This window comes from Shumkonia mesophila (assembly GCF_026163695.1).
Classification (GTDB): domain Bacteria; phylum Pseudomonadota; class Alphaproteobacteria; order Rhodospirillales; family Shumkoniaceae; genus Shumkonia; species Shumkonia mesophila.
Genome location: NZ_JAOTID010000004.1, coordinates 1 through 56,314, shown reverse-complemented (window position 1 = coordinate 56,314; position 56,314 = coordinate 1). Strand labels below are relative to the sequence as shown.

General features: G+C 67.2%; 52 protein-coding genes, 1 tRNA gene and 1 pseudogene (1 of these 54 cut by a window edge). 19 read left to right on the top strand and 35 right to left on the bottom strand.

Features of this window, described 5'->3' with window-relative positions; translation table 11 throughout:
• Positions 1-43, bottom strand: the 5' end (the start) of a protein-coding gene (locus tag ODR01_RS08500) for an LbetaH domain-containing protein (RefSeq protein WP_316977209.1). Its footprint begins 578 nt before the window's first position; 43 of the gene's 621 nt are visible here — the first part of the coding sequence; the start codon lies at positions 41-43; the stop codon falls past the left edge of the window.
• A gap of 357 nt (positions 44-400) precedes the next feature.
• On the opposite strand from ODR01_RS08500, the gene rnk reads away from it, so the two are divergent.
• Complete coding sequence (gene rnk, locus ODR01_RS08495; RefSeq protein ID WP_316977208.1) at positions 401-817, top strand: nucleoside diphosphate kinase regulator; 417 nt, start codon at positions 401-403, stop codon at positions 815-817.
• 13 nt (positions 818-830) lie between these two features.
• On the opposite strand, the gene ODR01_RS08490 is transcribed toward rnk, so the two are convergent.
• Together ODR01_RS08490 and ODR01_RS08485 are read right to left on the bottom strand one after the other, a co-directional pair.
• The gene (locus ODR01_RS08490) at positions 831-1,712 is read right to left on the bottom strand and encodes a dienelactone hydrolase family protein (RefSeq protein WP_316977207.1); all 882 of its coding nucleotides are present in this window, start codon (positions 1,710-1,712) and stop codon (positions 831-833) included.
• A gap of 10 nt (positions 1,713-1,722) precedes the next feature.
• Positions 1,723-2,712, bottom strand: a complete 990-nt coding sequence (locus tag ODR01_RS08485) for a class I SAM-dependent DNA methyltransferase (protein WP_316977206.1) — start codon at positions 2,710-2,712, stop codon at positions 1,723-1,725.
• Positions 2,713-2,913: 201 nt separating this feature from the next.
• On the opposite strand from ODR01_RS08485, the gene ODR01_RS08480 reads away from it, so the two are divergent.
• On the top strand, positions 2,914-3,561 hold the full coding sequence (locus tag ODR01_RS08480; RefSeq protein ID WP_316977205.1) for a peroxiredoxin: 648 nt from the start codon (positions 2,914-2,916) through the stop codon (positions 3,559-3,561).
• Between the two features lie 212 nt (positions 3,562-3,773).
• Here ODR01_RS08480 and ODR01_RS08475 read toward each other — a convergent pair whose 3' ends face one another.
• Positions 3,774-4,940: a mandelate racemase/muconate lactonizing enzyme family protein gene (locus tag ODR01_RS08475; RefSeq protein WP_316977204.1), complete on the bottom strand. Its 1,167-nt coding sequence runs from the start codon at positions 4,938-4,940 to the stop codon at positions 3,774-3,776.
• 68 nt (positions 4,941-5,008) lie between these two features.
• On the bottom strand, positions 5,009-5,659 hold the full coding sequence (gene lipB, locus ODR01_RS08470) for a lipoyl(octanoyl) transferase LipB (protein WP_316977203.1): 651 nt from the start codon (positions 5,657-5,659) through the stop codon (positions 5,009-5,011).
• A gap of 119 nt (positions 5,660-5,778) precedes the next feature.
• On the opposite strand from lipB, the gene ODR01_RS08465 reads away from it, so the two are divergent.
• Positions 5,779-5,865: transfer RNA gene (locus ODR01_RS08465), tRNA-Leu, on the top strand.
• Between the two features lie 132 nt (positions 5,866-5,997).
• On the top strand, positions 5,998-7,413 hold the full coding sequence (gene mgtE / locus ODR01_RS08460) for a magnesium transporter (protein ID WP_316977202.1): 1,416 nt from the start codon (positions 5,998-6,000) through the stop codon (positions 7,411-7,413).
• 36 nt (positions 7,414-7,449) lie between these two features.
• Here the strand turns inward: mgtE and ODR01_RS08455 are convergent, their stop codons facing one another.
• On the bottom strand, positions 7,450-8,427 hold the full coding sequence (locus ODR01_RS08455) for a DUF3089 domain-containing protein (protein ID WP_316977201.1): 978 nt from the start codon (positions 8,425-8,427) through the stop codon (positions 7,450-7,452).
• A 198-nt stretch (positions 8,428-8,625) separates the two neighbouring features.
• On the opposite strand from ODR01_RS08455, the gene ODR01_RS08450 reads away from it, so the two are divergent.
• The gene (locus tag ODR01_RS08450; protein WP_316977200.1) at positions 8,626-9,069 is read left to right on the top strand and encodes an acyl-CoA thioesterase; all 444 of its coding nucleotides are present in this window, start codon (positions 8,626-8,628) and stop codon (positions 9,067-9,069) included.
• A 13-nt stretch (positions 9,070-9,082) separates the two neighbouring features.
• Here the strand turns inward: ODR01_RS08450 and ODR01_RS08445 are convergent, their stop codons facing one another.
• Complete coding sequence (locus ODR01_RS08445) at positions 9,083-9,703, bottom strand: DUF6655 family protein (protein WP_316977199.1); 621 nt, start codon at positions 9,701-9,703, stop codon at positions 9,083-9,085.
• Positions 9,704-9,901: 198 nt separating this feature from the next.
• On the opposite strand from ODR01_RS08445, the gene gmd reads away from it, so the two are divergent.
• The 7 genes from gmd to ODR01_RS08410 all read left to right on the top strand — a co-directional run bounded on the left by gmd (position 9,902) and on the right by ODR01_RS08410 (position 18,455).
• Positions 9,902-11,059 (top strand): GDP-mannose 4,6-dehydratase, encoded by a 1,158-nt coding sequence (gmd, locus tag ODR01_RS08440; protein ID WP_316977198.1) that lies wholly within the window; start codon positions 9,902-9,904, stop codon positions 11,057-11,059.
• Positions 11,022-11,930 (top strand): GDP-L-fucose synthase family protein, encoded by a 909-nt coding sequence (locus ODR01_RS08435; RefSeq protein WP_316977197.1) that lies wholly within the window; start codon positions 11,022-11,024, stop codon positions 11,928-11,930. Before gmd ends, ODR01_RS08435 begins: the two co-directional genes overlap by 38 nt.
• Complete coding sequence (locus tag ODR01_RS08430; protein WP_316977196.1) at positions 11,905-13,455, top strand: lipopolysaccharide biosynthesis protein; 1,551 nt, start codon at positions 11,905-11,907, stop codon at positions 13,453-13,455. Before ODR01_RS08435 ends, ODR01_RS08430 begins: the two co-directional genes overlap by 26 nt.
• Positions 13,452-14,711, top strand: a complete 1,260-nt coding sequence (locus tag ODR01_RS08425; protein WP_316977195.1) for a polysaccharide pyruvyl transferase family protein — start codon at positions 13,452-13,454, stop codon at positions 14,709-14,711. Before ODR01_RS08430 ends, ODR01_RS08425 begins: the two co-directional genes overlap by 4 nt.
• The gene (locus ODR01_RS08420; RefSeq protein WP_316977194.1) at positions 14,708-16,060 is read left to right on the top strand and encodes a glycosyltransferase; all 1,353 of its coding nucleotides are present in this window, start codon (positions 14,708-14,710) and stop codon (positions 16,058-16,060) included. Before ODR01_RS08425 ends, ODR01_RS08420 begins: the two co-directional genes overlap by 4 nt.
• Positions 16,053-17,207: a glycosyltransferase family 4 protein gene (locus ODR01_RS08415; RefSeq protein WP_316977193.1), complete on the top strand. Its 1,155-nt coding sequence runs from the start codon at positions 16,053-16,055 to the stop codon at positions 17,205-17,207. The genes ODR01_RS08420 and ODR01_RS08415 overlap by 8 nt, the downstream gene beginning before the upstream one ends.
• Positions 17,208-17,294: 87 nt before the next feature.
• Positions 17,295-18,455, top strand: coding sequence for a glycosyltransferase family 4 protein (locus ODR01_RS08410; RefSeq protein WP_316977192.1), 1,161 nt, complete (start codon positions 17,295-17,297; stop codon positions 18,453-18,455).
• 9 nt (positions 18,456-18,464) lie between these two features.
• Here ODR01_RS08410 and ODR01_RS08405 read toward each other — a convergent pair whose 3' ends face one another.
• The 12 genes from ODR01_RS08405 to ODR01_RS08350 all read right to left on the bottom strand — a co-directional run bounded on the left by ODR01_RS08405 (position 18,465) and on the right by ODR01_RS08350 (position 34,068).
• Positions 18,465-19,739 (bottom strand): right-handed parallel beta-helix repeat-containing protein, encoded by a 1,275-nt coding sequence (locus ODR01_RS08405; protein WP_316977191.1) that lies wholly within the window; start codon positions 19,737-19,739, stop codon positions 18,465-18,467.
• On the bottom strand, positions 19,736-20,989 hold the full coding sequence (locus ODR01_RS08400; protein WP_316977190.1) for a glycosyltransferase family 4 protein: 1,254 nt from the start codon (positions 20,987-20,989) through the stop codon (positions 19,736-19,738). The genes ODR01_RS08405 and ODR01_RS08400 overlap by 4 nt, the downstream gene beginning before the upstream one ends.
• Positions 20,986-22,362, bottom strand: coding sequence for a hypothetical protein (locus ODR01_RS08395; RefSeq protein WP_316977189.1), 1,377 nt, complete (start codon positions 22,360-22,362; stop codon positions 20,986-20,988). The genes ODR01_RS08400 and ODR01_RS08395 overlap by 4 nt, the downstream gene beginning before the upstream one ends.
• A complete protein-coding gene (locus ODR01_RS08390; protein ID WP_316977188.1) occupies positions 22,359-23,591 on the bottom strand; it encodes a glycosyltransferase family 4 protein in 1,233 nt (410 codons plus the stop codon). Before ODR01_RS08390 ends, ODR01_RS08395 begins: the two co-directional genes overlap by 4 nt.
• Positions 23,581-25,086, bottom strand: coding sequence for an undecaprenyl-phosphate glucose phosphotransferase (locus ODR01_RS08385; RefSeq protein WP_316977187.1), 1,506 nt, complete (start codon positions 25,084-25,086; stop codon positions 23,581-23,583). Before ODR01_RS08385 ends, ODR01_RS08390 begins: the two co-directional genes overlap by 11 nt.
• Before the next feature lie 90 nt (positions 25,087-25,176).
• Positions 25,177-26,442, bottom strand: a complete 1,266-nt coding sequence (locus tag ODR01_RS08380; RefSeq protein ID WP_316977186.1) for a glycosyltransferase family protein — start codon at positions 26,440-26,442, stop codon at positions 25,177-25,179.
• Entirely contained in the window at positions 26,417-27,682 is a 1,266-nt protein-coding gene (locus ODR01_RS08375) for a glycosyltransferase (protein ID WP_316977185.1), read from the bottom strand. The genes ODR01_RS08380 and ODR01_RS08375 overlap by 26 nt, the downstream gene beginning before the upstream one ends.
• A 5-nt stretch (positions 27,683-27,687) precedes the next feature.
• Positions 27,688-29,976, bottom strand: a complete 2,289-nt coding sequence (locus ODR01_RS08370) for a GumC family protein (RefSeq protein WP_316977184.1) — start codon at positions 29,974-29,976, stop codon at positions 27,688-27,690.
• Between the two features lie 6 nt (positions 29,977-29,982).
• Positions 29,983-30,462 carry a polysaccharide biosynthesis/export family protein gene (locus ODR01_RS08365; RefSeq protein WP_316977183.1) on the bottom strand — a complete coding sequence of 160 codons (480 nt, stop codon included), beginning with the start codon at positions 30,460-30,462 and terminating at the stop codon, positions 29,983-29,985.
• Between the two features lie 185 nt (positions 30,463-30,647).
• The gene (gene galE, locus ODR01_RS08360) at positions 30,648-31,679 is read right to left on the bottom strand and encodes a UDP-glucose 4-epimerase GalE (protein ID WP_316977182.1); all 1,032 of its coding nucleotides are present in this window, start codon (positions 31,677-31,679) and stop codon (positions 30,648-30,650) included.
• A 2-nt stretch (positions 31,680-31,681) separates the two neighbouring features.
• On the bottom strand, positions 31,682-33,148 hold the full coding sequence (locus ODR01_RS08355; protein WP_316977181.1) for a mannose-1-phosphate guanylyltransferase/mannose-6-phosphate isomerase: 1,467 nt from the start codon (positions 33,146-33,148) through the stop codon (positions 31,682-31,684).
• 107 nt (positions 33,149-33,255) lie between these two features.
• Positions 33,256-34,068: a response regulator transcription factor gene (locus ODR01_RS08350; protein ID WP_316977180.1), complete on the bottom strand. Its 813-nt coding sequence runs from the start codon at positions 34,066-34,068 to the stop codon at positions 33,256-33,258.
• 597 nt (positions 34,069-34,665) lie between these two features.
• Between ODR01_RS08350 and ODR01_RS08345 the strand changes: the two genes are divergently transcribed.
• A complete protein-coding gene (locus tag ODR01_RS08345) occupies positions 34,666-36,696 on the top strand; it encodes a peptidoglycan-binding domain-containing protein (protein ID WP_316977179.1) in 2,031 nt (676 codons plus the stop codon).
• Between the two features lie 63 nt (positions 36,697-36,759).
• On the opposite strand, the gene ODR01_RS08340 is transcribed toward ODR01_RS08345, so the two are convergent.
• From ODR01_RS08340 to ODR01_RS08325, 4 genes are all read right to left on the bottom strand, one after another.
• Positions 36,760-38,037, bottom strand: coding sequence for an outer membrane beta-barrel protein (locus tag ODR01_RS08340; RefSeq protein ID WP_316977178.1), 1,278 nt, complete (start codon positions 38,035-38,037; stop codon positions 36,760-36,762).
• A 178-nt stretch (positions 38,038-38,215) separates the two neighbouring features.
• Complete coding sequence (locus tag ODR01_RS08335; RefSeq protein WP_316977177.1) at positions 38,216-39,760, bottom strand: glucan biosynthesis protein; 1,545 nt, start codon at positions 39,758-39,760, stop codon at positions 38,216-38,218.
• The gene (gene mdoH / locus ODR01_RS08330) at positions 39,757-41,577 is read right to left on the bottom strand and encodes a glucans biosynthesis glucosyltransferase MdoH (RefSeq protein ID WP_316977176.1); all 1,821 of its coding nucleotides are present in this window, start codon (positions 41,575-41,577) and stop codon (positions 39,757-39,759) included. The genes ODR01_RS08335 and mdoH overlap by 4 nt, the downstream gene beginning before the upstream one ends.
• Before the next feature lie 572 nt (positions 41,578-42,149).
• On the bottom strand, positions 42,150-42,617 hold the full coding sequence (locus tag ODR01_RS08325; protein ID WP_316977175.1) for a PRC-barrel domain-containing protein: 468 nt from the start codon (positions 42,615-42,617) through the stop codon (positions 42,150-42,152).
• A gap of 592 nt (positions 42,618-43,209) precedes the next feature.
• Between ODR01_RS08325 and ODR01_RS08320 the strand changes: the two genes are divergently transcribed.
• A complete protein-coding gene (locus ODR01_RS08320) occupies positions 43,210-44,115 on the top strand; it encodes a response regulator (RefSeq protein ID WP_316977174.1) in 906 nt (301 codons plus the stop codon).
• A gap of 29 nt (positions 44,116-44,144) precedes the next feature.
• On the top strand, positions 44,145-45,983 hold the full coding sequence (locus ODR01_RS08315; protein WP_316977173.1) for a sensor histidine kinase: 1,839 nt from the start codon (positions 44,145-44,147) through the stop codon (positions 45,981-45,983).
• Between the two features lie 27 nt (positions 45,984-46,010).
• Here the strand turns inward: ODR01_RS08315 and ODR01_RS08310 are convergent, their stop codons facing one another.
• On the bottom strand, positions 46,011-46,628 hold the full coding sequence (locus ODR01_RS08310) for an RNA polymerase sigma factor (protein ID WP_316977172.1): 618 nt from the start codon (positions 46,626-46,628) through the stop codon (positions 46,011-46,013).
• Positions 46,629-47,136: 508 nt separating this feature from the next.
• Positions 47,137-47,254, bottom strand: a pseudogene (locus ODR01_RS08305) (IS630 family transposase); the annotation flags it as partial.
• Positions 47,255-47,428: 174 nt separating this feature from the next.
• Between ODR01_RS08305 and ODR01_RS08300 the strand changes: the two are divergent.
• On the top strand, positions 47,429-47,872 hold the full coding sequence (locus tag ODR01_RS08300) for a CGGC domain-containing protein (protein ID WP_316977171.1): 444 nt from the start codon (positions 47,429-47,431) through the stop codon (positions 47,870-47,872).
• Here the strand turns inward: ODR01_RS08300 and ODR01_RS08295 are convergent.
• The 10 genes from ODR01_RS08295 to ODR01_RS08250 all read right to left on the bottom strand — a co-directional run bounded on the left by ODR01_RS08295 (position 47,863) and on the right by ODR01_RS08250 (position 54,304).
• Complete coding sequence (locus ODR01_RS08295; protein WP_394356812.1) at positions 47,863-48,681, bottom strand: Mrp/NBP35 family ATP-binding protein; 819 nt, start codon at positions 48,679-48,681, stop codon at positions 47,863-47,865. The two genes, ODR01_RS08300 and ODR01_RS08295, sit on opposite strands and share 10 nt — an antisense overlap.
• A gap of 184 nt (positions 48,682-48,865) precedes the next feature.
• The gene (locus ODR01_RS08290) at positions 48,866-49,855 is read right to left on the bottom strand and encodes a radical SAM protein (RefSeq protein WP_316977170.1); all 990 of its coding nucleotides are present in this window, start codon (positions 49,853-49,855) and stop codon (positions 48,866-48,868) included.
• Positions 49,852-50,343 (bottom strand): C-GCAxxG-C-C family protein, encoded by a 492-nt coding sequence (locus ODR01_RS08285; protein ID WP_316977169.1) that lies wholly within the window; start codon positions 50,341-50,343, stop codon positions 49,852-49,854. The genes ODR01_RS08290 and ODR01_RS08285 overlap by 4 nt, the downstream gene beginning before the upstream one ends.
• Positions 50,344-50,457: 114 nt before the next feature.
• Positions 50,458-51,342: an ATP-binding protein gene (locus tag ODR01_RS08280; protein WP_316977168.1), complete on the bottom strand. Its 885-nt coding sequence runs from the start codon at positions 51,340-51,342 to the stop codon at positions 50,458-50,460.
• On the bottom strand, positions 51,335-52,222 hold the full coding sequence (locus tag ODR01_RS08275; RefSeq protein ID WP_316977167.1) for an ATP-binding protein: 888 nt from the start codon (positions 52,220-52,222) through the stop codon (positions 51,335-51,337). Before ODR01_RS08275 ends, ODR01_RS08280 begins: the two co-directional genes overlap by 8 nt.
• The gene (locus ODR01_RS08270; protein WP_316977166.1) at positions 52,219-52,566 is read right to left on the bottom strand and encodes a NifB/NifX family molybdenum-iron cluster-binding protein; all 348 of its coding nucleotides are present in this window, start codon (positions 52,564-52,566) and stop codon (positions 52,219-52,221) included. The genes ODR01_RS08275 and ODR01_RS08270 overlap by 4 nt, the downstream gene beginning before the upstream one ends.
• A 147-nt stretch (positions 52,567-52,713) precedes the next feature.
• Positions 52,714-53,100: a NifB/NifX family molybdenum-iron cluster-binding protein gene (locus ODR01_RS08265; protein WP_316977165.1), complete on the bottom strand. Its 387-nt coding sequence runs from the start codon at positions 53,098-53,100 to the stop codon at positions 52,714-52,716.
• On the bottom strand, positions 53,097-53,450 hold the full coding sequence (locus ODR01_RS08260; protein WP_316977164.1) for a DUF134 domain-containing protein: 354 nt from the start codon (positions 53,448-53,450) through the stop codon (positions 53,097-53,099). The genes ODR01_RS08265 and ODR01_RS08260 overlap by 4 nt, the downstream gene beginning before the upstream one ends.
• A gap of 120 nt (positions 53,451-53,570) precedes the next feature.
• Positions 53,571-53,921: a DUF5320 domain-containing protein gene (locus ODR01_RS08255; RefSeq protein ID WP_316977163.1), complete on the bottom strand. Its 351-nt coding sequence runs from the start codon at positions 53,919-53,921 to the stop codon at positions 53,571-53,573.
• Positions 53,922-53,923: 2 nt separating this feature from the next.
• Complete coding sequence (locus ODR01_RS08250; RefSeq protein ID WP_316977162.1) at positions 53,924-54,304, bottom strand: DUF134 domain-containing protein; 381 nt, start codon at positions 54,302-54,304, stop codon at positions 53,924-53,926.
• Positions 54,305-54,493: 189 nt separating this feature from the next.
• Here ODR01_RS08250 and ODR01_RS08245 point away from each other — a divergent pair, with 189 nt between their 5' ends.
• Genes ODR01_RS08245 through ODR01_RS08235 form a run of 3 tightly spaced genes read left to right on the top strand, consistent with a single transcriptional unit; the run spans position 54,494 to position 56,241 of the window.
• Positions 54,494-54,886: a RidA family protein gene (locus ODR01_RS08245; protein ID WP_316977161.1), complete on the top strand. Its 393-nt coding sequence runs from the start codon at positions 54,494-54,496 to the stop codon at positions 54,884-54,886.
• Positions 54,883-55,320: a DUF1489 family protein gene (locus tag ODR01_RS08240; protein WP_316977160.1), complete on the top strand. Its 438-nt coding sequence runs from the start codon at positions 54,883-54,885 to the stop codon at positions 55,318-55,320. The genes ODR01_RS08245 and ODR01_RS08240 overlap by 4 nt, the downstream gene beginning before the upstream one ends.
• Before the next feature lie 33 nt (positions 55,321-55,353).
• Complete coding sequence (locus tag ODR01_RS08235) at positions 55,354-56,241, top strand: dihydrodipicolinate synthase family protein (protein WP_316977159.1); 888 nt, start codon at positions 55,354-55,356, stop codon at positions 56,239-56,241.
• Positions 56,242-56,314: the final 73 nt, after the last annotated feature.

Genomic DNA, 56,314 nt, shown 5'->3' with positions numbered 1-56,314 from the left:
CCTCGCGGAACCCCGGAATATAGGCGTCGAAATCGAAGGACATGGCGGCCTCCTCCCCGGGGCAAGTAGAGCATGCCGTGGTCGGCCCGCGCGAGTCCGTTGCGGCGTTTCGTCGTCGTCCGTGGCGGAACTCGACAGTTGGAAAGCGTTGTAAGAGTTTCCCCCGTCGGTTTGGCCGTTGACACCACTCTTCGGCGTCCCAACTTCTAAACCATGCGTACCGACGATCCTCATTCCTGTCCGCTGTCCCCCCGGGAGCGCCTCAAAGTGGGCCTCTAGCCCCGGCCGGCCGGCGTGCCGCGGTGGGGCGGCGGCGGGGCGGTTCGGGGCGAGGAATGGCATCGATCCCAAGCGGGGCGGGGAATGCCCCGACGCAATGCACGGGAACGGAGGATGGTCCATGCCCAGCAGACAGCCTCGAATTGTCGTCACCCGGAACGATCACGCGCGCCTTTCGGCCTTGGCCTCGGCGGTGCTGAAGACGCATCCGGAAATGGGTGCCGCCCTGATGGACGGCTTGAACCGCGCCAAGGTGGTGGCCCCGGGCAAGATTGGCCGCGGCGTGGTGACGATGAATTCCCGGATCAAGTTCCTTGACGATCAAACCGGCGAGAAGCGCGTTGTCACCCTGGTCTTCCCGGCCGAGGAGGATGGGGCGGCGGGGCGGATTTCGGTGCTGTCTTCGGTGGGCGCCGCGTTGCTGGGCCTGGAGGAGGGGGAATCCATCATCTACGTCGGGTCCGACGGCAGCGAAAAGAGCCTCACGGTCACCAAGGTTCAGTACCAGCCGGAATCCCACGGCCGTTTCGACATGTAGTCCAAGAGCCGCGTCACTCGGTCTTGAGCGGCGCCAGCAGCGCCATCACCCGGGCGATGGCATCGGCGCGCGCCGCCGGGTCGGTACCGGTGTGGGCGTTGCCGCTGCCGTCGGCGGTGGCGGACAATCCCGCGTGCAGGCGCAACGTCAGCTTCGGATGATCGAAATCGTGGTAGGCCCCCGGATAGACGACGAGGTCGAGCAGGGCGTTGCCCGGTTTGGCCCTTTTGGCGGCGCGGGCGGCCAAATCGCGGCAGGGGGCGGCGGGCGTCCAATCGTCGGCTTCGCCGATCAGCACGGTGAGCGGCAGGCGGTTCCGCCAGCGGCTTGATCGGGCCGACGTGCTGCACCCCGGATAGAAGGCGACGGCGAGGCGGAAATCGGGACCGGATTTCATCGGCCGTCCTGGGGCGGCCCGGTCCACGGTGGATAGCACCGTGCTGCCGCCGTTCGACCAGCCGATCACGGCGATCCTGTCAGCCCGCGCCCAGCTTTGCTGGGCCAGCCAAGCCAGGGCACCGTGGGCGTCGCGGGCCCGCTCGCGGCTGGGCGAGATCGGGCGTTCCTTCATTCTGCACAGCGAACCCAGCCCGCGCGGCGTCAGGCTGTCGACCAGCAGGGCGGTGAAGTCGGCGGCGGCCAGACGATCGGCCCAGTCGCGGTCGCGGGTCCCGAGTTTTCCGCTGGATGTCCACATGCCGCCGCAGCCGTGCAGCATGACGACCGCCGGAAAGGGACCGGCGCCGGCCGGGCGGAACAGCACGGCCGAAAGCTCGGTTGGCGCGCCGCCGGTGAGATCGGCGTCGAGGGAAGGAAAGCGGACCGTTTCCTCGGCCGCAGCCGTTCCGAGGAGGGAGAGCATAACGAGCAATGCGCCGGTCCACCGTGCGGCCATGGCGCCTGCCTCAATGGGGCCGCGCCGGCGGGGTGCCGGAAAGGCCGGTGGCGGACATATTGGCGGAATCGACGGCGCCGGCCGCCGTGACAGCGGGCTCGGGCCGGTCGCGCAGGACCACGATGAAGCCGGGGACGCCGGTGCCCGCCTCGGTGCGCGATACCGCCTCCTCCAGCCGTTCCACGACGAAACCGGCAGCCTCGGCGGCGGCCCGCAGGTAGGGGGCCGAATGGGAATAGCGGTGATCGCCCCCCAGCACGAAGCCGTCGCCCGCCGCCTTCTGGGCGGAAAAGGCAAAGCAGCCGCCGGGCACCAGGGCGCGGCGCACCGCCGCCAGCAGAGGTGCCAAGTTGCCGAAGTAGATCATCACATCGGCGGCGACGACGCTGTCGAAGCGATCCTTGGCCCCCATCAGTGCCGCCACGGCGTCGCCGATCTCCAGGCGGTCGTAAATTCCCTTGCGCCGGGCCTGCTCGACCATGGCGGGCGACAGATCCACCCCTTCGAGCCAGGCGGCGCGATGGCGCAGCGCCTCGCCGGCCAGGCCGGTGCCGCAGCCGAGGTCGAGCACCCGGCCCTCGGGCGCGGTGACGGGGGCGACGGCGTCGAGCGCGGCGCGCAACTGGAAGGGCGCCTGATAGGCCAATTGGCCGATCAGCGACTCCTCGAAGCGCGGCGCGTACTGGTCGAACAGCGTCTTCACATAGGCCGGGGGCAACTGTTCGGGCTGCGGCGCGGCGCCCAACAGGGCCAGGCGGATGGCTGCGCCCATGACGTCGGCGGCATCGCGGGCCAGATAGGCGGCATAGGCCGCCACCGCATCGTCGCGCCGCCCGGCGGCGTGCAGGGCGTCGGCCAGGGCGAAGCGCGCTTCCGGCCATTCGGGGGCCAGTTCCAGGGCCTGTTCGAAAACCGAAACGGCCGCCATCGGGTCGCCCCCCGCCATCAGCGCAAGGCCGAATTCCAGGCGCCGATGGGCGGCAAGATCGCAGCAGGACATGGGAAAATCCGCAAAACACGCCGGACTTCGCGGCGTGGGTGGGCGTGTTGATGCGCCTGCGCGGGATACCTGTCAATGGGCGCGCGCGGGTGGCGGGGCGGCAAGAGACCGGAAAAAAAGTACGGAAATTATCTTGCGTCTTCCGAATGCGAGTGTATATTGGAAGCGTTCTAAACAATGATCCTTTCGGAGAAGACAGAGATGGACTCGCAAAATCAGGTTTATGGCTTGCCGCGGCTGAACGAGCCGGCACCCCAGTTCACCGCCAACACCACCCACGGACCCAAGAGCCTGGGCGACTACAGGGGCCGCTGGCTGATCCTGTTCTCGCACCCGGCCGACTTCACGCCCGTCTGCACCACCGAATTCATGGCCTTCGCCAAGGCCCACAAGGATTTCCAGGCCATTGGCTGCGACCTGCTGGGGCTTTCCATCGACAGCCTGTTCTCGCACCTGGCCTGGACCCGCAACATCAAGGAAAAGTTCGGCGTCGAGATTCCGTTCCCGGTCATCGACGACCTTTCCATGAAGGTGGCCAAGGCCTATGGCATGATCCACCCGGAAGCCGGCGACACCTCGGCGGTACGCGCCACCTTCGTCATCGACCCCGAAGGCATCCTGCGCGCCATGGTCTACTATCCGATGACCAACGGCCGCTCGGTGGCCGAATTCCTGCGCCTGGTCACGGCCTTGCAGACCTCGGACGCCAAGGGCGTCGCCACCCCGGAATCCTGGAAGCCGGGCGACATGGCCATCGTGCCGCCGCCGCGCACCGCGGCCGACGCCGAAGCCAGGGCCAAGAAGGGCTACGAGTACACCGACTGGTACTTCTGCAAAACCGCGGCCTGACAGCATCCCGCCCAAGCTCACTTGCCGGCGCCCCCTCAAGGGCGCCGGTTGCGTTTGGGAAGACTGTTAAGGTGAACCACTGAGAACACCGAGAACACCGAGGTTCACAGAGGAAGGCGAACGCACGGGCATAGCCCGCGCAACTTTTTCATTCTTCTTCTCCGTGTCGCCTCGGTGTTCTCAGTGTCCTCTGTGGTGATTCCTTCTTCCGATCAGTCGGCCAGCGTCTTCATCACCGCGAAAAGCTTGGCCTTCATCTCGATGCCGAGGCCCGGGGCGTCGGGCAGGGCGACGTAGCCGGCATCCACCGGCACGCCGTCGGCGAAGCCGCCGTAGGGCTGGAACATCAAAGGGTAGGTTTCGGTGCCGCCCAGTTGCAGGCCGGCCGCCATCGAAAGGGCCAACTGGGTGCCGCCGTGCAGCACGATGCGCCGGCGCGGCCAGCCTTCTTTTTCCGCCGCCTCGATGATGCGCAGGCCCTCGGTCAGGCCCATGGCCAGCGCCGGGTCGGGCATGATCCAGTCCTTCTTGGGGTCGAGCGCGCCATAGCGCAGCAGGTTGCGGATGTCCTGGTGCGAGAACAGGTTCTCGCCGGTCGCGAACGGCCCGGAATAGTGCTTGGCCAGCTTGGCCTGCAGGGCGTAATCCAGCGGATCGCCCGCTTCCTCGTACCAGAAAAGCCCGTAGGGGGTCATGGCCTTGCCGTAGGCCAGCGCGGTTTCGAGATCGAACTTGCCGTTGGCGTCGACCGCCAGCCGGCTGCCCTCGCCAACGACCTCGATCACCGCCTCGATGCGCGCAATATCGGTGGCGAGATCGGCCGCGCCGATCTTCATCTTGACCACGGTATAGCCGTCGTCGAGATAGCTCTGCATCTCGTCTTTCAGCTTTTGCATGTTGCCGTCGGGGTAGTAATAGCCGCCGCCCGGATAGACCAGCACCTTGTCGTCGGCTTGGCCCTTGTTGAAGCGTTCGGCCAGCAGCTTCCACAGGGGCACCCCGGCGATCTTGGCCGTCGCGTCCCACACCGCCATGTCGAGCGCCGCCACCGCCACCGCGCGGTCGCCGTGGCCGCCCGGCTTTTCGTTGGTCATCATGGCGGCGAACACCTTGAAGGGGTCGATGTTGGCGCCGTCGGCGTCGAGCAGCGTCTTGGGATCGGCCTTCAGGATGCGCGGGATCAGCCGCTCGCGCAGGATGCCGCCCTGGGCATAGCGGCCGTTGGCGTTGAAGCCGTAGCCGACCACCGGATGGCCGTCCCTGATGACATCGGTGACGACGGCGACCAGGCTCACCGTCATCTGGCTGAAGTCGATGAAGGCGTTGCGCATGGTGGTGGCCAGCGTGCCGGTCTTCTCGCGGATGTCGACGATACGCACGGGTCGGTTCCCCCTGTTGGTGTTGGTGCCTCCGGCGCCGCCGGGATGGGCTTTTTGCCTGCCGATTCCTACAGGATCGGCGGGGTGGCGGCAAACACCTCGTTGAAGGCGGCTTTCAGCGCGGCGTCGATCTCGGCCATCGAGACCTCGATGCCGAGGGCCTTTAGCGAGGTGACGCCATAGGTCGAGATGCCGCAGGGCACGATGCCGGTAAAATGCGACAAATCGGGCGCCACGTTCAGCGCCACGCCGTGGAAGGTCACCCAGCGGCGGATGCGCACGCCGATGGCGGCGATCTTCTCCTCGGTGCCGTTATGCGCCACCCAGATGCCGACCCGCCCCTCGCGCCGCTCGCCGGTGATGCCGAAGCGGCCCAGCGTGCGGATCAGCCATTCCTCGAGATTGCGCACATAGACGCGCACGTCGCGGCCACGCCGGTTCAAATCGAGCATCACATAGCCCACCCGCTGGCCGGGGCCGTGGTAGGTGTACTGGCCGCCCCGCCCGCTGGCGTAGACCGGGAAACGGTGGGCATCGATGAGGTCGGCGGCATCGGCGCTGGTGCCGGCGGTATAGAGCGGCGGGTGCTCCAGAAGCCATACCGTTTCGGGCGCCAGACCGGCGCGGATGGTCTCGACGCGCTCCTCCATGAAGGCCACCGCTTCGGGATAGGAAACGGGAGCGCCGTCGGTGCGCCAGTCGAGAGTCGCGTCGTCCATGATTTCCTTGCCGTCGGTCAAAACGCCGAAGGCCATGCCACGGCGCTTGATTGATGCGAAAGGATTTGGTATTCCCGCGCCTATATGGCGGCACCCGGTGGTGTGCCGCAAGGGATTTCGCGGTCGTGGCGGAACTGGTAGACGCGCAGCGTTGAGGTCGCTGTGGGGGAGACCCCGTGGAAGTTCGAGTCTTCTCGACCGCACCATCCATTGCTTAACTGACAAGGCCCGCTGAACCCAGACGGGCCTTGTTTTGTAGGGGCAGGCCCTGCGAACCGCTGCCCGCTCGCATCCGATGGCGACGCCCCGCGTGCGGGGCGGGAAGGGAGGCTCGGACGATGGCCGATCCGGAAACCGAGTCGCAAAGGACGGCGGAAGAGGCCGAGGACGCCGCCATCGGGCTGACCCCGGCCGTCGAGCAGGACATCGTCGAGGCGCTGGACGAGGGCGACGCCGAGCGCGCCCGCGACCTCATCGAGCCGCTGCACGACGCCGACGTCGCCGACATCCTGGAACGTCTCGATACCGATGGCCGGCGCGCCCTCATCGAGGTCCTGCGCGAGGACTTCCACCCCGACATCCTGGCCGAGCTCGACGACGCCGTGCGCGACGACATCATCGACGAGCTGGGCGTCGCCGAAACCGCCGCGGCGGTTGCCGAGATGGACCTCGACGACGCCGTGCAGGTCATCGAGGAACTGGAACCCGAAGAACAGCAGCAGGTGCTCGACGCCATTCCCGTCGGCGACCGTGCGCTCATCGAGGAGGCCCTGGCCTTCCCCGAGGACAGCGCCGGGCGCATGATGCAGCGCGAGGTGGTGACGGTGCCCACCTATTGGACGGTGGGCGAGGCCATCGACTTCATGCGCGAGGCGGCCGACGACGGGGCGCACGCCGACATCCTGCCCGAGGTGTTCTACGACATCTTCGTGGTCGATCCGGCGCGCCGGCCGGTCGGCATCATCGGACTGTCGCGCCTGATGCGCAGCCGCCGGCCGGTTGCCGTCTCCGACATCATGAACGAGGAGATGCACCTGATCCCGGCGACCATGGACCGCGAGGAGGTCGCCTTCCTGTTTCGCCAGCGCGACCTCGTATCGGCGCCGGTGATCGACGATGGCGGCAGGCTGGTCGGCAGCATCACCATCGATGACGTGGTCGACGTCATTCACGAAGAGCACGAGGAAGACCTCATGCGCATGGGCGGCGTTGCCGAGGGCGACCTGTATTCGGCCGCCGTCGACACCGCCCGTTCGCGCTTCACCTGGCTTCTGATCAACCTCGGCACGGCCTTTCTGGCGGCGTCCGTCATCGGCCTTTTCCAGGCGACGCTCCAGGAGATGGTGGCGCTGGCCGTGCTGATGCCGATCGTCGCTTCGATGGGCGGCAATGCCGGCACCCAGACCCTGACCGTGGCGGTGCGCGCGCTCGCCACCAAGGAGCTGACCGCCACCAACGCGCTTCGGGTCATCGGCAAGGAAATGCTGGTCGGTGTCTTCAACGGCATTATCTTCGCCGCGCTCACCGGCTTCATCGCCTGGCTGTGGTTCGGCAACCCGGCACTGGGCCTGGTCATCGGCATGGCGATGGTCGCCAATCTGGTGGTCGCCGGGCTGGCCGGCTCGGCCATCCCGGTGCTGCTGGAACGCTTCGACATCGATCCCGCCATCGGCTCCAGTGTGCCGCTGACCACATTGACCGACGTCATCGGCTTCTTCGTGTTTCTCGGACTGGGGACCTTGCTGCTGCTGTAGGGGCAGCGCCTCCACTCCACCGATACGCGCCCCGGCCTATTTCCCTGGTGGGCCGCCGGCCAGGAAGGCCTTGATCCGCTGGGCGGCGTTGGCCTTCAGGTTCATGTAGAACAGGTTATAGTCGTATACGTGATAGACCCCGGGGCCAAACGGCAGGACTGGGAGCATGCGGGGGTCCGCGGGCGCCACCACCAGCCCGCCGTCCTGGTTGCGGGCCGATGTGAAGTGGGCGAAGGTTTGTTGTCCACCCTTCTCGTCGAAGATCACCGAACCCAAATTCTCGGAAGCCGGAGCCAGCCCGTCGTCGGCGCTCCAGGATAGGGGATTCACCGACACCGCGCCGGGCAGGATGGTGGGGGCCTCGGCCTGATGTCCGGCGGCGACGGAGTTGTAGGTGACGATGCAGCCGGTCTGGCTGGCAGAGCGGCAGATATCCAGGAAGGGATAATCCTTCAGATCCTGCCGGGTGATCGGCCAGCCGATGATATAGGCGGCCACCATCTTGCCCCGCAGCTCGGGCCTGTCCAGGTTTTTGCGGACGATTTCGGTCAGGACCTCGGCCCCCTGGCTGTGCCCGGCCAGGATGAAGGGGCGGCCGTGGTTAAGATTTTTCAGGTAATACGCGAAGGCCTTCTCCACGTCTTCCCGGCCCACGCTGAAGTAGCGCTCCCGGGTGGCCCGATCCATCGACACCACCGAAAGGTTGGTTTGGCGGTAGAGGGGGGCGAAGATGTTGGCGCTGTCCTCGAACACGCTGGCCTGGACGAGCAGGGTAAACTCGGCACCTTGGCGCATCTGGGCGGAGTCGATGGCGGCGACGACCGGTTTTCCCTGGTAAACGGTGGGGTAGACCCAAAACACGTCCACCGCCTTCTGCGGAGCCTTGGGCAGGCTGACCCAATCCTGCGCGAGGGCGTAATCCGGTTCCGGCGCGCGTGTCGGAGGCTCCAGCGAACAGGCCGCCGCCAACAAGGGCAGGACCATTCCGATGGCGACGGCAAGCTTCTTGGACATCAAATCGCTTTTTCGAATGCCTTCAACGTGCAGATTCTTGAGTATCATACATCGCGACGTTCGTTCAATCGGTTGCCGGGACAAGGCCACCAAAGCCGCGCACCTTTTTTTGCCGTCGCCGGCTTTTCGCCCTCCTCGGACTGGGCGCTGGCTTCTGCTATAAGAAGCGGCTTCCCCTGGGAGGAAAGGAAAAAGCCGATGGACGACCTGCCGATCACCCACCGCGGCGCCGTCATGCCGTGGGAGTGCGACTACATGGGCCACATGAACGTCACCTTCTATACCGCCAAGTTCGACCAGGCGACCTGGCCCTTCTTCGCGGCCATCGGCTTCACGGTGCGTCACATGCGGGAAAACAACGTCGGCGTCGGCGCCGTGCGCTACGACATCCGCTACAAGCGCGAACTGCTGTCGGGCGACACCCTCACCGTGCGTTCGCGCATCCTCGAGGTGAGAGACAAGGTGATCCGCTATCTCCACGAGATGACCGCCGACCAGAGCGGCCAACTGGCCGCCACCGCCGAGGTCACCGCCGTGCACATGGACACCGTCAGGCGCAAGTCCTGCCCGTTTCCCGCCGACATCCTGGCCAAGGCCCGCGCCCTGATGGCCGAGCACGCGAAGGTTCCCGCGGCGGAGTAGGGGACGCCGCGCCTTAAGGCTTCCACCACGTGTCCCGTTCCTCTTCCTGCTCCGGCTCGTCCTCTTCCGGTCTCAGGTCGTCGGTCGTCCACCCGATGAACAGCAGGACGACCCAGTCCGTCTTGTCGGAGGCACCGTATCGCGGGCCGCTGGAATCGACGAGAACGCCGCTTTTGGCGTCGTAGGCGGTCACCGCCAGCTTGGCCACGCCCTTCCATTCGTGCTTCTTGAACAGGGCGATTTCCGGCGTCTTCAGCTGCCCCGCCAACGGAACCGGCAGCTCGGTGTCGGGAATCCCGATCAGTTTCCGGCGCTCGTCGATCGACAACGCGCCGACCCGCGCCTCGACGATGGTGTCCGCTTCCGGCCGCGCGCCGACCAGGCGGATGCCCTGTTTCAACAGGGCATCCCGGATGGTGCCGATGGCGTACTTGCTGTCGTAGCCCTCGACGTACTGGGCATCGACGAAGACCTTATTGTCGCCGGGAATTTTCAAGACAAGCTGCCGCGCCGCCCGGTCGACGGCGGAAGACAGCAGCAACTGTTCGGTCGCGGCCCGGGCCGGCTGGGTATCGCGCGTCGTCGAACAGGCGCTGGCGATAAGGATCAGGGCGAGAAGGGCGATCAGGCGCATCCATCCCATTTTCCCGTCCAGGCGGCTTCGCGCAAGCCGCAGTTTCCCGGGTCACAGAGTGTTCACTGGCGGGTGACGGCGGCGGCGTGTTGGATCGAAGGGTCGGCGGTGCCGTGTTGGCGCGCCGTTGCCGTCGTCGGCTTGGCGATTCCATGGCCGGTTGTTCAGTCGGTGGTTTAACAAGAGAAAGGCGGATCGATGTCCAAGAAGGTCGCATTGATTACCGGCGTCACCGGCCAGGATGGGGCCTACCTCGCCGAGTTGCTGCTCGGCAAAGGCTATGAGGTGCACGGCGTCAAGCGCCGCTCGTCGTCGTTCAATACCGGGCGGGTCGATCACATCTACCAGGACCCGCACGAACGCGGCGCCCGGTTCACCATGCATTACGGCGACATGACGGACGCCACCAACCTGGTGCGGCTGGTCCAGCAGGTCCAGCCCACCGAAATCTACAACCTGGCCGCCCAGAGCCACGTGCAGGTCAGCTTCGAGACCCCCGAGTACACCGGCAACGCCGATGCCCTGGGCCCGCTCCGCCTGCTGGAGACGATCCGCATCCTGGGGATGGGCGAACGCACCCGGTTCTATCAGGCGTCTACCTCGGAACTGTTCGGCAATTCGCCGGCGCCGCAAAGCGAGGTAACGCCGTTCCAGCCGCGCAGCCCCTATGCGGTGGCCAAGCTCTACGGATACTGGATCACCGTCAACTACCGCGAGGCCTACGGATTCCACGCCTCAAACGGCATCCTGTTCAACCACGAAAGCCCGCTGCGCGGCGAGACCTTCGTGACGCGCAAGATCACCCGCGCGGTGGCCGCCATCGATCTCGGGCTGCAGCAGCAGCTCCACCTCGGCAACCTCGATGCCGAGCGGGACTGGGGCCATGCGCGCGACTACGTCGAGGGCATGTGGCGGGTCCTTCAGCAGGACAAGCCGGACGACTATGTGCTGGCCACCGGCGAAAGCCACACCGTGCGCGAATTCGTCGAGCTTGCTTTCGGATGCGTCGACCGGCAGATCGAATGGCAGGGCCGGGGTGTCGAAGAGAAGGGCCTGTGCACGCAAACCGGCAAGGTCCTGGTGACGGTGGACCCCCGCTATTTCCGCCCGACCGAGGTCGACCGGCTGTTGGGCGACGCCCGCAAGGCGCATGCCCGCCTCGGCTGGCAGCACAAGACCCGTTTCCCCGATCTGGTCGCCGAAATGGTCGCGGCCGACCGATCGATGTTGATGCAAACAGCCAACCGGAGTGGTGTCGATGCCTGGTCCGATCTTCGAACTGCATGGCAAACGGGTGTGGGTAGCGGGACACCGGGGAATGGTGGGCTCGGCATTGGTGCGGCGGCTGGCGACTGAGGACTGCGAAATCCTTGTCTCGCCATCCGGCCAGGTCGACCTGCGCCGGCAGAAGGAAACCGAGGAGTGGATCGCGGCCGCGAAGCCCGATGTCGTGTTCATGGCGGCCGCCAAGGTGGGTGGCATCCTGGCCAACGATACGCGGCCGGGCGACTTCATTTACGACAACCTGGCGATTGCCACGAACGTCATCCACGGCAGCTATCGTGCCGGCGTCGCCAAGCTGGTCTTCCTGGGGTCGTCCTGCATCTATCCGCGCCTGGCGCCGCAGCCGATGGCCGAAGAGGCGCTGCTCACCGGCCCGCTCGAGCCGACCAACCAGTGGTACGCCCTGGCCAAGATCGCCGGAGTCCGCCTGTGCCAGGCCTACCGGCGGCAGTACGGCTGCGATTTCATCTCCGTCATGCCGACCAACCTCTATGGCTCGGGGGACAATTTCGACCTTTCCACCAGTCACGTCCTGGCCGCCCTGCTGCGCAAGATCCACGAGGCCAAGGCGGACGGGCGCGGCGAAGTGACGATATGGGGCACCGGCCAGCCGTACCGCGAATTCCTGTATGTCGACGATTGCGCCGACGGGCTGGTCTATCTGGCGAAACACTATTCGGACGATCCGCATATCAACCTGGGGACCGGCTCCGAAATCACCATTGGCGATCTCGCCGCGACCATCAGCCGGGTGATCGGATACACCGGACGTTTCGTCTTCGACACCAGCAAGCCGGATGGCACGCCGCGCAAGCTGCTCGATGTCTCGCGTCTCCACGCGTTGGGCTGGCGCCACGCGGTTTCCCTGGAGGACGGGCTGCACCGAAGCTATGCGTGGTTCCTCGATCATGTGGCCGATGAAACGCTCGCCGCCAGCGCCTGAGCCGCCGGACGGTTCGCCCAAGGCCGATCGCCACCTGGGCACCGACCATCTGCACCACGATCTCGTCGCGCGCTCGGTGCGTGGCGGGATGGTGACGATGGGGGCGCAGGGGGCGAAGGTCGCCATCCAATTCGTGGCCGTCGTCCTGCTGGCGCGGCTCCTGGCTCCGGCGGACTTCGGGGTGTTCGCCATGGTCGCCGCCTTCCTGGGCGCGCTCGAAATCCTCAAGGATCTGGGGCTGTCGACCGCGACCGTGCAGCGCCCGCAGATCACGTCGCGCCAGGTGAGCACCCTGTTCTGGCTGAACGCCGGGCTGGGCGTCACCGTGGCGCTGGGATTGGCGGCCTGTGCGCCCCTGCTGGCATGGCTTTATAGGGAACCCATCCTGCTCGACATCGTTCCGATCGTCGCCGTGGCGTTCGCCTTCAACGGGTTCGGCACCCAGCACCTGGCTCTGCTGCGCCGTCAGATGCGCTTTTCGTTGATCGCGCTGGTGCAGGTCAGCGGCGAGATGGTCGCCCTCGTCGCCGCGGTCACCGCCGCCTTGGCGGGGATGGGGCTGTGGTCGCTGGTGATCCAGCGCCTCGCCTGGGCCTTTTTCACCACGCTGATGGCGTGGATCGCCTGCGACTGGCGCCCGGGCCGGCCGGGAAGCCTTTCCGACGTCAAGGGAATGATCGCCTTCGGCGGCAACGCTACGGCCTCCATGGTCGTCAGCTTCCTGGCCAGCAGTCTCGACAAGGTGCTGATCGGCTGGTGGTGGGGGGCGGCGTCGCTTGGCTTCTACGAGCGGGCGCAGAAGCTGCTGCAGTTGCCGATCCAGAACCTCAACACCCCGCTGGCGACCGTCGCCTTGCCGGCGCTGAGCCGGCTGGCCGACCAGCCGGCGCGCTATCGGGACGCCTATCTGGCGGCGGCCGAGCGGCTGACCATGCTGATCGCCCCCATCGGGGGGCTGTTCATCGCCGCCGGCGACCTCGTCGTCACGCTGCTCCTGGGCTCGCAATGGACGGAATCGGCCGCCGTCCTGAAATGGATGGGAGTGTCGGCGATCTACATGCCGATCACCTATAGCCTGAGCTGGCTCTACATGAGCCAGGACCGCACGTCCGAGATGTTGCGCGCCGGATTTGTCAATGCCAGTCTGTCGGTGGTGGCGCTTCTCGCCGGCCTGCAGTTCGGGGCGGCCGGCGTCGCCGCGGCCTATGCGATCAGCGGCATCACCCTTCGTGCGCCGCTGCTGTTGTGGCTGGCCGGCCGTCGCGGGCCAGTGCGGACGCGCGATCTCGTCCGCGTCCTGCTGCTGCCGCTGTGCGCGGTGGTGGCGGTGGCGGGGGTCGGCATTGCGGTGCGGTCGTGGTCGGCGCTGGCCGCCCTGCCGATTCCGGCGGAGGCCGCCGTTCTGGTGACGGCGATGGGCACCGCGGCGCTTCTCGTCTACGCCGCGTTTCCCCGCGGGCGGCAGGTCTTTCGCGACACCGCACGGCAGATACGGACCATCGTCAGGGGAGAGGCCAGGGCGTGAAAATAGCCATCACCAATACGGCGGCACTGAACACCGGGGACGCCGCCATTCTTTTCGCGACGGTCGACATCCTGCGCCAGATGACGGGGTCGCGCCTCGACGTCGCGGTGTTCGATCAGCAGGCCTCGGCGGCCCGCCGCTATTATTCGGACTTCGACTTCCATCCCGGCCTGTTCGACCAGGTCGTGGCGTGGACCGGCGCCCGATGGACCAAGGCGGGCATCCTCGTCCTGCTGGCGGCGGCGGCGGCTTGGCGCACGCCCTTGCGACGGTTTTGCGCGTGGCTGCTGCCGCCCTCGCTCGGCGCCAGCCTGGAGCGCTTCGCCGCTGCCGATCTGGTGGTTTCGGCCGGCGGCACCTATCTGGTGCCCCATTACCGCGTTTTTCCCAAGATTCTCGACCTTCTGGTCGCCCTGGCGCTCCGGCGCCCGTTCGTCCTCTTCACCCAGAGCCTTGGGCCCTTTCCGTCCCAGCGCCGAAGCTGGCTGTTGCGCTACGTGCTGCGGCAGGCCCGCGTCATCCTGGTGCGCGATGATCGCTCGCGGCGCCATCTGATGGACTTCGGGGTGCCGGTGGGGCGCATCGCCCAATGTGCCGACGCCGTGTTCGCGATGGCCCCGTTGCAGCCGCCGGGGCTGGCCGCCGGGACCCGTCGGGACGGCACGCTGCGCGTCGCCATCTCGGTGCGCGATTGGCCCCACTTCAGCACCGGAACGGCCGAGGGCATGGCGGCCTATTATGCCGCCGTCGCCGCCCTGGTGCGCCGGCTGGTCGAGGGGCATGGGGCGGAGGTGACGTTCCTGTCGACCTGCCAGGGTGCCCTCGAATACTGGACCGACGATTCGCGGGTGGCGGAAACGGTGGTGGCACTGCTTCCCGCCGACGTCCGCCGGCACGTGCGGGTGGATGGCGATTTCCACACGCCGCAGGCGCTGCTGGCGCTTTACGGGGGTTTCGATCTTGTCGTCGCCACCCGCATGCATGCGGCCATTCTGGCGTTGTGCGCCGGCGTTCCGGTCCTGCCGGTCGCCTACGAGTTCAAGACCGTCGAGTTGTTCACGGCGCTGGGGCTGGGCGACTACGTGCAATCCATCGAATCGCTGACCGGCGAGCAGCTTTGCCGGGCGGCCGACCGCATGCTGACGGACCGCTCGGCGCTGCGCGCCGCCCTGCCGGCGCGGGTGGCCCGGGCGCGGTGCTCGGCCTTCGCCGCCGGTGGTTACGTCACCTGCGCCCTGGCCAAGGGCATGCCATGACCCGGCGGCTGCGCATCGCCATCTTCGTGCACGAGTTTCCTGCCTTGAGCGAGACGTTCGTTCTCAATCAGGTCACCGGGCTGATGGACCTTGGCCACGAGGTGACCGTCCTGGCCGTCGGCCCCCGCCCGGAATCCCGCGTTCACGCCGATGTCGAGCGGTACGGCCTTCGCGAGCGCGTCCTCTATCCCGCCCTTCCGGTCTCCCGTCTCGGGCGGATCGCGCGGGCCGCCTGGCTGTTCCTGCGTCATGGCTGGCGGCACGGGCGGGTTCTGCTGCGCTGTCTCGATGCCCGCCGCTATGGACGGGACGCCACCTCGCTGCGCCTGTTTTTCTGGGCGGTCCGGCTGGCCGGCGAGGCCCCGTTCGACGTCATCCATTGCCATTTCGGCCCGGTCGGCCAGTTGGCCGCCAAACTGCGCGACGCCGGGGCCCTGGCCGGTCGCCTGGTCACGGTGTTTCACGGGGTCGACGTCAGCGCCTATGTGCGCGACCGGCCCGACTATTACCGCTTTCTGTTCGCCAGAGGAGAGCTGTTTCTCCCGATTTCCCGGATCTGGGGCCAAAAGCTGGTCGAACTCGGCTGCGATGCCGGGCGCATCCGGGTCCACCGCATGGGCATCGACGTCAGACGGTATCCCTTCCGGCCCCGCCACTACCGGTCCGAGCGGCCGTTGCGGGTGGTGACGGTGGGCCGCATGGTCGAGAAGAAGGGGATCGAGTACGCCCTCAGGGCGTTGGCCGAGGTGGCGCGTCAGGGCATTGCCGTCGAATACGACGTGGTGGGTAACGGTCCGCTGCGCGGCGATCTCGAACGGCTGGCCGGGACGTTGGGCCTCGCCCCTTCGGTTCGCTTCCACGGGTGGCAGGAGCAGGCGGCGGTTTCGGCGCTGATGAACGAGGGCGACGTCCTGCTGGCGCCCAGCGTCACCGCCGCCGACGGCGACCAGGAAGGCATCCCGGTGACGCTGATGGAGGCGATGGCGACCGGCATGCTGGTGGTCTCGACCTATCACAGCGGCATTCCCGAACTGGTCGAACATGAACGCTCGGGGCTTCTCGTCCCCGAGCGGGATGTCGGCGCGCTGGCCGGCGCACTGGTTCGCCTGACCCGCTCCCCCGACGACTGGCCATCCATGAGCCAGGCGGCGCGCCGCCGCGTGGTGGCCGATTTCGAGATAAGCCGCCTGAATGCCGCCCTTGTCGATCATTTCGAGGCGTTGCTGGGGACATCCCGGGCGCCGAGGCCGGTCCATGCCGGTCACAAATTGATCACCGGCGGCGTTTTGCTACCTCAGGTATTGGATAAGCAGGGCAGAACAAGAACGAGGGGCCGCGCAAATGGCTAGCGCAGCGTCGGTTCTGGGGATCACCAGTATCTTTGGGCAACCGCGCGATCCGCGGACGTGGTCCAGCGCGCCGGCCAACGTGGCCACGGCCCTGGAGGGGCAGGGCCTCGAGATCGTCGGCATCGACGTCTCGATGGGCCGTCTTCATTACACCGTCTTTGCGGGGGCTCACCTGCTCACCGGCCTCGGACGGTTCCGCTACAGCGAAGCCATCGCCAGGGGGCCGTCCATGCGGCGCTACCGGGCGCGAAAACTGGCGCGCGAATTGCGCCGGCTGGGCATCGAGCGGGTTCTTCACACCGGAACCCTCGACATGGCGCCGGTCCCCGACGACACCGGCGTGACGCACTACCTGTTTTGCGATCACACGTGGCACCTGTCGTTGCAGTACCGGCCCGATGCCGCGGACTACAGCGCCAAGGCGATCCGCGAGTTCGACGACCTGGAGTGCGCGGCCTATCAGGCATGCCATCACGTGTTCACCTTCGGCGAATACGTCCGCCAGGACCTGATCTCGCATTACGGAATGGCGGAGTACCGCGTGAGCGCCGTGGGATCGGGCATGGGGCGCGTGAAGCCTTACGCCGGCGCCAAGGACTACGCCGGCGGCCGCCTTTTGTTCATCGCCAAGCACCTGTTTACGGAAAAGGGCGGCGATCTGCTGATCGAGGCCTTCCGGCTTGCCGTCAGAGAGCGGCCGGACCTCACGCTGATCATCGTCGGCAATGAAAAGGCCGTGCGGAAGGCGGCGGGGTGCCCGAACGTCGAGGTGCGGCCGTTCGTGCCATGGGAAGAGCTGGAATCCCTTCTGCAGCAGGCCGCGATCCTGGTCCAGCCGATGCTGAACGACCCCTGGGGGCAGGTCTACCTGGAGGCCCTGGCCTCCCGGACGCCGGTCATCGGCCTTCGGCGGAACGGCCTGCCCGAGATCACCCAAGACGGGCGCTTCGGCTTCCTGGTCGACAAGGCCACGCCGCACGCCCTGGCGGAAGCCATCGTCGAGGCCGCGTCGCGGCCCGAGAGACTGGCCGAAATGGGGACCGCCGGACAACAGCACGTATTGAGGAATTATTCGTGGGATATCGTCGGACAGCGGATGTTCGACGTCATCGAAGGCTGGAACGCGACGCCCCGCAAGGCGGCTTGAAGCAGGCGGTATACCGCGGCTCGTCGTTTACTTGGGTGTGGCAGCACGACGAACGACCTCGTCCACTTGCCGAAAGGAGACCGAGCCATGCGCCTCGCCTTCGTCGACATCTATGATGCCAACTCGGTCCGCACCTGGTCGGGCACCCCGTACCACATGTATCGAAGTCTGGTCGAAAGCGGCGAACCGGTTGAACCGATATTTCCCCTATCCAGGCGGTTTCCTGCAAGCGCCATCGCCAAGAAGCTTTTCTTCAAGGCCACGACCAAGACCTATCTGGTGGATAACGAACCGGTCATGCTTCGGCGATATGCGGCGGAAGTTTCGCGCCGGCTGAATGGCTCCCGCGCCAGTGTCATCCTTTCACGGAGCAGTATCCCGGTTTCTTTTCTCGACAGCGACAAGCCGTTTGCCTTTTGGACCGACGCGACCTTCGCCGGCATGGTCGGCTTCTACGACGAGTATTCTCGGTTGGCGCCTTCGAGCGTCGCCAACGGACACCGCTACGAAAAGGCGGCCCTGGAACGCTGTGCCGTGGCTTTATATTCGAATGACTGGGCGGCAAGAAGCGCCATTGAGAACTACGGAGTATCACCCGAAAAGGTGGCGGTTATACCCTACGGCGCCAACGTCGACCATTCGCTGACGCAGGCCGACGTTCACGAGGCGGTAAAGGCGCGGCCGACCGATCGCATCAACCTGATCTTCATCGGGGTGGATTGGCATCGAAAAGGGGGCAGTATTGCCCTGGAGGCCGTCAACCAATTAAATGAATCGGGCGTCAACGCGAAGCTGACCATCATCGGGCCTAAAATCCCGGAGGGAACGATTCTTCCGGAATCCGTCGAGTACATTCCCTTTCTCGACAAATCGGTGCCCGAGCAGAGGCGCTGCTTCGAAGAAAAGCTTCTTCAATCGCATTTCATGATCCTGCCGACGCGCGCCGAGTGCGCGGCCGAGGTCTTTTCCGAAGCGTTCTCCTATGGCGTTCCGGCCGTTGCCCCCGATGTTGGCGGCGTCTCGACACTGGTGAGCGAGCGCAGCGGCGTCCTGTTGTCCGCGAATGCGACGGCTGACGACTATGCCAACGCAATCGTCGCCTTGTCGGAAAAACCATCGGATTACATGGCGCTCGCCTTGTCGGCGTTCGACGAATACCATCAGCGGCTGAATTGGACCGTCGCCACGAAAGCCGTTATTTCCCGGCTTCGCGAAGTGTCGGACGCTTCACTGCAGACCGCAGCCTAGACCTGCCGGCTAACTGCTCGCCCCCACGATCGATCCGTCGTCGTCGCGCCGCGGGGCGCCCCGCTTGATGCGGAGTTGCCCTTTGCCGTCGACCCACAGGCAGTGATCCCCCAGCCAGGCGAGGCCGGAGCTGTCCCACTGCGAGCCGAAATGGGCGCTTCCGCCGACCGCTCCGAACTCAAGCGCCGAGAGCTTGCCCTGGCGGTCGACGCCGCCGTAGCAGCCGACGAGCGTGACGGAGGCCTCGGACTTGCCGTGCAGGGTGGCCAGGCGCGCCTGGTCGGCGTCGCCATCGCCTTCCCCGGTGCAACCGATCATGACCAGACGGTTGGTCACGAAAGCGCGGATCAGGTGCGTCTGGCGGTAGATCGAATAGCCGGTGCAGCCGATCAGCGTGCCGAACACCATCAGGTCGATGCCGGCGCCTCCACTCGCGAAATTCTTGGCATGCATGTGATTGTTCTCGAATCCGCAATTCGAGAGCAGCGTGCACCCTGATCTTGCCGACAGCCCATAGTATTTGTTCAGCAGGAAATAGCAGCCGTGGAAGCTGACGTCCTGGGCCCCGTTGACCATTTTGACGCCGTTGACGCCGTTGCCGCCGAAGACGCAGCCGAAGCAGTGGACGGCCGACAGGACCGTGTTCTGCTCGCCGTGGCTGAAGGTGGCGCCGTTTCCCTTGTTGTCGCGGAAATAGCTGTTGAAGATCTGCCCCTCGAAGATGTTGCCGGTGAGGTTGCAGCCATCCCCGCCGCATCCTTCGACGATGAGGTCGCGCAGGCAGAAATTATAGAAATACGTCCCCCGGGTCTGGCACTCGATGTGAAGGCCATGGCCGTCCTGGCCGGAACCCTTGATCTGCAGGCCTTCGATCAGAAAATAGCGGATCACCGCCCGGCTTTCGATCTTGATCACCGGGGCGCCGCCGCGGATCTCCGAAATCAGCAGCGCACCCTGCGCCAGGATGCCGGCCCGCTGGGTGACGTTCCCTTCGGGGCTTGTCCCCGAGGTGACGCCGATGGTGCGGGTCACCCGGTAGCGTCCGGGCGGGATGACGACCAGCGCGGCCTGCCGCCCCGCCAACGCGGCCTCGAACACGCGCTGCAGGGCTTCGGTGTCGTCGGCGACGCCATTGCCGACGGCGCCGAAGTCGCGCGCCGACATCATGGTCGTCGCGACCGGTGTGGCGGAGGAGGCCATGCGGCCAGTTCCGGCGGCGGCCAGCACGGCGAGACCGGCGCCGCCGGCGAACAGGCCACGACGGTCGATGCCGTGGCCGCTCATGCCGCCCGTGCCAGAATCGAACTGTAGAGATCGTGGTAATGTCGCACGACGACGCTCATGTCGAAGTCCTCCTCGACGCGGCGGCGGGCCCGTCGGCCCAATTCCTCGGTGCGGCCCGGCGATTCCAGGCACCAGGCGATGCCGTGCGCCAGATCGGCCACCTCGAAGGGGCGGGCGAGATAGCCGTTTTCCCGGTGCGTCACGATATCCACCGGCCCGCCGCTGGCGAAGGCGACGACCGGCGTCCCGCAGGCCATGGCCTCGATCAGGGTCTTGCCGAAGGCCTCCTGCAGCGAGGGGACCACCATGACGTCGGCTGCGGCATACAACTGGGCCAGCCGCTCGTCGTCGTTGATGGGCCCGAGGAAACGAGTCTTCAGGCCGAGCGGAGGCGACAGGTTTGGCGCCAGATCGCCGAAGACGAGCATCTCGGCCCGGCTCGTCCAGCACGCCGCGGCCAGGATGTCGGCCGCCTCGACCAACTGGCCGAATCCCTTGCGTTCGTCGCTCAACGCCCCGACCGCGCCAAAAAGAATATAGCGCTTGTCCGGAGCCAGCCCCCAGGCGGCGCGTGCCTCGGCGGCCGGGATCGGCCAGAAACGCCGCGTGTCGACGCCGTTGGGGATCACCCGCGACGGCACGTCGGCAAAGAGGCGGCTGCGCTTGGCGCAATCGGCCAGCCAGTTGCTGATGGGAACCAGCCAGAGATTGAGATCGGCCCACGCCTTGCCTTTGTGGCGCAACATGACGCGGCTGAGGTCGTTCTCGCGGCTGGAGCCCAGTTGCGGACAGCGGCCGCATTCCGTCCGGTAGCCGGTGCAGCCCCCGGTGTAGTGGCATCCCCCGGTGAAGGCCCACATGTCCCGCAGGGTCCACACCAACGGGCCGGGAAGGCTGCTCAGCGCGCTGATCGGCATGAAGCCGCCTCCCATCCAATGCAGATGCACGAGGTCCGGCCGCAGGTCCGTGACAGACCGGCCCAGCCCGCGCGGCACCCAGCCGACCGTCCAGAACGACTCGTCGGTCTTGCGATAGCCGCGCAGCGGCAACTGGTCGAGGGAGTCGCGGACCCGCTCGCGTACGCGGGCCGTGACGCCGTTCAGGGGGATGACCCGTTCGTCGTCGCTGTACTTGCGCCCGACCAGCATCAGCGAGTCGACACCCGCCTCGCACAACGCCTGGTGAAGCCAGTAGGAGCCCCGAGCGGCGCCGCCCCGGGTGTCGCTCGTGCTGATATGCAAAATTCTCATTGTGCCGCCATGATCAGCCGTCGCCGCGCCTCGCGGACAGGTTGCGGGAAGAAGCGCGGCGATCGTGGGATGCGGCCGGCGTCGGCGGCCCTGGCTTCGCGTTCGTAGATGACGGAAACCGTGCACGCCAGCAGCAGCACGATCCAGGTGCGCGGATCGACGTAGCCGCCGGATGACTGGCCGAAGACGACCCATACCGCCCAGCAGAACAGAAGCGACGGCGCCCCCAGCGACCGCAGGAAACCGCTGAGCGCGATCATCACGAGGGTGCCCCAGAACAGCCCAAGGAAGATCCAGTGCAGCCAGAAGTAGTTGGTGATGGATTCCGCCGCGCTGCCGAATTTGTAGTTGCTGGCCAGGGCGGGGGCGTTGGCGTAGATGTGCTGGACCGTCGGTTCGATGAACTCCCAGCCGGTCAGGCCGGCGCCGCCCAGCGGGTGGTCGGAGACCACGCTGATGGCGGTCAGCAGGGGGGCGATGATGCGCGAGAAGAAGCTGATATCGTGCCCGCTGAGAATGGTGCTGATGCGCTCGTGGTACAGGATTTCCCCGGCGAGAACGGCGGCGGCCGAGAGGACGGCGGCGACGGCCACCGCGCTGGCCGCCGCGGGGATGTTGTAGCGCACCGCCCAGGGGGGGCCGCGCCGGGCGGCGAGCAGCACCTCGTAGAACGGAATGGCGGCGATGCCGAGGAAGAGCGAGGGCCCGCGCATCAGCACGTAGCCCGCCGCCAGCAGGCCGAGGTAGACGAACATCTTCAGCCGGGCCTTGGCCAGCACGTACCAGGCGAAGGCGAAAAGCGTGTAGGCGAAGGTCACGGCCGAAGGCTCGGAGGTGAAAAGCTTGGGGCGGATGCGGCCATAGAACAACTGGTCGCGCACGTCGGCGACATAGACGCCTTGCGCGAACACCTGGGCGCGGAAGGCGTCGCTCAGATTCCTGAAGGCTGTCGTGAAATTCTCGAGCGCGCAGCCGACCAGCACGAGCAGGCAGAACCAAAGGAACACGCGCGACAGCCGCTGGCGGTCGTAGCGCGTGGCCGCGAGGAAGAAGGCGTAGGCGATGGTCAGCGAATAGCTGAGCTGGATGAAGCCTTTGAAGCGTTCGCCCAGATAGGCGTAATTCGGCGCCGTCAGTGCCGACAACAGGAAAATCACCAGCGCGACCGTGAGCGCGACGATATGGCGTTCGGCGATGCGGCCGGCATTCTTGAGCAGAAGCAATCCGCCGGCGGCCCCCGCCACGATGCCCGGAATGGGAATGCCGCCTGGCAGGCGCGCGTCGATGCCGAGATAGATGCCGAGCAAAAACAAGACGACCAGCAGGTGGTCGATCATGGACGGGCGCGGCGCGGAATACCAGGTTGGCTTCATGGGGATGCCGTATATGCCAGAAGCCGCTCGCCACGCTTGCGCCACTCGAATTGATCGGCGCACGCCGCATAGGCCCGGTCCTGAATGCTGTTGAGGAGGGGCAGGTCGTCGATGGCCGCCACCACGCCGCGAGCGAGGGCCTCCAGGCTTGGGAAGTCGAGGAGGGATTCGGGCGCACGCAGCGGCACGCCGGTAACCGAACCGGCGATGGCGGCGATCGGCAGCCGGTTGAAGACGTAGTCCAGGACCTTCAGCTTGAAGCCGCCGCCGGTGAGTTCGGGAACCACTGCGATGCGGGCCTCGGCCAGATGGGGTTCGATCGTCGGCACGGCGCCGACGAAGCGGGCCGCCGTGTACCGCCGGCGCAGATGATCGATGAAGGCGGGATCGCCGTTTCCGACGATGTGCAGTTCGGTTCCGCTTGCCGCGAACAGGGGATCGGCGACGGCCAGGAACCGCTCCAGGTTCATGCGCTTGGCCAGCCAGTCGAAGCTGCCAACGACGATGGCCCGCCGGGGATGGTCGGCTGTGATCAGCCGCCTGGGAATGCGCTGCCCGGCATATCCCGGGGGCAGCACGATGACGCGCTTGTCCGGGCGCCGCTCGATGAACCGCTCGGCGTCGTCGGGCGTTATGGCCGTGACCAGGTCGGCGCGGTCGACCATGCGCCGCTCCAGCCGCCGGACCTTGGCCGAGTCGAGACGCAGGGCGGCCTTCATGACGGGGTTCCCCCGATAGTCGGTGGCGACCCTGGTCCGGGTGCTTTCCTCGTGATTGTGGGCAACGTAGGCGACGTGCGGCGGATGGCCGCCGGGCCCGCGCAGGTTCGCCAGCAGGGGCAGCGCCCAGCCCGCCCACAGCCCGTCCAGGACCACGGCGTCCCATACCCGCTCGGCCGCCGCCCGCCGAAGGGCCTGGCGCATGGGGGCGGAATCGGCCCGGTAGGCCAGATTGGGCAGGGGCGAAAACAAACTGGCCCACCCGGGCCGCGAGGCGCGGGGGGCCGGCCACCATGAGACCCGCCCTTCCACCGTGCCGTGTCGTCTTCGCGATCCCTCGCTGACATAGCACAGCACGTCGACAGCGGCCCCGGCGTTGGCCAGCGCATCGATCAGGCGGCCCGAATAGATGCGCTGGCCGTCATGTTCCGGCTGCGGGTCGGTCCATGTGAGCCATAAACAGTGCACGGTCTTCCCGTTGCCGGGCGCGGTCCGCAGGTCAGTAGGCATTATGGCCGATCAGCCCCTTGAAAGGTGTCAGCAGGATGATCTTGAAGTCCAGCCACAGGGACCAGTTCTCGATGTAGTACAGGTCGTGCTCGACGCGCTTCTGGATCTGGCGCACGGTATCGGTCGGCCCCCGCCAGCCGTTGATCTGGGCCCAGCCGGTGATCCCCGGCTTGACCCGGTGCCGCGCCCGGTACTGCGAGACGGCGTCCTGATAGAGCAGCCCCGCGGCCTTGGCGGAAACGGCATGCGGCCGGGGACCGACGATCGACATCTCGCCGCGCAGCACGTTGAGGAACTGCGGCAGCTCATCCAGGCTCCACCGCCTGAGCAGCCGGCCGATCGGCGTGACGCGCGGATCGTCGCGCTGGGTCAACTGGTCGCCGCGCAGGTCCTGGCGCTCGTGGTACATGGTGCGGAACTTGAAGACCTCGATCAGCTGGTTGTTGTAGCCGTACCGCTTCTGGCGGAAGAGGACCGGCCCCGGGCTGTCGAGCCGGATCAGGCCGGCGATCACCAGCAGCAGCGGCGCGATCATCAGCAGGATGAAGGACGCCAGCAGGCGGTCCTCGATCTCCTTGGCGGCATACCGCCAATCGGCGAACGGCCGGTTCGCCACGTTGAACATGGGAATGTTGGCGTAGTGCGAAATGCCCCCCTGCATAAGGCGCAGGGCGGCCGGTCCGGGGCAGAGCCGGATGTCGACCGGCGTCTCGGCCAGTTGAAGGAGGATGCGTTGCAGGCGCCGCTCGGAAAACTTCGGCAACGCGATGACCACGGTATCGATGGTCCCGCGGCGGACGCGGGCGAGCAGATCCACCAGGTTGCCGCCACGGCGGGCGGGCACCCGGCTGGAGGGCGACGCCGGCCGGTTTTCGTCGGAGAAAACACCGGCGACCAGGATGCCGTCCGCCGGGTTGGCGGAGAAATGCTCGGCCAGACGGGTGGCTAGCGGCCCGGCTCCGACGATGGCGACGGTCCGCCGCAGTTTCCCCTGGGCGGTCCAGCGCGCGGCCTGGACGAAGAACAGCCAGCGCAGGCCGACCAGGGTGACCAGCGAGATCCCGAACCAGGACAGCGCCCACAGCCGCGAATAGTCTTCCGAGGTCTTGGTCAGGAAGCCGATGGCCACCAGGGCCGCGGCGACGGCCAGCCAGCAGGCCGCGGTCCGGCGGATGGCCCCTCCCGGCTGTTTCAGGATGTCGGGCCGGTAGAGGCCCGTCAGATAGAAAAGGTTGACCGCCAGCAGGGTGCCGAAGGCGGTGATCAGCCCATACTCCGTCCACAGCGAATACGGATCGCCGACCAGCCAAAGGGCATAGGCCACGGCCGCACTTGTCGCGAGCGCCAGGAGGTCCAGCGGCAGCATGAGGCTGCAAATCATCGCCAGCGAATAGGGTCGGGACGGATGAACGATCTGTCCGCCCGGTTGGCGATCGCTGCCACTGCGGCGACCGAATCGATACAGGCGCGACAACAGCAAACCGTTCTGGGCCATAGGGTGCTCCTCATCGGACGACGGAGGGAGGAGTTCGATTTTGCGAGATTTTCGCAGGTATGGCCTGTGACCAAGCCGTGCACAATGTGATCATTTCGAGGCAATCCGGGGCGCCGGCGATAGCGAATGGGCTATCGCCTGCGCAGGGTCCCGGAGTGCGGCGCGCAGAAGCGTCAGTGCGAAATGCTCGGCGGTATGCGAGGCGGCGAAGGCGGCCATCCGGACGGGATCGCCCAGCGCCGCCGGTCCGCGCCGGGCGGCCAGCGCGATGGCGCCGGCAAGGGCCCCGGCGTCCGTGGTGTCGGCCGTCAGGCCGAGCCCGTGCCGGCGCGTCAGATGGCCGAGAAGGCCATAGTCCTGGCAGATGACCGGGCGATGCGTCCTGGCCGCCCACATCAGGATGCCGCTCGATCCCACGAACCGCTGATAGGGGGCGAGGATGACGTCGCTGCGCCCGACCAGCCGGGCGAGTTCCTCTCCGGGAAGCCGCCGGTCCTCCAGACGGAACCAGATGTCCGGCCGCGCCACGGCCAGCCCGGCGGCGGCGTGTTGCACGGCCGGGCGCAGGGCGGGGTCGAGCCGGCCGGCGATCATGACGGCAATCCGCCCGGCGACGTCGGCCGGCAGCATCGCCAGGGCCTCGATCAACGGCATGACGCCCTTGCGCGCCGTCAGTTCGCCGAAAAGGACGAAAAGCGTACGCCCGGCGGGGATGTCGGCCATGAACGCCGGGTCCGCCGCCGGGGAGTCGGCGGGGATGGGAAACGCCGGGTCGGGCAAGGCGGCGACCTTCTCGCCGTGGCGGTAGCGCTGCCAGGCGAACTCGGGAAAGCAGGGATCGAGCGAAAGCACGGCGCGCAGCGCCGGATTGGCCAGCATCAGCCGATAGAGCACCTCCTTGCGGCTGTCGCGCAGCCGTTCCTTCACGGTCGGCCGATCGGGGCCGAAGGTGCCGTAGTGGACGGAGGGGCGGAAGAGGACGCCGGAGACCGGCCGGCTTGTCCCAAGGCCAAGGGCCAGCGGCAGGGAGAGATGATCGAACTCCAGGAACACGCCGCCGGTCGCGCCGGTCCGCCGCAGATGGCGGCGCATCGTCCACCAGCGGGAGAACGCGCTGACCGACAGCCGGCGGTGGGTGCACAGCGCCTGCTCGCGGTCCGTCAGCGCGACGACGCGCACCTGGCCGGCGGGGACCCGCGCCACGGCGTCGCCAAGCAGGCCGGCGAGATCGGCCGCGACGACGAGACTGAGGATCGGCCGCTCCGGACAGGTCGGCGCCGCGGCGAGAAGGTGTTCGATCCACTCGCAGGTGTGGCCGCGCGGATCGGGTTCAAAGATGAGAAGATGTGGCCGCATGTTCGCCCCGGCCGATCCTTTCGGACGCGCCGCCCTCAGCGATGGTCAGGAAGCGTTGCAGAACGATCGCCTTGTCGTGGCGCGTCATCGCGTAGTTGCGGCCGTTGCGGCCCAATTCGCGGCGAAGCGCGGGGTCCTGGGCCAGGCGTTGCACGGCGTCCGCCAGGGCGTTCGCGTCGCCAGCCGGAACGCACAGCAGGGCCCGCGACTCGTCCATCAGCTGCCACAACATGCTTCCCGGCCGCGCGCTGGCCACGAACGGCCGCCCGGCCGCCATGATCGTGTACACCTTGGACGGCACCGCGAAGTCGGCGGCGTCGCCGTTCTGCGGGACCAGATGGATGTCCCCTTCGGCCAAGCCCTCGACCAGGGCGTCCGCCGGGACGAGGGGCGCGAACCGCACGTTGCGAAGGCCCCGCCGCGCCACATCCTCGGCCAGCCGGGCCGCCTCGCCGCCGGCTCCGCGCAGGGTGATGCGCACATCGCTGCCCCGCTCCTCCAGAAAGGCGGCCATCGCCACGATCTGGGGCAGAGCCTGCTTTTTGCCGAAGTTGCCGCTGTAGAGCACGTTCACCGCTTCGGTGTCGGCTTTTTCGCGGGGCGCGATCGCCTTGGTGTCGACCCAGATGGGCAGCAGGTCGATGGGCGCCTTCACCCCTTGCGCCCGAAGACGCCGGCGCATGTTCTCCGACAGGACCAGGACCACCGTCGCGCGGTTGAGCACGACCCGCTCCGCCCACCGCATGAGCTTCACCAGCGGGCCGGCCCCGACCATGCCGAGGCCCGACGCCAGACCCGATTGGATGTCGTGGACGACGGCGATATGGCGGCCGCCCCGCCGGGTCGCCAGCACGCCCAGCAGGACCGTCAGGATCGACGGGCAGAGCGAGACCACCAGATCCGTCCGGCGGATGCGGCCGCTCGCCAGGGCCGCCGTACCCTTCAGCAGGAAGACCATCTCCGCGAAGATGCGCCCAAGGGCGTTGCGGCGGCGCGGCAGCCAGGGAGTCACCCGTTCGACGTGCACGCCGTTCAGGCGTTCCCGGTCGTGGCTTCCGCCGGCGTAGTCCGGCGGCACCACCCCCTCCGGATAGTGCGGCCGGCAGGTAAAGACGGTGACCGGCACGCCATGCGCGGCCAGGCAGCCGGCGATGTCGGTGCAATAGGGGGCGGAACCGAGCGCCTCCGGCCAGTAGTGCTGCGTCACGAACAGCGATGTCGGGCGGCGTTCGCGGGTCATCGCCCTCAGCCCGCAGTATGGACGAGATGCCGGGGGTTGAGATACCCGGCGTCGTCGTAGCCGTATTTCCGGTACCGCCGCGGATTGACCTGCGAGAGGACGACGCCGGCGATGCGTCCCCCGACGCTGTAGAGGTTGCGGATTTCGCTGGAAACCGCCCTTCTTGGCGTGCTCGCCCACTTGACGACCAGCACCGTCCTGTCGACGAGCCGGGCGAGATGCAGCACCTCCGGCGCCAGCAGGGCGGGAGACGTGTCGAGGACGATCAGGTCGTAGTGCCGGGACAGCGTGTAGAGCAACATGCGCAGCCGTTCGATCCAGGCGACGTATCCCGGAAAGCGGCCGACGTTGCCGGCGAACATCACGTGGGCGCCGGAGGCCGGATCGTGATAGACCGCCTGTTCGGGCGTGATGTCGCCGTTCAGGAGATCGGCGAGGCCGGCTCCCGGCGGCTGGTTGAACATGCGGTGCAGGTTGGGCCGCTTCCAGTCGAGATCGAGCAGGATGACGCGCTGCCCCTCGGTCGCCATGAGCTGGGCGAACGAGCTGCTGATCCGCGTTTTCCCCTCTCCGGGCAGGGCCGAGGTGAACATCATGACGCCGCCGGGCGCCGCCGAATTCTCGTTTGCCAGCGACAGCCGGGCGTTCAGCATCCTGAGCGAGCCGGTAAACGTCGAATAGGGCTTCTTGACGACGTGTCCCGGGGCCTTGCTGCGGCCCCTTACGATCGGGACCAGGGCGAGCGAGGGCAGGCCGGTGTACTCCTCCACCTCCTCCGCCGTGCGAAAGGTGCGGTCGAGATTTTCCAGCAGCAGCGCCAACAGGATGCCGGTGCCGGCGCCGACCAGGGTGGCCATCACCAGGATCAAGGTGACGGGCGGGAAGCTGGGATTGCGCGGCACCGTTGCATAGGAAATGATCTCGGCGTTCGATGTCTGGATCTCGCGCTGATCGACCGTTTCCTTGGAACGCTGCATCAGGGTCTGGAGCATGGTGCGGTTGGCCTGGGCCTCGCGCTCCAGCTCGCGCAGCTTGACCGTCATGTCGTTGGACTGGCCCATCTGCCGCTTGAGCTGCTCCATGCGCGCCGTGATGCGCGTGTAGCGGTCGTCGGCCATCTTCGCCTCATGGCGCAGGCCGCGCACGATCCTTTCGATCTCCTCTTTGATCTTGGACGTGTTGTCTTTGATCTGGGCGCGGATGTCGCGGACCTTCGGGTGCTTGCTGGTATAGGTGGAGGACAGCTCCGCGGCCTGCCTTTCCAGCTCGGCCTGCTGGCCGCGCAGGGTCGCGATCAGGGGCGATTGGAGCACGGAAGGCAGGCTGTCCACGTCGCCCGGGTTGTTCAGCCGCGGTGTCGCCTGGGCAAGGCGGACCTGGGCGTCGGCCTTGGCGTTCTCCGCGGCGACGAGGTCCGCGTTCAAGGTGCCCATCTGTTGGGCGATCACGGTGTCGGACTTGGTTTCATAAAGCCCGTTCTCGCGCCGGTACTGTTCCACCGCCCGGTCGGACTCGTGGGCCGTCTGCTGCAACTCGCCGATCCGCGTCTGCAGCCACGCATTGGCGCGATCGGTCGCCCGCTGTTTGCGCATCAGTTGCTGTTCGATGTAGACGTCGGCGAAGGTGTTGGCGATGCGCGCCGCCGTGACCGGTTCCTGGGATTCGGCCGAAATGCCGAGGACGTGCGAACGGTTGAGCGGCGTCACCTCGATCCGGTTGAGCAGGGCGGCCTCGATATGCTCCTCCAGACGCTGCTCCTCGGTCATCGGGGCGGAATCCGCCGTCGGCACGGCGGCGCTGTCGTTCCGCTTGGGTGCGATCAGCGCGACCAGCTCTTTCAACAGCCGGGAAGGCGAAACGGCGTGCCACCACCCCTCCTTGGGCTGAAGGGCCGGGTTGAATTCCGGCGACTTGTCGAGGGCCAGACGATAGGCCACCTTTCGCGCCACTTCGCGCGACGAGATGACATAGGCCTCGCTCTGCGTCGTCTCGCTGTTGGGCAGGATGGTTCTGAGGACCGCCTCGATGTTGGCGACGTTCGGATCGGGCAGGCCGATCAGGACCCGGACTTCCGCGGAGTAGCGCGGCGTCATGACCATGGCGGTTCCGGCCCCGGCGACGATGAAGCCGAATGTAATGCCCATGACCAGCCATTTGCGGCGCCATATCTTGCGTACGACGTCCCAGGTGTCTTCCTGGGATGGGTCGGGCGGGGGGGCCGCGTCGTAATAGGGCGGTTGCCACTGCGTATCCGGCAGGGAAGAGCCGGAAGGGATTTGGCGTATCTCTCGCATGGTGCCTCAGAAAAATCTTTCGCGCACGATGATCACGTCACCGGGCAGCACGGGGGTTGCGGGACGCGCGTCGATCTGGCCGCTGGGTTTGCGCTGGATGTAGAACTCGCCTTCGCGGGCCCGGTAGGTGAACCCGCCGGCGATGGCGACGGCATTGACGACGGTCATGCCGTCCACATACGGGTAACTGCCCGGCTTCCTGATCTCGCCGACGATGTAGAATGGCCTGTAGTTCAGGATCTCGACGCTGACGTTGGGGGTCCGCATGTATTCCTTGAGCTTGGTTTCCAGGGTGGATTCCAGCTGCGTCGACGTCAGGCCGCCGGCGTTGATGGCACCGATCAGCGGAAAGGTGAAGGCGCCCCGGCCATCGACCTGGTATTCCCCGGAGAGCGTCTCGTCGCCAAAGACGTGAACGCGCACCTTGTCGCCGGCGCCCAACTGATATTCCTGCGCGGAGACGGGGGTGGGGGCGGCGACGTCCATGGGAGGCGGCGCCTGGCACGCGCCCAGGGGCGCGGCGAGCACGAGGGCCAAGACAAAACGACGCCACCCGCGTGGGCGGCGGAAGGATATCTGGGTCATCGCTGTCCTCGCATCGGTCTTACCGGGGCACACCGAAACGTGGCTCCTTGACGATGCTAGCAAGCGCAGCAAGGGGGATAATGTGATCAATCGGTGGTCACTCCGGCGATGGGCGAGGGCGACCGTGACGGCGCCGCGACGGGATGGCGCCGACACAGCCATTTCCAGGCGTGCTCCAGTTGGGTTTCAAGCGCCCCGAAGGTGGGGGTCCAGCCGAGCTCGGCCTTGGCCAGTGTGGCGTCGGCCAGCAGAACCGGTGGATCGCCGGCGCGAGGCGGATGCCGGCGCGTCGGAATCGGGCAGCCGGTCGCGTGTTCCGCCGCGCCGATCACCTCCAATACCGTGAAACCCTGGCCGTTTCCCAGGTTGTAGGCGGCGACGACGGCGGCGGCTTCCATCTTGCGGAGCGCCAGAACGTGGGCCGTCGCCAGGTCGGCCACGTGGATGTAGTCGCGAACGCACGTTCCGTCGCGGGTGGGGTAGCCGTCGCCATAGACGTCGATGCCGTTGCGAAGGCCGGCGGCCGCTTCCAGCACGAGCGGGATCAGGTGGGTTTCCGGTTCGTGGCACTCGCCCAGTTCGCCGTCCGGGTCGGCCCCCGCCGCGTTGAAGTAGCGCAGCGAGATCGACCGGATGCCGTAAGCCACGGCATAGTCCTGCAGGATCTGTTCGCACATGGCCTTCGAATGGCCATAGGGGTTGACCGGCCGGACCGGGGCGGTTTCCTTGATCGGCACGCTTTGCGGCGCCCCGTAAACGGCGGCCGTCGAGGAAAAGACGATGCGCTCGATACCGTGCCGGCGCATGCCGTCGAGCAACGTCAGAAAACCGCAAAGGTTGTTCCGGTAGAACTTGGCGGGCGCCACCACGGATTCGCCGGCGGCGATGAAGCCGGCCAAGTGGATGACTCCTTCGGGGTCGTGCTTGGCAATGCACGCAGCCAGGCGGCTCTCGTCCTCCAGGCCGCCGACCTCGAGCGGGCCCCAGCGGACGGCTTCGCGATGGCCGTTTGAAAGATCGTCATAGACGACCGGCAGGTAGCCTGCCCGCGCCAGGGCCTTGCAGACATGGCTGCCGATGTACCCGGCGCCGCCGGTGACGAGGATGGTTCCGGGCATGGCTAGGCTCTTCCGTAGTTGTCTTCGAAGCGGACGATGTCGTCCTCGCCGAGGTAGGTGCCGATCTGCACCTCGATCAGGTGCAGTGGAATGTTGCCCGGGTTCTCCAGCCGATGCAGGGAGCCGATCGGGATGTACACCCACTGGTTCTCGTAAAGCAGCCGAGTCTGGGTGCCGCAGGTGACGCGGGCGGTCCCGGCCACCACCACCCAGTGCTCGGCGCGATGGTGATGCATCTGAAGGCTCAGCTGCGCCCCCGGCTTGACGACGATGTGCTTGACCTGGAAGCGTTGCCCGAGGTCGATGGATTCGTAGTGGCCCCACGGCCGGTATGCCCGCCGGTGCTGGATCGACTCCGGGTGGCGCATTTCGCTCAGCCTCTGCACCAGTTGGCCGACATCGGCCGCCCGGGAGGCGTGGGTCACCAGCAGGGCGTCGTCGGTGTCGACCACCACGACGTCGTCCAGCCCCAGCACGGCGACCAGGCGGTCATCGGCCCGGATGTAGGAATTCTGTACGTCCTCGACGAAGACGTTGCCCTGCAGCACGTTGCCGTCATGGTCGGCCTGCTTGACGTCGCGCAGGGCGCGCCACGACCCGATGTCGCTCCACGCCATGTCGGCGGGAATGATGACGGCCCGATCGGTGTGTTCCATGACCGCGTAGTCGACGGACAGGTCCGGCGAGGCGGCGAAGGCGGCGTCGTCGAGGTGAACGTAGGGATCCTCGACCCGGCGCCGGGTGATCGCTTCGCCGGCCGCCGCGGCGACTTCCGGGCTGTACAGGTTCAACTGCTCCAGGAACGGGCCGACGGGAAGAACGAACATTCCGCTGTTCCAGAAATGGGCGCCATCGGCCACCAAAAGGGCGGCCGTCGCCGCATCGGGCTTTTCGACGAACCGTTCGACCGAAAAGACCCCCTCGGTGCCACCATCCAACGCCGGGCCGCGTTCGATGTAGCCGTAGCCGGTTTCGGCGTGGGTGGGCTTGATGCCGAAGGTGACGAGCCATCCGTTGGCGGCAGGCTGGACGGCGCGGAAGGCCGCCTCGGCGAAGGCGGGCCCGTCGCCGATGTAATGGTCGGCGGGCAGGGCCAGCATGATCGCCTCGGGGTCGCGCTCCTGCAGATAGGCGGCGGCGGCGGCCAGCGCGGGGCCGGTGTTGCGGCTGACCGGTTCGCACAGGATGGCTTCCGGGATCATGTCGATGGCGGAAAGTTGCTCGGCGACCAGGAAGCGGTGTTCCTCGCTGCACAGCACGACGGGGGAGCGCAGGCCGATCAGGGTCCGCGCCCGCTCCGCCGTTTCCTGCAGCATCGTGCGTTCGGACGCCAGCGGCAGGAGTTGCTTGGGATAGTTTTTTCGCGACAGCGGCCACAGGCGTTTACCCGCCCCCCCACACAGGATTACGGGGTACAGATGCCGGGTCTGATTGAGCGAGGAACGCTCAGCCGACAGAATGATGTTCATTGTCGTCTCCGCGCGCAGTTCGGGGTCCTGGCAACTTTTTCGATGTCGGCATCCCTTGACGATCCCGGCGTTCTGACGCAACGGGATGATCCCCTCACGCAAAGGCGTTAACCCGAAGGCGTGGGGGAAACGGAGACCAGTCCGCCGTCGGGCCAGAGGACGTTGGAAAATCCCTTGGCCTTGGGCGCGGTTGCGGCTTGGCTGCCGTCGCCGCGCGATTGATCGCGCCAGCGATACCCGAAGCCCGGATAGTTTTCGATCTCCAGGAACTGCGGGTCGATCGCCCGAAAACGGTTGCGGATCTTGCGGATCAGGGACCGCACGTTGCTGCGGTAGCCATGCTGGCCGTCTCCGGCCACGAAGCCGGCGCCGTGCACGACGTCGTAGATCTCGCGGTACGACACCTCTTCCCCGGCCCGGCAGACCAGCAACCGGACGATTTTGAACTCGGTTACGGTCAGCGGGACCAGGGATTTCCGCCACAGGGCACGGTGGCTCTGCAACTTGAGGTCCAGATCCCCGACCGTGACGGACTGCGGCGAGGGCCGTTCGGCCGTCGCAACGAACTTGCGGCCGCCGATCAGCAGGCGCATCCGCTTGGCGCCGATCGACGGGCTGCGGGATTTGCTGAGGAAATCCGAGGCCCCGTGTTCCAGGGCGATCTCCTCGATCTCTTCCTCGCTATCGTCGGCGACGATGGCGGCGGGGGCCATCCCGCCCAGGCTCCGAAAGCGCACAAGAAGGTCGATCCCGGATGCTTGGGGCAGGTCGGCGTCGATCAGCACGGCGTCGATGCCCCCGCCATTCGTCACATAAAGAAGGGCGGCCCGGGGATCGTCGAATTCGATGACAAAAAGCTCCTGCGCGCGCAGGCAGGCTGCCAATGCGGTGCAATACGGATCGTCCGCATGAATGAGCACGACGCGAGGAGCGGTCCCCGCCCAATGGATCGCCGAGGAGGATTTCTCCGTCCTGACGGGCTCGCGCTGCGGCGCCGGCCGTCCAAGAAAGGGCGGAACGTCCGTATTCGAATTGATCCATGCTTGTCTCATCACGTCACCTGTCTTGCCTCGGCGGCCATGCGATCTCAAACGCGTGATCGCGGGGGCGCCGTTCTCGCATGAAAGGGAGGAATCGGACCGGCAGTGGCCGCACAGCCATCTGACAACGTGATCCCATGCCCCCCCCCTCGACCTAGATCGAGGCCACAAAACGCTTCCATTCCATGCATCAACCACCGGTTGATCCGCCGTAACGGCTCATGGAGGACGCGGTCCTCGAAGTAACAGACGGAATTGCTGGCGGGATTATTCCCATGCCGGCGGACACGTTCTTTTTGAACTTTTTGAAGCGAACCGGCTGGACGGCCGGCGGAATAAATCGCGCGCCGAACAGTCTTCTGTTAGAGGGGCGGAACCTGTAGCCGCAAGGGGGGGCGTGCGCGCGAGCGCGACACGCCCGTTCTTGCCTGAGTCAGCCGTGACGCCCCGCGACCGGAGAAGAAGGCGTCCGACGCTATGATCATCTGGCTCACCGCTGCCGCCGGACTTGGCATCCTTGCCGCGGCGATCGCGTATGCAAAAGGCCGTCCTCCGTTGTTATGGGGCGTGGGCGGTACCTTTCTCGGCATCGTCGTGGTGCCTTATCTTCTGCTGACCAAGGATCGGCGGGACGAGCGCGGCTGGCGCCCCGAGCGTTTCGGACTGCCCAGCCGCGGAAGCAGCTGCCCCCATTGTGGTGCCAGGGCCGACGCCGAGGCGGTGGTATGCCGCGTCTGCCGGAAATCCCTCATCAATTATTCGCCCGCCGAGGCGCCGTCCTCCGAGGATCGCAAGACCGACCATGACGAACGGGCGGCCCCGCGTGAGGCCCGGGCGGCGGCGGCTTCGGCCAAACCGGCGGCGCGCACGACGGAAGAGGCCTCGCGCGACCCGATGTTCAGGCGCCTCGACGACGCCTTCGCGCGCATAACGGTCGAAATGCGCCGCCCGGCAGCGGAACAAGGCGGCGCGGGCGCGGCTTCCGACCCGACCCGGACCGATGGGAAGGTGGCCGCGGCTCGGCGGCAAGCCGAGGCGGGGCGCCAAGCCGAGGCGGAGCGGCAGGCTGCGGAGCGTCAGGCGGAAGCGGAGCGCCAAGCCGCGGAGCGCCAAGCCGCGGCGAGGCGGCAGGCCGAGGCGGGGCGCCTGGCCGAGGCGGAGCGTCAGGCCGAGGTGGAACGCCAGATCGCGGAGCGCCAGGCGGAAGCGGAGCGCCAGGCTTTGGCAAGACGCCAAGCCGAGGCAGAGCGCCAGGCCGAGGTGGAGCGCCAGGCTGCGGAGCGTCAGGCGGAAGCGGAGCGGCAGGCCGCGGCGAGACGAGAGGCCGAAGCGGAACGCCAGGCCGAGGCGAGGCGTCAGGCCGAAGCGGAGTGGCGGGCCGAGGCGGAGCGGGTCGAGGAAACGCAGCCGCATGCCTCCGAGGAGATGAGGCTGGAACGCCATCCGGCACAGCAAAGAGAGGACGAACGGGACGACGAGAGAGAGGAACCGCGCTTCGATCGCTTGGGCCCAAGGGAAGAGGGTGCCGACGATGAGGATGAGGCGGATGATGGTGTCGGCATCGATCCCCGAATGGGGAAGGGCGATCCGCGCCTGGCCGGCGCCTGGCGCGAAGGAAGGCCCGGATTCCCATCGATGGGTCGCCCCGGCCGCGAGCGCCAGCCTTGGGGCCGCCGTGCCTCGCTTGCGTTGGTGGGCATGCTTGCCGTCGTGGTCGTTTTACTGGCGCCCTATACGGGCGATTGGATGTCCCGTCTGTCGCCACCCTCGGCGCCCTCGCTGGGGGAGATCGCCGACGCGCCCGCGCCGGCCGGCGATCCGACGAACGAGTGGGAAACCGCGTCGGGAGGGCCGGACACGGACGAGCCTGCCGACGCCAAGCCGTCCCCTCCCGCCTCGGGACAGACGGCCGGGCCCGATGTCGAGGACGGTCCTGTGGACCGGCCATCCCAGGCCGACCGACCGGCCGACGAGGCCGAGCGGCGGCAAAGCGGCGAGGAGAAGGCCGTGGCGCTGACGCCCCCGCCGCCCAAAGTCCCGCCACAGCCGACGGCGAGCGCGCGGCCGGCGCCCGCGGCGCCCGAGAAACGCGCCGTCGCGACGGCTTCGGCGCCGCGCGCTGGCCGTAGCGTCGAGCGCACGGCGGCTCCCCGCCGGGAAGCCGTGGAGGCGCCCCTGCCCGAAGATTTCGCGACGGCCGTCAGGAAGGCGCTGAGCGAACACCGCAGCCGTGGATCGGTTCTCGGGGCGCTGGAAGTCACTGGAATCACAGCCGCCGGCGAGATTGTCAGCCTCGTTCAACAGCGGCTGCGCGAGCGCGGTTACGATCCGGGAAGCGTCGACGGCCGGGCCGGTCCCCGCACGCGGACGGCGATCGAGAAGTTCCAACGCGATCAAGGCCGCACGGTGGACGGCGAAATCAGCGTCACCCTTCTCCAGCACCTCGGCATCCTTGGCCAGCAGATCCATGCCTTCGGCGGCGAAACGGCGCCGACGATGACCCCCTGAATCGATCCGGGGTCCGCGTCTGAACGCGGACCCCGGCGCAAAGAGCTCGAAGGCTTCGTTCGTCTAGTACTGGGTAACGAGCCGAAGGAAGACGGTGTTGGTGTCGTAATCGGAACCGGCCGCCGTGGAGTCGCGGGTTTCGTAGGTATAGCGGAGCCGCAGCCGGACATAGCGGTTGAGCAGGTAGTCGCCGCCGCCGCCGAAGGAGATGATGTCGTCCTCCCGCGAGATGCCTTCGTAATCGTTGTTCTCGTACGCGGCGTCGGCCGAAAGGATGACGTTGCGCAGCAGTTCGTGGTCGACGCCCACGCGGACCTGGGTCGACAGCGACCCGGCGGCCCCGCCGAGCGTCGTTTCCTCGATCGTCCGCTGGGCGGCAAATTTGGCCGTCGTCAACCGGGTGGGGTTCCACGTCAGGTCGCCGCCGAAACCGGGGCCATCGATGGTTTCCAGGGTCGGATCGTCGAAATCCTGGCTCATGTAGCTGACGAAAACGTTGCCGAACATGAGGCCGCCCAGATCCAGGGCCACGCCCGCCCGCCCCTCCCAACCCTGGGAGTCGCGGTTGACCGTTCCCGTCTCGTCGTAGTCGCGCTGGTTGACGGCGCCCTGGACGAAAGCTTCGTATTGCGGGACGATCTCATAGCCCATACGGAAGCTGCCTTCCGTCTCCATGCGGTCGCGCCCGTCCTGATCGCGCGTGCCGCCGGCGTTGGTGGTCGCGTCATCGTAGTCCAGCACCTTGAGGTCGCCGCCAAGGCGCATCGACAGGCGGTTGAACCGCTTGAAGATCGCCGCCTGCGGGCCGTATTCACTGTAGGTTACGGGTTCCGCGGCGTCGGTCGGGCTGTCGGGCGAAGAGCGGTTCTCGTGCCGTTCGGCGAACTGGAAGCCGCCGGTGATGTTGGCGCTGCGGTCGATATCCACCCGCCCGTCGAAGCCGGTCCGCCAGTCCTCGTAGTCTTCGTCCGAATTGTCCATGTGCCGCCCGATGTCCGCGTCGGCGAACAGGTTGAGGGCGTGGTTGTTCCAATTCGACTTGAGCAGGAGGCTCGGCGAGAGAACGGTGATGAAGTCCGACTCCTTGTTGCCGTCCGAATAGAAGATGTTGTCGCGATAGATTTCCGAGAGTTCGGCCTGGGGGTACAGGAAGAACCCGCCCAGGCGGACGCCCAGCGGATCGTATTCGGGACGCTGGCGCGTGGTCACGGTGTCCCGTTCGCCCGGTTCCGGTTGAACCTCCATCTGCTCCTGCGGGGTTGCGGGCGGCGTCTGCGCCCATGCAGGAACGCCGGCAGCCACCACGAGAGCCGGAACGACAAGACCAAGAAGCGTGCGCATGAACCCCCCTTTTTCCCCAGGCGCGGGTAATGGATCGCCGCAAGTTTACCCGCTGCATTTCAATTTAGGAATATAAATTGTTTATGAAAGGGTATTCGCGGCGCGGATTTCGGCGGCCGCGGGCCATTTTTGCCACGCCGCCCACGGGCCTCGACGCGGGTGTATTGGGGGCGGTCCGTCAACCGGGAGGCGCCCATAGATAGGTCCACGTTTCGGTGAGCGCGCCGGTCTTGAGGCGCAGGTAGCACCGGAGTTCGACCGGGTCGCCGCCATCCCGGCGGAGGTCGAACGCGGCGCGCCACGCCGGCAGCTCGTCGACCAGGTAGGCGGTGGCACCCTCGATCCGGCCGCGCGAGGCGGTGATGACCGGCTCGACCTCGGCGTTCTTGGCGAGCAGGTCGAGGGGGCCGCCCGCGAAATCGACGACGAACTGGTGGGCATTGCTGTCCGGTTGCCGATGGAGCCCGCGGCCGACGCGGGTGGCGATCACGCGGCCGACCGTGGACTGGGTGTCGGGAACCTCGCTGCCCCACGAAAGACGATAGGCCAGGGACAGTTCCCGCCCCGGTTCCGGCGATTCGGCGGGCGACCAGAAGGCCACGATGTTGTCGAAGTCTTCGTTGTCGGTTGGGATCTCGACAAGGCCGACGGCGCCCACCCCCCAATTGCCTTGCGGTTCCACCCACAGGTTCGGCCGCTGGTCGTAATAGGTGCGGTCGTCCTGATAGTTCCGGAAGGCGCGGTCGCGCTGCAACAGTCCGAAGGCGCGCGGATTTTCGTCAAGATAGGTGGTGACGCGGAAGCCGGCGGGGTTGGCCAGCGGCCGCCACAGGCGCTCGCCGTTGCCGCGCACCAGGGCCAGGCCGTCGGAATCGTGGACTTCGGGCCGGAAATCGTCGGCGGCCCGGCGGTCGTTCTCGCCGTGGTGATACATGCTGGTCAGGGGCGCCAGGCCCAGCTGGCGAACCTTCTTGCGCGGATAGAGGGATGCCTCGACGTCCATCAGGGTCGTCCGGCCCGGGCGGATGACGAACCGATAGGCGCCGGCGACGCTCGGGCTGTCCAGCAGCGCGTGGACCGTGAGGTCGGCCTGCTCGGGCCCCGGCTTCTCGATCCAGAAGGCCGTGAAGAGAGGAAACTCCTCGCGCCCCGGAAACACGGTGTCGATGCCGAGGCCGCGCGCCGAAATGCCGTACTGCATCTGCCATCCGACCGCGCGGAAATAGCTGGCCCCCAGGAAAGCCGCCATGTCGCGTTCGAAGTCGGTCCGGTAGTGGACGCGAAAGCCGGCGAAACCCAGCGTGTCCGGCACCGGCGGCTCGAATCGATTCGGACCGTAGTCGAACATGGCGGGAGAGAAGCGGACCGGATGGGATCGGCCGTCGACGACCTGGTGGATCGCCACCGGCTGCGCATAGCGGCGCCCCAGGTGAAAGAAGCGAAGCCGGAAGGCGAGGTCCTGGTCATGCCAAAGCGCGTGGTCCGCCCGGAAGCGGATCTGCCGGTATCGTTCGGGAGTCAGGTCCACGAGCTGGCGAGGAATGGCGGCGGGCGGCCGATACTCGGCGGCGCCGAGGCGGCGGGCTTCCTCCTGGAGCCACTCCCGGCTGAAGGGCTGGCCCTCGGCGGCGGGCGGCGTGGCGTCCGCCGCAAAACTTCGCGGGGCGGCGAGGTGGGTGGCCAGCAGCAGGGCGGTCCGGCATAGAAAACTTCGCCGGTTCACGGTCGGGGGCCCGCCGAAAGCATCCGCTTCTCCGAAGGGCTGTACGGGGCCGCCATGGCCGGAACGGGCGGAAGAACGGCGCGGATGTCCTGCTGGACCGCGCAAAGTTTGCCGAACTCGCGAACCTCGGGCGACTGGCGGACCTCGGCCGGCGTCAGAAGAAGTCCCAGACGGCGGAGGGTCTCGCCCCAACTCGTCCGCCCGGTCAGCACCGAAATGGGGGCCGCCAGGACCAGGGGCGCGGTAATCGGCAACAGCCACCACAACAAGCCCGGCGCGAACACCGCCGCCAGGGCGCCCAGTCCCAATCCGGTGGCCATTTCGACCCAATGGCTCGCCCACGCCGTCCGCCAGTCGACCTCGGCGGCGCCCCGGCGCGGCGGGCCCCATCCGGAATCGCGGCCGGCGAGGACGGCGAAGACGAACCGGGTATGGAGAACCGCCATCAGGGGGGCGATCAGCGCCGAGAAGAACGCCTCGATGGCGATGCTGAGGGTCAGCCGAAGGCTCCCGCCGTGGTCCCGGCGGGCCCGGCGGTTGGCCAGCGTGGCCCCGAGGCCCAGGAACTTGGGTCCGAAAAGGAGGGTCACCGTCATGCCGAGCACCAGGAAGCCCGGCAGGCGGCTGTGGGCGTCTTCCGGCCACAACCAGCCGCCGAAATCCCCTGGAAACGTCAGAATGGACAGGGCGAGGAACGTCAGCCAGAGCGGACCGGAGAAGTAACTCATGATGCCGATCAGGAAGGTCATGCGGCTCATTACGTGCAGGCCCCGCGCGAACAGCAGGCGCCAATGCTGCAGGTTGCCCTGGCACCACCGGCGGTCGCGCCTGGCATGCTCGATGAGGTTGGGCACCCCCTCCTCGTAGCTGCCGGCGAGGTCGGGGGCGAGGCGGACGCGCCATCCCGCCTTGACCAGCAGCGCCGCCTCGACGAAGTCGTGGCTCAGGATCTCGCCGCCCAGCGGCTTGCGGCCCGGCAGCGGCGGCAAGGCGCAGTGCTGCGCGAACGCCTGCACGCGGATGATCGCGTTGTGCCCCCAATAGGTTCCGGCGCCCATCTGTATCCAGGTCAGGCCGGCGACGAACAGCTTGCCGTAAACGCTGCCGGCGAACTGCTGCAAACGCGAGAACAGCGACTGCCCGCCGATGGAGACGGGCCACGTCTGCAGCAGCGCCATGCCCGGATCGGCCTGCATGCGGGCCACCATCGAGACCAGGGTGCGGCCGCTGATCAGGCTGTCGGCGTCCAGCACCACCATATAGGTGTAACGCCCGCCCCAGCGCCGGCAGAACTCCTCGATGTTGCCGCTTTTGCGGCCGCGGTTGTCCCGACGGCGGCGATAGAACAGCCGCCCGGACGCCGACAGATCGCGGCAGGCATCCTGCCAGGCCCGGATTTCGGCACGCCCCGCCTCGGGGTCGCGTGAATCGCTGAGCACGAAGAACTCGAACTTCCCAAGTTGTCCGGTTCTCTCGAGCGATCGATACATCACCCGCAGCCGGTCGAAGACGTTGACCGGGTCTTCATGGTAGATGGGCATGACGACGGCCGTGCGGGGAAGATCGCGCGGCGCCAGGATCGGTTCCGCGGACGGACGGGCTGCGCCGCCGATCCTGGACAGGGCGCCGATCACGAACAGCCAGAAGCCGGCACTGATCCAGGCCAGCAGAAGCGCATAGATCCCGACCAGGATCGCCTCGCCCCAGGTCAGCCCATCGGCTGACATCTGGATATCCACGATCCCCGCGGTGCTGCCGAGACTGGTGATGGCGACGAGACCCGCCAGCAGCTTGCGGCGTTGCGACGCTGTCGTCATTGCAAAACGATCCGTTATCCGTGGGGGGCGGCCGGCGGCGGGGCGGCGGCCAGCGTCGACGGCGAGCGATGCCGCCTTCCCTGGGTGAGAAGGCCGAAGAGATCCTTCACTCCGACGAAATCGAAGGCCCGGGCGTGCATGGGAAGCGGCGATTCCGGCGGCACCTGGGGATAGGAGGAAAACGCGTCAGCCTCGGCCGGGGCAGCTTTCGCGGGACCCGCCGAGGCGGCGGAGAGAGCCGCCGGTCGGGTCGGCCGAGAGGAGCGCGACGCCTTGGCGGGAAGGGTGGAAAGGCCTTGACGTCCGTGAGGGGCCGGGCATGTCTGCGGCGAAACGGGGGACGGGGCAGCGGAACTCATCGCGGTCTCTCCGGATTGTGAGGGAAACGATTGCACTTTCGCGATTGGAAAGTCGGGGTTGAACGTCATGGCTGTGTACGTTTCCTGTCGTGATAGACTTGGCGAGGAGGCCGCGCATTCCCGCCATTCTCGTTCCCGCTGTAAAAATCGAAGACACGGCCTTCGAAGGACGGCGCTTTCCCGGGCGGCGCCGTGGTCGGGCGCGTTGGCTTCCTAGCGGGAAGCGGAGTCCGGTTGCAGAGGCACCAGGCCAAGCGGCTTGCGGGGCGGCGCCGTTTCCGAATGGTCGCCGGCCTTGAAGGGCGGCGCCCTGTCGATGTCGTCCCTGGTCAGCGAAACGCTGACGATGTTCGATTGCACGGCGCCTCCGACGTCCCGCCAGACGATGCCGATGGCCTTGCCTCCGAGGCCCATGACGCCCCCGGCCTCGACCACCAGTCCGGATACCTTCCCGTCCTTGTCGAGCACCACGTCGTCGACGATCCCCACTTCCTCGCCGGCCCCGTTGACGACCTTCATGCCGCGAAGCGTCTCGACGCGGACCAGCGAGGGGTCCTCGGTCGGGATGATCGTTCCGGGGGCGGTCCGGCCCCCGGCGGTGGTCTGTTCCGCGGGCTGCGCCAGTACGGGGATCAGTGCCAGCATGGCGGCGCCCGCCAATGGGAGCAGTCGTTTCGACATGATCTCCTCCTCCAACGGCGCGACGGCGTGGGGCTTGCCGAAAGAAGACTCCCGGGCGGCTTGCAATATTCCCGATCCCGGCGGTCCCGCCCGTCCGGATCGGAAAAAGGCCCCCGAAGCCGAAGCTTGCGGGGGCCAGTCCGATGTTGCAGGGAGGTAAGATCGCGAGAAGGAACGCTCCCATAGACCGAGCGGTTCCAACGGTTATTCCCCTTCGGGAGCGATCGGCCGGACGGCGCATATTATTACGGAATAATTTCACCCGCCGGCTGGTCTTGTCAGACAGGGCTAATCGAAAAGATGACCGCGGGGCAAACCCGGGCCGCGAGGTTGGGCCTCGCGTCACTGCCGCCGAATTGACATGGGATAGGGTGTCAAATGTTGGATAGCGCGTTCAGGCCGTGGAAGCCGCGCGGGAGCCGGACCGAAAAAGGCGGCACCGCCGCCTATCGCTTCGATGACTCCCTCGATCGCTGGTTGAAGACCGAACTCGACACCCTTTACCGGGACGTGCTCGACGCCCCCCTGCCGCCCAAGCTCGCCGAACTTGTGCGTCTTTGCCAGGCCAAACTCGATGCGAAGGAACGTAAACATGGAAGGAACCCATCGCAGTCCACGGGCCCGGACCAGCGTGCCCGGAAGCAACTTGGCGCTGGGGCGCCCCGGCCCGTCGCTGGGGGCGGCGGGGGAAGCCCATCCGCGAAATGACATCGTCCGCCACATCCCGTATCTGAGGCGGTATGCCCGGGCGCTCGCCGGCTCGCAGGAGGCGGGCGACCGTTACGTGAGGATCTGCCTGGAGGCGCTGGTGGAAGAGCCGGAAAGCCTTCGCCCCGGCCTCTTCCGCCGGCTTCAGCTCTATCATCTGTTCCACCAGACGTGGACGAGGATCGCCGAGCCGATCTTTCCCAGCGACCTTCCACCCGACCCGACGGCCGGCGAACCCCTGGACCCGCTGCACGGGCTTTCCTCCCGCCGGCGCCAGGTGCTGCTGCTGACGGCGGTGGAAGGGTTTTCCCTGGACGAGGCGGCGGCGATCATGGAGATGTCTCCGGAGGAGGCGGAAATCGAGTTGACCGCCGCCCGCATCGAGCTCAACGACCAGGCGGCGACGTCGGTCCTGATCATCGAAGACGAGCCCATCATCGCGTTCGATCTCAGCGATATCGTCAGCGAGATGGGCCATGACGTGATCGGCACCGCGGCGACGAAGGACGAAGCGGTCGCCCTGGCAATGCGCAGGCGGCCGGGCATCATCCTGGCCGACATCCAGCTGGGCGACGGCAGCTCGGGCATCGACGCGGTGGCGGAAATCCACCGCACGCGCGATGTGCCGGTGGTGTTCGTCACGGCCTATCCGGAACGGCTGCTGACCGGGGCGCGCCGCGAGCCGGCCTATCTGGTGACCAAGCCGTTCGAACCGGATGTCCTGAGGGTGACCATCTATCAGGCGCTGCTTTCGCAGAGGAAGCCCCCGATCCCCGGTACGGTGTGCTGAGGCGGCCGGGCCCGCGCGGGGGATGAGCCGTGGCGTTTTCCCGTCCCATCACCACCGGGTCGCTGACCCAGCGGCTGGTGATTTTGTTTACGTTCATCCTGCTGGTCCCGACCGTTCTCAACGTGTTCCTGGCCTGGGACGCCTTTTCGGAAAACACCAAACGGGCCAAGCTGTCGGTCCGCCAGTTTGCGGTGCTGGCGGCCACCTACGAACGGCGGTTTTTCGACGACACCCGTCGCGTCCTGCAACGGCTGGCCCACGAACAGGTCATCCGGCGCCAGCAGGCCGATCACTGCACCCGCCTGTTGAGGCAGACCCTGGAAAACTCCCGCGAGTTTTCCAACCTGGTCTATTCCGACGCCGACGGCCGGCCGGTTTGCTGGACCGCCGACAGCATCGAAAAGGTGCCGGCCCAGGCGCAGTTGCAGGAGCGCACGGCGGTGCGCGACTTCTCGCTCAGCGACTACATGTTCACGCCGGATTCGCCTTTTCCGGTGATCATCGCCACGCAGCCCGTGTTCGCCGACGACGGGCGGCTGGAAGGGGTGCTGAGCGCGTCCATCGAACTCTACTGGCTGACGACCTTCGTGCACGAGGCGCGCCTGCCCTCCGACGGCGTCTTTTTTCTTCTCGACAGCAACGGCAACGTGCTGGCCAATCGGGCCCTTTTCTTCGATAACTGGAATCCGGCCCTGCCCAAGACCGGATCGGGGCCGTCGCGCAACGAAACCCTGCGCTTCGCGGTCGGCCAGGATCTGATCGACGAGGTGGTCGGCCGGCGGCTGGTCGACTTCGAGGCGATCGGCAACGACGAGGTGCGCCGCGTCTACAGCAGCGTCGCGCTTCCGCACGGCAACGTGACGGTTCTGTTCGGCGTTCCCGCGGCGACCGCCCTGGGTTGGATCGAGAAGGACCTGGTGACCCGCATCCTGAGCGTCTGCGGCATTTGGTGGACCGGCATCGCCGCGGCGTGGCTGGGAACCAGGCTTTTGATCACCCGCTGGATCATGACGCTGAGAAGGATGGCCCAGGCGCTCGCCGGCGGCGACTACGCGGTGGCGGATTTCAACCTGAACGAGGCGCCGAGCGAACTGCGCAGCCTCGGCGAAACCATGATGCTCATGGCCGGCCGCATCGAGGCCCGCGAGGAGGAACTGTCCCGATCGGTGCAGCAAAAGGACATCCTGCTCAAGGAAATCCATCACCGGGTCAAGAACAACCTGCAGATCGTCAGCAGCCTTCTCAACCTCCATGGCAAGTCGGTCGCCGAGCCCGATGCGCGCAACGCGCTGGAAGACGTCAAGATGCGGGTGCGCGCCCTGGCGCTCGTTCACCGCTACCTTTACGAGGCCGACGACGTGCGTGTGGTTCCCTTGCAGATGTTCATGACGGAACTGTGCCGGACGCTCGTCAACAGCCTGTCGGACGCCCGGCGCCGCGTCTCGCTCCAGGTCGACATTCCCGAGATGACCATCGTCTCCGACTGGGCCGTCCCCGTGGCGCTCCTGGTAACCGAGGCGATCACCAACGCCATGAAGCACGCCTTCCCGGACGGACGGCCCGGCAAGATCTCGGTGCGCCTTGCCCTGAATGGGGCGACCGGGCAGGCGGTGCTGACCGTCTCCGACGACGGGGTCGGGCCGCCGCTGTCCGATCCGGATCAATCCAACCGCCACCTGGGGCTTCACCTGATCCAGGCCTTCGCCCGCCAGATCGGCGGCGATTTGGCGATTTCGGGGCCGCCCGGCATGACCCTCAAGGTCCGCTTCGGCATTGCCAAGCTGACCGGGGATGGCGACCGGCGCGAACTGCCCGCCCCCAGTCGCGAACTGGCCTTGCGCGGAACGGGGGCGGCAAGCGCCGCGTGAAGCGCGCCTGCCGCGGCCCCCGATCGCCTAGGCCGTGTCGGAGGAAAGCGCAACCTTGCTGCGCGACGACGATTCCGGGATGTACCCGCCCTCCAGCTGGGTCGAGACGAGGTCCACCGAGATGTCCTCGAGACGGAGGATCTTGCGAAGGTTCTTTCTCGCCCGGCTGAGGCGCGACATCACTGTGCCGATGGGAATTTGCAGCACGTCGGCCACTTCCTGATAGGCCAGTCCCTCGAAGCCGATCAGCAGGATCACCGCGCGCTGCTCTTCGGGCAGGCGGTTGATGGCGTCCACGGCTTCGCTGCAGACGAGACGGTCGGACTGATTGGGGCCGGAAGCAAGGAAGAGACAGGCATCGAAGGGGATATGCTCGCCCCCCCGGGACTCGCGCTTGGCGAGGTCGATCCGGGCGTGATGCAGGATGGTGAGCAGATAGTAGCGCAAGTTGCGGATCTCGCCGCCGCTGTCCAGATAGGTCAGCGCCCTTTTCAGGGTTTCCTGGACAAGATCGTCGGCGTCGTCCGGGTTCGCCGTCAGGGCCCGCGCGTACCGCCGCAGCGCCCGGATGTGCGATTCCAGATCGCCGTCGGCGAGATCAAGGGGAGTGGAGGCACGCTGCTGAAGGGAAGTGTGGATCGGCACGCTTGATCTCCCTCTCTCGATGCTCTTGAGAGGGAGTTGTGCCGGTGGCTGGGGCATCTCCTGGGCAATGGTGTGACAATGTTGTGGCATGCCCGGTCGTTCGCCCGGGGGCGGCATCTCCTCGCTACTCTCCCAGCCACGTTCGTCCAGCCATTCGATCTCGTGGTGCAATGATTCGTGCATGGGCCACCAGAATTATAGTTTGGAAAATGACTACAATTCGCATGATAGACTTAATAAAAATTAGGAATATTGCAAAAAAGGATATATGAATTGCCATTTAATACTAAGATAATGCTTTTTGATTACTACTATTGGCGTAGACATACCCCGATTGCGTCGGATTATATCCTTTTGATTATTTCAGAAAATTCAAAGGAAATGCGGAGGCGCAGAAGGGACGGGCGCAGCACGTCCTCTACGGCGTAAGCACGGCCTAGAGGCAGCCGTCCTGCTTGTCCCGGAAGGTTTTGGAGGGGGCGGGACCGTTCGCCGCCAAGCTAGGGCGTTACCCGATCACTCGAGCAATGGCGTCCCACAGGCTGGGGCGGGCGGCGGTCTTTTCGAGGAAGGCCTTTGAGCTTTGCGAAGGCCATCTCGATGGGGTTGAAGTCGGGGCTATGGGGCCGACTCCGCCGCAAGACGCCTATCGATCTGCCGTCGTTCGTGCCATATGTTATAATGTATCTTTCCATTTCGAACGCATGGCGTTAGCCAAACAGAATCGCGGCCGCCGGCTGGAATGGTCTGACTTTTGTGCCAGGATATCGACCACTCGAAGGGTCTGAAAGAATTCCCCAATGACAAAAATAGGAATCATCATCTGCGCCCGATACCGCGATTGCGGCGGCGGGAAGTGCTTTCGGGCGCTCAAGGAAAGGGTTGGGGCGTTCTCCCGCTATCCCGCCTCCGAGCCGGTGGAAATCGTCGGCTATACCAGCTGCGGCGGTTGCCCCGGCGGCAACATCGAGCTTGTTCCCGAGGAGTTCAAGAAGAACGGCGCCACGGTCATCCACCTGGCGACCGGTTTCATCGTCGGCTATCCGCCGTGCCCGGATATCCGGCGCTTCAAGGCTTTCATCGAAACGGCCTTCGGTCTGCCGGTCGTCGTCGGCACCCACCCGATTCCCCAGAAGTACGTCGACGTCCACGAGCGGCTGCCGTTCTGGAAGGAAACCGACATGGAGGAACTGATCAGGCCGCTCCTCCAGGAATCGGAGGCCATCAAGGCGGCCTACAACTGAACCCGTTCGCCGGGGCCGGCCTTGCCGTCCTGCTCCGGCGCGATCCCGGCCCAGAGGCCGTCGGCGATGGACAGGAAGGCCTGCGCCTGCGGGCTTTCCGGCTCGGCGATGACGATGGGGGTGCCGGCGTCGGAAGTCTCGCGGATGCGGACATCGAGCGGGATCTCGCCCAGGAAGGGCACGCCCAGGCGCTCCGCCTCGCGCTTGGCGCCGCCGTGCGCGAAAATGTCGGTGCGGGCGCCGCAATGGGGGCAGATGAAGTAGCTCATGTTCTCGATGAGGCCGAGCACCGGGACGTCGACCTTCTCGAACATGTGCAGCCCCTTGCGGGCGGCGGCAAGCGCGATGTCCTGCGGCGTCGAGACGATGACGGCGCCCGAAAGCGGCGCCCGCTGCGCCAGGGTCAGCTGGGCGTCGCCGGTGCCCGGCGGCAGGTCGATGACCAGCACGTCCAGCGGGCCCCAGTCGACCTCGGCCAGCAACTGCTCCAGCGTTCGCGCCACCAGCGGGCCGCGCCAGACGACGGGATCGGCCTCGCCGACCACGAAGCCGATCGACATGCAGGCGATGCCGTGGCTGACCAGCGGCTGGATGCGATCGCCGTCGGCCGCCATCGGCGTGCCGCCGATGCCCATCATGCGCGGGATCGAGGGGCCGTAGATGTCGGCGTCGAGCAGCCCGACGCGGCGGCCGCGCGCCGCGAAGGCGGCGGCGAGGTTGGCGGCCACCGTCGACTTGCCGACGCCGCCCTTGCCCGAGGCGACGGCGATCAGCGCGTGGACGCCGGGCATGGGGACGGGTGTGTTCATGGCTTTTCCTCCTGATCCCGCGGGTGCCGCGCTCCGACATGTTCCCTCTCCGCCCTCGGGGGCGGAGAGGGTGGGGTGAGGTGGGGGAGCCTCAGGCGACGGCGCCAGCCCACCTCACCCTCCCACGCCTTCGGCGCGGGCCCCTCCCTCTCCCCCCTGAAGGGCGAAGAGGGACGCTTCAGGTTCAGCGGATGTGGGCATGGATTCTCTCCCGTGTCTTGCGGGGCCTCGACGAGGGAGGCTTTGGGCCCCCTTCCGGCACCCCGAAGTAGAACACCCGGCCGCCGGCCCGGCAGCGCCCGACGGCGCCCTCGTCCTGCAATTCGCCCAGCAGCTTGATGACCTCCAGGCGATGGAAGCCCAGCGCCGTGGCGATGTCCTCGACCGTGCACGGCCGCCGGCGGAGCAGTTCGCAGACGCTGGTGCGGTCGGCGGAAGAAAGCACGGTGCGGGTCTTGCGGTGGTCGTAGTCCTCGATGACATCGACCGGGCAGGAAAACAGCTTGGCCAGGGCGCGCAGGCGGGCCGGCATGGCAGCCTCGGCGTAGGTCTCGGCGGTGGGGCGGGTGGCGGTGTTGATCTGCACGCGGTCGGGCCCGATGCGCTCCACGAGGGCGGCGATCTTGCGGACTTCCGCCTCGATGGCGGTGTGGCCGGCCAGCAGCATGACTTCCAGCCAGTATTGGCCGGTGAACTCCCGGCGGAAGGCGGCGAGCCCGTCCACGATACGATCGAAGTCGAGGTCGGGATGGGGCCGGTTGACCGCCGCAAACATCTTGGCGTCGCCGGCGTCCAGCGACGGGATGACGAGCGAGGCCCCCAAGAGGTCGCGGCGCACCTCGGGTTGCCACAGCAGCGAGCCGTTGGTCAGCACGGCGATGGGAATGGCGGTCATCGCCCGGACCGCCTCGATCAGCTCGCCGATGCGCGAATAAAGCGTCGGCTCGCCCGAGCCGCTCAGCGTGATGTAGTCGGGATGGCTGGAGAGCCTGGGGGCGAGGTCGGCCAGCACGGCCTCCAGCGGCACCCATTCGCGGCGCGCCAGGGTCTTGTCGGTGGTGCGCCCGACCTGGCAGTAGATGCAGTCGAACGAGCAGGTCTTGTGGGGCACCAGGTCGATGCCGAGCGAGCGCCCCAGGCGGCGCGACGGCACGGGACCGAACACATGGCTCATCGGGATGCCTCCTTCCGGCGGATGTCCGCCAGCTCTTCCTCCAGCAGGTCCTCGACGATCTCGACGGCCGAGCGTACGAAGGCCGTGCAGTGGGTGTGGTGGATGTTGCGGGCGTGGACCTCGTGCTCGCCTTCCGGCGTCGAGGGATCGATGCCGATCAGAAGCCGGCATTCGACGTTGCCGTGGCGCTCGGAAAAGCGCCGGAACAGCTCGCGCGTGCGCTTGTAGGCGGCCTGCCGGTTGGGCGGCTCGGCCTTGGCGTCGGTGGCGAAACCCAGCGCGATGGTCCCGGCGATCAGGGCGCCGCAGACGTTGCCCTGGTGGCCGATGCCGCCGGCGAAGGGGCGGCCGGCGCCGATCGCCGTCTTCTCGTCGATGCCGATGCGGTCGGCAAGCCCGACCAGGACGGCCTGGCCGCAGTTGAGCTTGAGCGTCCCCGGATCGTGGGGTTCGAAATGGGAAAGGGCCTTGGTGACGGCGCTGCTCATGGTCGTGCCTTTTCTTGGGGCGGGCCGGCCGCGACCGGCGCCGTCCGGGGATGGGTCAAGCCGTTGCTTCAACAGGGTCGGCGCGTCTCGCGGCTTGGCGAACGGCGGCGCGCCTCAGGCCGCCCGGCGGGCGGCGGTGAGTTCCAGAATGGCGCTCCAGGCGGCGCGCAAGGGGGCGGCTACGGCCTCGATGCCGGCCTCGGTCACGGTCTGGCCGGCGACCATGGCCGCCGTCACCCCCGGGTCGTAGGGGATCTCGGCGATGATCGGCAGGCCGCGCGCGGCGCAGGCCTCGCGCACCGCGCCGGCCGCCGGGCCGCCGAGGTCGGCCTTATTGAGGATGACGGCCGCCGGCACCTCGAAGCGGGCGGTCAGCTCGGCCACCCGTTCGAGGTCGTGGCGGCCCGACGGCGTCGGCTCGGTGACGAGCACGGCGAGCTGGGTTCCGGTGAGCGAGCTGATGACCGGGCAGCCGATGCCGGGCGCGCCGTCCGAGAGGATGATTTTACGGCCGGTGGTGACGGCCAGCTCGCGGGCCTCGCGGCGCAGTTCCGACACCAGCAGGCCCGAGTTCTCGGCGCCGGGGAACAGCTGGGCGTGGATCAGCGGCCCGAAGCGGGTTTGCGAGCGGTAGCGGCGCCCGCAGCGCCGCACCGGGAAATCGATGGCGCCGGCCGGGCACAGCGCCACGCAGGCCTTGCACCCCTCGCAGGCCAGGGGGTTGACGGCATATTCGCCGTCGGCGGCGACGATGGCGCCGAACCGGCAGATGTCCATGCAGAACCCGCAGGCGTTGCAGCGCGAGGGGTCGATCACCGCCACGTGGCCGGCCCGGAAGTCGACGGCGACCTCCCGCGTCGGCCTCAGGATGAGGGGCAGGTCGGGGGCGTCGACGTCGAGATCGCAGAGGACGGCGTTGCCGGCCAGGTGGACGAAGGCGGCCGTCACGGTGGTCTTGCCGGTACCGCCCTTGCCGCTGATGACGGTGATCTCAGGCATGGGCGGCCGTCCTTTCCTTCACCGACACCACGAGGCCGCGGATGGTCTTGGCCAGCACGTCGAAAATATCGCGGAGGCCGGGCGACACGCCGATGGCCGTCTCGCCCCGCGAATAGGCGGCGGCGATGGCGCGCTCGAACGGGATCTCGGCCAGGATGGGAAGGCCGCTCGCCCGGCAATAGTCGTAAACGCGGCGCTCGCCGGTTCCGGCGCGGTTGATCACCACGCCCACCGGCACGCCCAGCGCCGCGAAGGCGTGGCGGGCCAGCTTGAGGTCGTGCAGGCCGAAGGGCGTTGGCTCGGTGACCAGCACGACGACGTCGGCGCCGGAAACCGCGGCCACGGCCGGGCAGCTGGTGCCCGGCGGCGAGTCGATCAGCGCGTCGACGCGGCCCGCCGTCTTGGCCAGGCCCTCGGCGAGGCGGGCCTTGACCTGGCGGATCAGGGGCGGGCTCAGGGCTTCCCCGATGCGCAGACGGCCCATCAGGAAGCCGATGGCGCCGGCCCGGCCGTCCATGATCTCGCCAAGCACGCGCGACCCGGGCGTCAGCGCCCCGCTCGGGCAGACCTTCAGGCAGCCGCCGCAGCCGTGGCACATGTCGGGAAACACCGTGGGGAAATCGCCGAACAGCGCGATCGCCTTGTACTGGCAAAGCGCGACGCAGGCGCCGCACGCCGTGCAGCGGGCCGGATCGGCCACCGGCACCTCGATGACGGCGTCTTCCGGCGGCGACAGGCGGGGGTGCAGGAAGAGATGCAGGTTCGGCGCCTCGACGTCGAGATCGACCGCCACCAGCGGGCGCGGCCACACCTCGGCCAGCGCGGCCGTCACCAGCGTCTTGCCGGTGCCGCCCTTACCGCTGGCGATGGCGACGATCATGGCCGGCGTTCCGCCTTAGCCGGCTTGGCCGTGTAGCGGGAGACGGCTTCGCGGACGGTCATGCCGGCGCAGTCCTCCTCGACGGCGATGCCCGCCGCGGCGAGCGCCGATTGCGCCTTGGGCCCGACGCGGCCGGTCAGCAGCACGCGGGCGCCGGCCTTGGCGATGGTCTCGGCGGCGTGGATGCCGGCGCCGCCCGACATCGTCGCCGCCGCCGCGTTGGAAAGCCAGGTCATCCCCTCGGCCTCGGAATCGACGAGGGCGAAGCCGGCGGCGCGCCCGAAGCGCGGATCGACCGGCGCGTCCAGGGACGAGGACTCGGCCGTGATGGCGATAAGGGTCATGGGGTCCTCCGATGGGGGGGCACACTCTCCCAAGTCGTCATCCCCGCACTTGTTGCGGGGATCCACGTCTTCGGGCCGACACGAGAAAGAAGGCGTGGATGGCCGGAACAAGTCCGGCCATGACGAATCAGGATGAGGCGCCAGGCCTTAGTGGCAGCCGCCCTGGCCGCCGCCGCAGGTGTGGTCGTCGCCGAAGCGCGTCAGTTGGCCCTGGGCGAAGGCGACCATCGCCTCGCTCACCAAGCGGTTGCCGCCGTGGTGCATGACCATGATGCCGGCGTCGGTGAAGCCGGCCAGGGGCCGCATGCCCATGCCGCCGGCGATCAGCACGCGGGCGCCCTGCTCGGCCAGGTAGCGCACGGGCCCCAAACAGCCGCCTTGCTCGTGCGGCAGGTTGGGCACGATGCGCACGCCCTCGATGCGGCCGCCGTCGACGGAAACCAGGGTGAACACGTCGCAGTGGCCGAAATGGTCGGACACGGCGGCCTCGAGCCCGCCCGGATGGGCGGATGGCACGGCAACGATGGTGGTCATTTTGGACTTTTCCTTCCTTGGTCGGTGTTTTGTTGGTGTTGGACGGGATCGGTGTTGTCGGCGAGGCGGACGTTGCCGCCCTCGACGCGAAGGGCCATGCCCTCGACGATGGCCCGCGTCACGGTGCGCCGGGCGGCGCCGAGAATCCGCCCGAAGGTCTGGCGCGATATGCCCATGCGCTCCGCCGCCGCGCCCTGGTCCAGGCCCTCGAGATCGGAAAGGCGCAGGGCCTCGAAGCCGTCGAAGGCGAGATAGACCTCCTGGAGCGCGTGCATGGGAACGCCGCGCGGCTTGAAGTCGATGACGCCGGGCAGCGACTCGACACAACGGCACTTGCACGGCCTGGGCATGGACGGGGCATTCCAGTTATGATCAAAAGACTATAACCGTTGAGGCGTTCTCATTCAATAGCAACGGCCATTATAGTCTTTCGACTAAAACGTGGGCTGTCGGGGCGGCTGCGGCGGCGATCAGGATTCGCCCTCGCCGCGCAGCGCGCGCCCGATCCCCGTCAAAACGTCCTCAACCTCGCGCAGGCGCGACTTGAGCCTGTTGCGTTCGGCCTTGAGCACGGCGCGCCGTTCGTCCGGATCGGTTTTACCCTCGTCGAGGGTGACGGGCGCCGGCGTCGGAACTGCCGGGGCGACATCGTTGCCGCCGCGGCCACGGCCGAACCCCCAACCGCGACGCTGCCGTCGCCCCCTCGCTTGTCCGACAGCGGGATCCGTCGCCTGGACGTTCCGCTGGCCTCCGCACATACCCATGGCCCGACCGGTCATGGCTCCGGCCCCTCGCGGGCCCGTACGATCGAAATTCGGCATGATCATTCTCCTTCTTCCTGAAGCACTTTCCGCCAGCGCCGTCCTTGTCCGTGTCCACCGCCGCCCCGGCCATGCCGGCCCGGGCCGCCGCCGGCCACTTGGTAGTCGCCGCCGGCGATGCGCAGGCCCCAGCCGTTGACCAGGGCGCCAGCCACCGTGGCGTGCGCTTGGGTGAGGATGCGCGAAAAGGTGGGGCGCGAAACGCCCATCATGGCCGCGGCCGTGGCGTGGTCGTAGCCCCGTTCATCGGCAAGACGCAGGGCTTCCAGCCCTTCGACCGGCAGAACCACGCCTTGCAGGGTTTCGAGCGGCACGCCGCGCGGCGCGAAAAAGTCGGCCGTCGGATGGCATTCGACCCATCGGCACTTGCGGGGTCTGGGCACGCCACGCTCTCCTTTAAATGAACCTATGCTCATAACAATTATCCGGTTGTTGGCAAGAGTCAATAAAATAATGAACAAGGGTTCATAACGTAGAAGGGGGATGCGGGAACCGGATGACAAGTGGCGGCGGTTGCCTTACATGAAGGCCCGCCGGCGCAGACATGCCGGCCCGGGACGAAGAGGGGGGAAATGGCGCGCCGAAGGATTTCATCGGGCTCGACGTTCGAGGAACTGGCCGGCTATTCGCGGGCCGTGATTGACGGGCCCTGGGTGTTCGTGTCCGGCACCACCGGCTTCGATTACGCCACCGGCACCATCGCCGCCGATGTCGCGGCGCAGACCGAGCAGGCCTTCGCCAACTTGGCGGCGGCGCTGGATCGGGCCGGAGCCTCGCTGGCCGACGTCGTGCGGGTGCGCGTCTATCTGGCCGAACGGGCCGACTTCGAGACGGTGGCGCCGATCGTCGGGCGCCATTTCGCCGGCATCCGGCCGGCCAACACCACCGTTATCTGTACCCTCGTCGATGCGCGCATGAAGGTCGAGATCGAGGTGACGGCGCTGAAAGGGGACACCGCGGCGTGACGGTCCATCTGGTCAAGATGGCGGTGGGGGTGGAAAGCATCCCGCACCTCGAGGAAATCCAGGCCCGGCGCCTGCGCGCGGCGGTCGAGGCCGGCGGGCCGGCGGTGTTGCGCCACGTCACCCGCAACACGCCGAGGCGCGCCGAGGAGATCCTCGACGGGGGCTCGATCTATTGGGTGATTCGTGGTTTCATCCAGGTCCGCCAGGCGATCGTCGACGTCGCCGAGCATGCCGACAGCGATGGAACGCCGGCCTGCGCCCTGGTGCTGGACCCCCGCGTCGCGCGCACCGAATTGCGCCCGATGCGGCCGTTCCAGGGGTGGCGCTACCTGGCGGCCGAAAAGGCGCCGCCCGACCTGCCGGCGAACGGCACGGAAGCGGGGGACCTGCCGCCCGAGATGGTCGAGGAATTGAGGGCGCTCGGGCTTCTCTAGGCGGCGTGACGATAAAGGGGTAAGGGGAGGAACATGAACGATCCCGATTTCCACGGCGTATTTCCCTATCTGGTGTCGCCCATCGGCGACGACGGCCGGGTGAAGACGGCGGTGCTGGAACGCCTGGTCGACCATCTGATCGCGCGTGGCGTGCATGGGCTGACGCCCTTGGGCAGCACCGGCGAATTCGCCTACCTCGACTGGGAACAGCGCCGGGCCGTCGTCGAGACGGTGATCCGGGCGGCGGCCGGCCGGGTGCCGGTGGTGGCCGGCGTCGCCGCCACCACCACCGTCGAGGCGGTGCGTCAGGCGCAAGCCTTCGAGGCCATGGGGGCCAACGGCATCCTGGCGGTGATGGAGGCCTACTTCCCGGTACCCGACAGTGGGATCGAGGCCTATTTCCGGGCCGTCGCCGAGGCCGTTTCCTGCCCGGTGGTGCTTTACACGAACCCGCAGTTCCAGCGCTCCGACCTGTCGCTGCCGGTGATCGAGCGGCTGGCCCAGGTGCCCAACATCCTTTACCTCAAGGACGCCTCGACCAACACCGGGCGGCTGCTGTCCATCATCAACCGGGTGGGCGACCGTTTGCGCATTTTCGCCGCCTCCTCGCACATCCCAGCCTGCGTCATGATGATCGGCGGCGTCGGCTGGATGGCCGGTCCGGCCTGCCTGATCCCCGAGGCCAGCGTCAAGCTTTACGACCTGTGCCGGGCCGGCGCCTGGGCGGAAGCGATGGAGTTGCAGCGCCGCCTGTGGCGGGTCAACCAGATGTTCGCCAAGCACTCGCTGGCCGCCTGCGTCAAGGGCGGGCTCGAACTGATGGGCTTCGAGGTGGGCTCGCCGCTGGCCCCGCAGCCGGCGCTTTCCCCCGAGGGCCGCGACGAGGTGCGCCAGGCTCTGGCCGCCGTCGGTGTCCTCTAGAGCGTTATCCGATCACTCGCGGTCATATCCGGCAGCGGCGAAGTAGTTTTCGCATTCAGTCGGCGTGAATGTA

Bases quoted from the DNA above. Each gene is read 5' to 3' on its own strand.
- ODR01_RS08340 (WP_316977178.1), bottom strand. From the start codon at position 38,037: ATGCGCACGCTTCTTGGTCTTGTCGTTCCGGCTCTCGTGGTGGCTGCC.
- ODR01_RS08280 (WP_316977168.1), bottom strand. From the start codon at position 51,342: ATGCCTGAGATCACCGTCATCAGCGGCAAGGGCGGTACCGGCAAGACC.
- ODR01_RS08395 (WP_316977189.1), bottom strand. From the start codon at position 22,362: ATGAAGCCAACCTGGTATTCCGCGCCGCGCCCGTCCATGATCGACCAC.
- ODR01_RS08290 (WP_316977170.1), bottom strand. From the start codon at position 49,855: ATGAGCCATGTGTTCGGTCCCGTGCCGTCGCGCCGCCTGGGGCGCTCG.
- ODR01_RS08245 (WP_316977161.1), top strand. From the start codon at position 54,494: ATGGCGCGCCGAAGGATTTCATCGGGCTCGACGTTCGAGGAACTGGCC.
- ODR01_RS08255 (WP_316977163.1), bottom strand. From the start codon at position 53,921: ATGCCGAATTTCGATCGTACGGGCCCGCGAGGGGCCGGAGCCATGACC.
- ODR01_RS08490 (WP_316977207.1), bottom strand. From the start codon at position 1,712: ATGGCCGCACGGTGGACCGGCGCATTGCTCGTTATGCTCTCCCTCCTC.
- ODR01_RS08430 (WP_316977196.1), top strand. From the start codon at position 11,905: ATGAAACGCTCGCCGCCAGCGCCTGAGCCGCCGGACGGTTCGCCCAAG.
- ODR01_RS08405 (WP_316977191.1), bottom strand. From the start codon at position 19,739: ATGAGCGGCCACGGCATCGACCGTCGTGGCCTGTTCGCCGGCGGCGCC.
- ODR01_RS08365 (WP_316977183.1), bottom strand. From the start codon at position 30,462: ATGGACGTCGCCGCCCCCACCCCCGTCTCCGCGCAGGAATATCAGTTG.
- ODR01_RS08320 (WP_316977174.1), top strand. From the start codon at position 43,210: ATGGAAGGAACCCATCGCAGTCCACGGGCCCGGACCAGCGTGCCCGGA.
- ODR01_RS08275 (WP_316977167.1), bottom strand. From the start codon at position 52,222: ATGATCGTCGCCATCGCCAGCGGTAAGGGCGGCACCGGCAAGACGCTG.
- ODR01_RS08410 (WP_316977192.1), top strand. From the start codon at position 17,295: ATGCGCCTCGCCTTCGTCGACATCTATGATGCCAACTCGGTCCGCACC.
- mgtE (WP_316977202.1), top strand. From the start codon at position 5,998: ATGGCCGATCCGGAAACCGAGTCGCAAAGGACGGCGGAAGAGGCCGAG.
- galE (WP_316977182.1), bottom strand. From the start codon at position 31,679: ATGCCCGGAACCATCCTCGTCACCGGCGGCGCCGGGTACATCGGCAGC.
- ODR01_RS08385 (WP_316977187.1), bottom strand. From the start codon at position 25,086: ATGGCCCAGAACGGTTTGCTGTTGTCGCGCCTGTATCGATTCGGTCGC.
- ODR01_RS08445 (WP_316977199.1), bottom strand. From the start codon at position 9,703: ATGCGCCTGATCGCCCTTCTCGCCCTGATCCTTATCGCCAGCGCCTGT.
- ODR01_RS08295 (WP_394356812.1), bottom strand. From the start codon at position 48,681: ATGAACACACCCGTCCCCATGCCCGGCGTCCACGCGCTGATCGCCGTC.
- ODR01_RS08260 (WP_316977164.1), bottom strand. From the start codon at position 53,450: ATGCCCAGGCCGTGCAAGTGCCGTTGTGTCGAGTCGCTGCCCGGCGTC.
- ODR01_RS08375 (WP_316977185.1), bottom strand. From the start codon at position 27,682: ATGACCCGCGAACGCCGCCCGACATCGCTGTTCGTGACGCAGCACTAC.
- ODR01_RS08270 (WP_316977166.1), bottom strand. From the start codon at position 52,566: ATGACCCTTATCGCCATCACGGCCGAGTCCTCGTCCCTGGACGCGCCG.
- ODR01_RS08355 (WP_316977181.1), bottom strand. From the start codon at position 33,148: ATGAACATCATTCTGTCGGCTGAGCGTTCCTCGCTCAATCAGACCCGG.
- ODR01_RS08265 (WP_316977165.1), bottom strand. From the start codon at position 53,100: ATGACCACCATCGTTGCCGTGCCATCCGCCCATCCGGGCGGGCTCGAG.
- ODR01_RS08390 (WP_316977188.1), bottom strand. From the start codon at position 23,591: ATGCCTACTGACCTGCGGACCGCGCCCGGCAACGGGAAGACCGTGCAC.
- ODR01_RS08450 (WP_316977200.1), top strand. From the start codon at position 8,626: ATGGACGACCTGCCGATCACCCACCGCGGCGCCGTCATGCCGTGGGAG.
- mdoH (WP_316977176.1), bottom strand. From the start codon at position 41,577: ATGACGACAGCGTCGCAACGCCGCAAGCTGCTGGCGGGTCTCGTCGCC.
- lipB (WP_316977203.1), bottom strand. From the start codon at position 5,659: ATGGACGACGCGACTCTCGACTGGCGCACCGACGGCGCTCCCGTTTCC.
- ODR01_RS08235 (WP_316977159.1), top strand. From the start codon at position 55,354: ATGAACGATCCCGATTTCCACGGCGTATTTCCCTATCTGGTGTCGCCC.
- ODR01_RS08420 (WP_316977194.1), top strand. From the start codon at position 14,708: ATGACCCGGCGGCTGCGCATCGCCATCTTCGTGCACGAGTTTCCTGCC.
- ODR01_RS08325 (WP_316977175.1), bottom strand. From the start codon at position 42,617: ATGTCGAAACGACTGCTCCCATTGGCGGGCGCCGCCATGCTGGCACTG.
- ODR01_RS08485 (WP_316977206.1), bottom strand. From the start codon at position 2,712: ATGTCCTGCTGCGATCTTGCCGCCCATCGGCGCCTGGAATTCGGCCTT.
- ODR01_RS08380 (WP_316977186.1), bottom strand. From the start codon at position 26,442: ATGCGGCCACATCTTCTCATCTTTGAACCCGATCCGCGCGGCCACACC.
- ODR01_RS08415 (WP_316977193.1), top strand. From the start codon at position 16,053: ATGGCTAGCGCAGCGTCGGTTCTGGGGATCACCAGTATCTTTGGGCAA.
- ODR01_RS08400 (WP_316977190.1), bottom strand. From the start codon at position 20,989: ATGAGAATTTTGCATATCAGCACGAGCGACACCCGGGGCGGCGCCGCT.
- ODR01_RS08345 (WP_316977179.1), top strand. From the start codon at position 34,666: ATGATCATCTGGCTCACCGCTGCCGCCGGACTTGGCATCCTTGCCGCG.
- ODR01_RS08300 (WP_316977171.1), top strand. From the start codon at position 47,429: ATGACAAAAATAGGAATCATCATCTGCGCCCGATACCGCGATTGCGGC.
- ODR01_RS08285 (WP_316977169.1), bottom strand. From the start codon at position 50,343: ATGAGCAGCGCCGTCACCAAGGCCCTTTCCCATTTCGAACCCCACGAT.
- ODR01_RS08370 (WP_316977184.1), bottom strand. From the start codon at position 29,976: ATGCGAGAGATACGCCAAATCCCTTCCGGCTCTTCCCTGCCGGATACG.
- gmd (WP_316977198.1), top strand. From the start codon at position 9,902: ATGTCCAAGAAGGTCGCATTGATTACCGGCGTCACCGGCCAGGATGGG.
- ODR01_RS08435 (WP_316977197.1), top strand. From the start codon at position 11,022: ATGGTGGGCTCGGCATTGGTGCGGCGGCTGGCGACTGAGGACTGCGAA.
- ODR01_RS08455 (WP_316977201.1), bottom strand. From the start codon at position 8,427: ATGTCCAAGAAGCTTGCCGTCGCCATCGGAATGGTCCTGCCCTTGTTG.
- ODR01_RS08480 (WP_316977205.1), top strand. From the start codon at position 2,914: ATGGACTCGCAAAATCAGGTTTATGGCTTGCCGCGGCTGAACGAGCCG.
- rnk (WP_316977208.1), top strand. From the start codon at position 401: ATGCCCAGCAGACAGCCTCGAATTGTCGTCACCCGGAACGATCACGCG.